The following is a 55,387-nucleotide window of genomic DNA, read 5'->3' as shown; positions in this document are numbered from 1 at the left end:
AGGCCGTGTACGTAGCGCATCGGGCGCTGGCCGCGCAGGATGGTGAACAGCGCGGGCTTGTCGAGCAGGTGGGCGAAATCGACGTTGTCTTCGTAGCTGACCAGTTCGAGCACCAGCCTGAACGGGGTGCTGAGGGCTTCGTCGAGGGTGAAGGAGACCACCTCGAACGGGTCCTGGCTGGCCAGGGGCTCGAAGCGGTAGCTCAGGTTGGATTGATTGGGCATGAGAGGTCCTTCGGATACGGCTGTCCATGAACGAGACAGTGCTCGCCGTTGCCTGGCTGTTGCGGAATGCCCCCGTCGGTTACTGCTGCATGAAGGCGTTGAGAGCCTCAGGCAGAGCGACGGTGACGCAGACCTGAAACACTAGCGAGGAACGGATTCTGGGTGGTCGACAGGGCTTCCCAAATCCGCGTAGGACGTTTCTCTGATTTTCCCTTTCAGGGCTATTTGGCAGCATTTGCTTACAGTTCTTGGGAGAACCTGCCTGAGGATGCCCCCATGCCCGAAGCCCGCGAGCAGATCGATGCCCGCATCGCCAGCCTTGCCGACTGGCGTGGTCTGCGCCTGGCCCGGCTCAGGGCGCTGATCCACCAGGCCGGGCTGCTCAATGCCAGTCTCAAGGGCGACACCCGCCGGGCCATCGACCTGCATGAGGACGAGTGGCTCGACGAGCAGGCGTTCATCGCGCTGGTGCTCAACCTGGGGCAGTCCTGAATCACCACCCAGGCCTTGCGAGGGAGCAGGTGAGCGTCACACTGCCCGGGTGTTGAGCAGGCGCACGCCCAGGCCGATGAACAGCGCGCCGGTGGCGCGCTTGAACCAGGCGGCCAGGGGCGAAGCCTTCAGGCGCAGGCCGAAGCGCCAGGCGGTGAAACAGTAGAAGGAATGCACCAGGCAGACGATCAGTGCGCCGCTCAGGTACATCGCCGCGAACTGGCCGAAGATCGGCCGCCCGGGCTCGAGGAACTGCGGCAGGAAGGCGCAGAAGAACACCAGGGTCTTGGGATTGCTCACCGAGACCAGGAAGGCCTCCACGGCGATCCGCCATTGCGTCTGGGGTGGCGTCGCGACCACCTGGGCCGCAGGGGCGGCGGGGCCTCCTTTACCCAGCAACTGGCGCAGGCCGAGGTAGATCAGGTAGCCGGCGCCGGCCAGCTTCAGCACCAGGAACGCCGTGGGCAGCGAGATCAACAGGGCGCCCACGCCCATGGCCACGGCGGTGATGGTCAGCAGTTGCGCGGTGAGGTTGCCGAACAGGGTCATGCCCATGCCGGAAGGGCCATAGCGCAAGGCGTTGCGCACGGTCAGCAGGACGTTGGGGCCGGGGATCAGCGAAGTGAGCAGGTAGGCGAAGGAGAAGGTCAACCAGAGGTGCAGGGCCATGGGAGCGCGTCCTTTGCGCGGGGAAAGTCGAACAATGCCAGCAATCGGGGCGGGCCGCCATGGGGGCACATGAGCTGTCGATCTGCTGGGGACAGCGTGGGAGCGGCGGTGCGCCGATGCGACTGGTCCCGCGAAGCGGGTGCCAGGCATTGCGCAACCTTCATCGCGGGGCAAGCCCGCTCCCACGTTCCATGCTCTACGCCCTAGACCTAGACCTAGACCTAGACCTAGACCTAGACCTGGGCGTCAGCGTGGCAGGCGCCCGCTGACGAAGTGCGCCACATCGTTGAACCCGGGCGTCGAGGCATGGCCGGGTGTCACCAGCGAGTCGATGAACGCTTCGTCCTCCGCCGTGATCTTCACCTCCAGCGCGCCGGCATAGGTGTCCCACTGCGCCTCGGTGCGTGGTCCGACAATGGCCGAGCTGACCAGGCGGTTGTTCAGCACCCAGGCGATGGCGAACTCGACGATGCCCACGCCCTTGGCCTCGGTGTAGGCATGGATCTTCTGGGCGATGGCCAGCGACTCCTGGCGCCATTCCACCTCCATGATGCGCTTGTCCTGGCGGCCGGCGCGGCTGCCCTGGTCCGGGGTCGAGCCGGGCGCGTACTTGCCGCTGAGCACGCCGCGGGCCAGCGGGCTGAACGGCACCACGCCCAGGCCATGGTAGGCGGCGGCGGTCAGTTGCTCGGGTTCGGCCTGGCGGTTGACGATGTTGTACAGCGGCTGGCTGACCACAGGCTTGGCCACGCCGAGTTTCTCCGCCAGGTTGCAGATCTCGGCGATGCGCCAGCCACGGAAGTTGGACACGCCCCAGTAGCGGATCTTGCCCTGGGCCAGCAGGTCGCCGATGGCGCGCACGGTCTCCTCCAGCGGCACCGTGTGGTCCTCGCGGTGCAGGTAGTAGATGTCCAGGTAGTCGGTGCCCAGGCGCGTGAGGCTGGCCTCGATGGCATTGAACAGGTGCTTGCGCGACAGGCCGCTGCGGTTCGGCACGCCATCGGCCGGGCCGTAGCCGGCCTTGGAGGCGATGATCCAGTCGTGGCGGTTGCGCGCCACCGCCTCGCCGACGATCTCCTCGGAACGGCCGCCGTTGTAGACGTCGGCGGTGTCGACGAAATTGATGCCCTGGTCCCAGGCCTTGTCGATGATGCGCAGCGAGTCTTCGGTGCCGGTCTGCTCACCGAACATCATGCTGCCCAGGGTGAGGGCCGAGACGTGCAGGCCGGAGCGGCCGAGGGGGCGGTAGATCATTGCAGATAATCCTTTTCTGACGCCTTGAGAGGGGTTTCCCTCTTTTACACAGTTCCGCCCGGCATTGAAAGCGTGCGGCGGGCGCCGTTTCAATCCGGCCAGGCATCGATCAGGTCACGCGCCTCGCGGCTCGACAGCGGCCGTTTCAGCCGCTGCGACAGCACCGCCATGGCCCGTGCGTGGCCCTTGGCGATCACCGCCTCGACCTGGTCGTCCAGGCACTGCAGGGCGATGAAGTCGCCCTGTTCCGGGGTGCCGACGTACTCGATGCGGTTCCAGCCGCTGGCATGTCCGAGCACTTCGTAGGTGCGCCCGTGCTGGTAGGTCCAGAAGAACGGCACGTCGTCGTAGCGGCGGCGCTCGCCGAGCATGTTGGCGGCGGCGATCACCCCATGCTGCTGGGCCAGGCGCCAGTGCTCGATGCGCACCGGGCGGCCGGCCAGGGGGAAAGTGGCGATATCGCCGGCCGCCCACAGGCCGTCGGCGGCCTGCAGATGGGCATCCACCGTCAGCGAACGGTCCTCGGCCAGGGGCAGGTCGTGCAGGTAACCGGTGGCCGGGCTGACGCCGGTGCCGAGCAGCACCAGCGGGGTATGCAGGCGCTCGCCATTGGCCAGCAACACAACCTCGACCCGCTCCCGGCCTTCGAAGCCGCTCACCTCGGTCGGTCCGTGGAACACCACGCCCTTGCGCTCGTGCAACTCGCGCAGTGTCTGGCCAATGCGCTCGCCCAACTGCCGGGCCAGCGGGATGGCGTGGCGGGTGACCACATGCACCTGCAGGCCGTACTTGCGCAGGGCGCTGGCGGCCTCCAGGCCGATGAAACCATCGCCGACGATCACCACCGGCTGGCCCGGCTCGGCCAGGTCGAGCAGTTGCGCGGCATCCGTGCGCGAGCGCAGCACGCAGATACCGGGCAACTGCACGCCGGGGAGCTCGGGGCGCCTGGGCTTGCCGCCGGTGGCCAGCAGGGCGGCGTCGTATTTCAGCTTCTGGCCGTCGGCCAGGGTGATCACGCGCTTGCCGGCATCCAGGGCGCGCACCTTGCCGTGCAGGCGCTGCAGCTGGCCGCGGCGCAGGGCGTCCGGGGCCAGCAGGGTCGGCACTTCGTCCACCGGCATCTGCCCGGCGATGACGAACTTGCTCAGGGCGGTGCGATCGTAGGCGTTCGGCTGTTCCTGGTCGATCCACAGCAGGCGCCCGGCAAAGCCATGCTCGAGCAAGGTGGCAATGGCGGCCGAGCCGGCGGCGCCGGCGCCCACCACGACGAAGGTGCGGGCATCGCTGTGGCGCGGTGGCGCTGTCTCGGACAGCGGCTGGTCGTCGACCCAGACCTGGCCGTCCTTGAGCTGCACGGCATGGCGGCGCAGGCCGGTCAGGGCCGGCGGCTCGCAGACCGCGCCCTCGTCCACGGCGAAGGCGGCCTTGTGCCAGGGGCAGACCAGCAGCCCGCCACAGACCGCGCCTTCTTCCAGGGGCGCGCCCTCATGCGGGCAGTTGGCCTGGTAGGCCTTCACCAACTCGCCCTGGCGCACCAGGACGATGTCCTCGGTGCCGGCCTGGACGCGCAGGGGGCGGTGTTCCTCGAGCTGGTCGAGGCTGGCCACGGCGTGCAGGGTCATGGCGGATCTCCTCAGGCGTTGTGTTTCATTTGACGCCCGCCATGGGTTAGGACTGCGACGAGCCGACGATCGGAGGTGGTCATTACAACTTTTCACAAAAACTTCAAATGAGACTAAATTGACTCAAATCGAATGTGTGAGTACCATTCGCGCCAAATTTAGTTAACGGCTCGGGTGAGTTCATGAGCAATTTGCGTGCAATAGGAGTGGCCAGCTGGCTGGCAGTGGCAGTAGCCCTGGCCGGCTGCGGGGCGGCCGACGAACAGCAGGTCGGCGCTGAAACGGCGTTTCCGGTGGAAATCGTGACCGTGGCCGCCGAGCCACTGGCCCTGGCCTCGACCTTGCCAGGTCGGGTCGAGCCGATGCGGGTGGCTGAGGTGCGTGCCCGGGTGGCCGGCATCGTCCTGCACAAGCGTTTCGAGGAAGGTGCCGACGTCAAGGCTGGCGATGTGCTGTTCCAGATCGACCCGGCGCCGTTCAAGGCTGCCCTGGCCCGCGCCGAGGCCGACCTGGCCCGGGCCCAGGCCGTGCAGCACGAAGCCCAGGCGCGGGTGAAACGCTATGAGCCGCTGGTGAAGATCGAAGCGGTCAGCCAGCAGGACTTCGACAGCGCCACCGCCGAGCTACGCAGCGCCCAGGCCGCCGTGCGTTCGGCCCAGGCCGACGTGCAGACCGCGCGCCTGAACCTGGGTTACGCCACGGTCACCGCGCCGATCTCCGGGCGCATCGGCCGTGCCTTGGCCACCGAAGGCGCGCTGGTGGGGCAGGGCGATGCCACGCTGCTGGCGCGTATCCAGCAGCTCGACCCGATCTATGTCGACTTCACCCAGTCTGCCGCCGATGCCTTGCGCCTGCGCCAGGCTTTGAAGGATGGCGCGTTGGCCGGTGGCGACGACAAGGCGCTGACCGCCCAGGTCGAAGGCACCGACTACCAGCGCCAAGGCGCGCTGATGTTCACCGACGTGGCGGTCGACCGTGGCACCGGCCAGGTCAGCCTGCGCGGGCGTTTCGACAATGCCGACGGCATTCTCCTGCCGGGCATGTACGTGCGTGTGCGCACCCCCCAGGGCACCGACCAGCAGGCCATCCTGGTGCCGCAACGCGCCGTGCAGCGCGGCAGCGACGGCGAGGCACGGGTGATGGTGGTGGGCACCGGCAACCTGGCCGAGGCGCGCAGCGTGCGCACCGGCGTGATGCAGGGCTCGCGCTGGCAGATCGTCGAAGGCCTGCGCGGCGGTGACCAGGTCATCGTCGGCAGCCCGGCCGGCCTGGCCCCGGGCATGCCCGTGGTGGCGGCGCAGGCGCAGCCGGTCGCGGCGAAATAAGGCGAGGGTAGCGAGATGTCCAAGTTCTTCATCAATCGGCCGAACTTCGCCTGGGTCGTGGCGCTGTTCATTTCCCTGGCCGGCCTGCTGGTGATCCCGGCGTTGCCGGTGGCCCAGTACCCCAGCGTGGCACCGCCACAGATTTCCATCACCGCCAGCTACCCGGGCGCTTCGGCCAAGGTGTTGGTGGAGTCGGTAACCAGCATCATCGAGGAGTCGCTCAACGGCGCCAAGGGCCTGCTGTACTACGAGTCCACCAACAACTCCAACGGCGTCGCCGAGGTGCTGGTGACCTTCGAGCCCGGTACCGAACCGGACATGGCCCAGGTCGATGTGCAGAACCGCCTGAAGAAGGCCGAGGCGCGCATGCCCCAGGCGGTGCTGACCCAGGGCCTGAAAGTGGAGCAGGCCAGCTCCGGTTTCCTGCTGATCTACGCCCTGACCAGCAAGGCCGGCGACCGCGGCGACACCACGGCCCTGGCCGACTACGCCGCGCGCAACATCAACAACGAACTGCTGCGCGTGCCGGGCGTGGGCAAGCTGCAGTTCTTCTCTTCGGAGGCGGCCATGCGGGTCTGGGTCGATCCGCAGAAACTGGTGGGCTATGGCCTGTCCATCGATGACGTCAACAACGCCATCCGCGGCCAGAACGTCCAGGTGCCGGCCGGCAGCTTCGGCAGCACGCCGGGCGCCAGCGAACAGGAGCTGACCGCGACCCTGGCGGTGCAGGGTACCCTCGATACTCCCGAGGCCTTCGCCGGTATCGTCCTGCGCGCCAACCCGGACGGCTCCAGCGTGCGCCTGGGCGATGTCGCGCGCCTGGCCATCGGTAGCGAGAACTACAACCTGTCCTCGCGCCTGAACGGCCACCCGGCCGTGGCCGGCGCGGTGCAGCTGGCGCCCGGCGCCAACGCCATCCAGACCGCGACGCTGGTCAAGGAGCGCCTGGCGGAGCTTGCGCAGTTCTTCCCCGAGGGCGTCGAGTATTCGGTGCCCTACGACACCTCGCGCTTCGTTGACGTGGCCATCGAGAAGGTGATCCACACCCTGATCGAAGCCATGGTGCTGGTGTTCCTGGTGATGTTCCTGTTCCTGCAGAACATCCGCTACACCCTGATTCCGTCGATCGTGGTGCCGGTGTGCCTGCTGGGCACGCTGATGATCATGAAGCTGCTCGGCTTTTCGGTGAACATGATGACCATGTTCGGCATGGTGCTGGCCATCGGCATCCTGGTGGACGACGCCATCGTGGTGGTGGAGAACGTCGAGCGGCTGATGGCCGAGGAGGGCCTGTCGCCGGTGGACGCGACCATCAAGGCGATGGGGCAGGTGTCCGGGGCGATCATCGGTATCACCATGGTCTTGGCGGCGGTGTTCCTGCCGCTGGCGTTCATGTCCGGTTCCGTGGGGGTGATCTACCAGCAGTTCTCGGTGTCGCTGGCGGTGTCGATCCTGTTCTCCGGCTTCCTCGCCCTGACCTTCACCCCGGCGCTGTGCGCCACGCTGCTCAAGCCGGTGCCCCATGGTCACCATGAGAAGGGCGGTTTCTTCGGTGCCTTCAACCGCGCCTTCGCCCGCGTGACCGAGCGTTACTCGGTGATGAACAGCGCCCTGGTGGCCCGCGCCGGCCGCTGGATGCTGGCCTATGTCGGCATCCTGGTGGTGCTCGGTTATTCCTATCTGCGTCTGCCGGAAGCCTTCGTGCCTTCGGAGGACCTGGGCTACAGCATTGTCGACGTGCAACTGCCGCCGGGCGCCAGCCGGGTGCGTACCGACCACACCGCCGAGGCGCTGGAGCAATTCCTGATGTCCCGCGAGGCGACGGCCAGTTCGTTCATCGTCAGCGGCTTCAGCTTCTCGGGCCAGGGTGACAACGCCGCGCTGGCGTTCCCCACCTTCAAGGACTGGTCCCTGCGCGGCCCCGAGCAATCGGCCGAGGCGGAAACTGCCGCCATCAACGCTCACTTCGCCGCCAACGGCGACGGCGCTATCACCGCGGTCATGCCGCCGCCGATCGACGGCCTGGGCAACTCCGGCGGTTTCGCCCTGCGCCTGATGGACCGTGGTGGCCTGGGCCGCGAAGCGCTGCTGGCGGCCCGCGACCAGCTGCTGGCCCGTGCCAACGGCAACCCGGTGATCCTCTACGCGATGATGGAAGGCCTGGCCGAGGCGCCGCAGCTGCGCGTGCAGATCGACCGCGAGAAGGCCCGCGCCCTGGGCGTGAGCTTCGAAACCATCAACAGCACCCTGGCCACCGCTTTCGGTTCGGCGGTGATCAACGACTTCACCAACGCCGGGCGCCAGCAGCGCGTGGTGGTGCAGGCCGAGCAGGGTGAGCGCATGACCCCGGAAAGCGTGCTGCGCCTCTATGCGCCGAACGCCCAGGGCGAGCAGGTGCCGTTCAGCGCCTTCGTCACCACGAAATGGGAAGAGGGCCCGGTGCAGCTGGTGCGCTACAACGGCTATCCATCGATCCGCATCGCCGGTGACGCCGCGCCCGGCCACAGCACCGGCCAGGCCATGGCCGAGATGGAACGCCTGGTCAGCGAACTGCCGCCTGGCATCGGCTATGCCTGGACGGGCCTGTCGTACCAGGAGAAGGTCTCCAGCGGCCAGGCCACGGCCTTGTTCGCCCTGGCCATCCTGGTGGTGTTCCTGCTGCTGGTGGCTCTGTACGAAAGCTGGGCGATCCCGCTGACGGTAATGCTGATCGTGCCGATCGGCGCCCTGGGCGCGGTGTGGGCGGTGATGCTCACCGGCTTGCCCAACGATGTGTATTTCAAGGTCGGCCTGATCACCATCATTGGCCTGGCGGCGAAGAACGCCATCCTGATCGTCGAGTTCGCCAAGGAATTGTGGGAGAAGGGCTACAGCCTGAGCGACGCCGCCATCGAGGCCGCACGCTTGCGTTTCCGCCCGATCGTGATGACCTCCATGGCCTTCATCCTCGGCGTGGTGCCGCTGGCCATTGCCACCGGCGCCGGCGCGGCGAGTCAGCGCGCCATCGGTACCGGGGTGATCGGCGGCATGCTCAGCGCCACCTTGCTGGGCGTGGTGTTCGTGCCGATCTGTTTCGTGTTCGTGCTGAAGCTGCTCAAGCGCAAGCCGGCCCCTGTGCAACACGCTGTCGAGGTGACCCAGTGATGCTCATGCGCAATCTTGCAATTCCGTTCGCGCTGGCCGTCACCTTGGCCGGCTGCTCCCTGGCACCGACCTACCAGCGCCCCGAGGCGCCGGTGGCGGCCGCGTGGGGCGATGCCGCCGGCCATCACGGCAAGGCGGTGGAGCAGTTGGACTGGCAGGCGTTTATCGTCGACCCGTCCCTGCGCCAGCTGGTGGGCACCGCGCTGGACAACAACCGCTCGCTGCGCCAGACCCTGCTGGATATCGAGCAGGCCCGCGCCCAGTACCGTATCCAGCGTGCCGACCGGGTCCCGGGCTTGAATGCCGGGGCTTCGGGTAACCGCCAGCATTTGCCGGCGGACCTGTCGAGCAACGGTCGCGAGGGTGTCAGCAGTACTTACCAGGTGGGCCTGTCGCTGCCCGAATACGAAGTTGACCTGTTTGGCCGGGTGAAAAGCCTGAGTGACGCGGCCCTGGAACAGTACCTGGCCACCGAGGAAGTTGGCCGTGCCGCGCGCATTGCCCTGATCGCCGAAGTGAGTCAGGCCTACCTGACCCTGGACGGCGCCGAGCGGCGTCTGGCGCTGACCCGCCAGACCCTGGCCAGTCGCGAGGATTCGCTGGCCCTGGTCGGCCAGCGGCGTGGCGCCGGCACGGCCACGGCGCTGGATCATCAGGAGGCGCTGGGGCTGGTCGAACAGTCGCGGGCCGAGCTGGAAGGCATCGTGCGCGAGCAGCGCCAGGCCTACAACGCCCTGGTGTTGCTGCTGGGCAGCGCGGACGCGGCCAAGGCGATTCCGGCCGAGCGTGGCGAGGCGCCGCTGGTCCTGCAGGATATCGCTCCGGGCGCGCCGTCGGCGCTGCTCGAGCGCCGCCCGGACATTCTCGCCGCCGAACATCGGCTGCGGGCACGTAACGCCGATATCGGCGCGGCGCGGGCGGCGTTCTTCCCGCGGATCAGCCTGACCGGCAGCTTCGGTACTTCCAGTGCACAGATGTCCGGGCTGTTCGACGGTGGTTCGCGCAGCTGGAGCTTCATGCCGCAGCTGTCGCTGCCGCTGTTCGATGCCGGGCGCAACAAGGCCGGCCTGAGCCTGGCCGAGGCGCGCAAGGATTCGGCGGTGGCGGCCTATGAGGGCACGATCCAGACCGCCTTCCGCGAAGTCGCCGACGCCCTGGCCGCCACCGACACCCTGCGCCGCGAGGAAGCGGCGCGCCGGGCCCTGGCCGATACCAGCCGGGCGACCGTGGCGCTGGCCAAGGCGCGCTACGAGGGCGGCGTGGACAGCCACCTGCGCTACCTGGATGCGCAGCGTAACGGCTATGTCAACGAAGCGGCCTTTATCGAGGCCAGCACCCAGCGCCAGCTGGCGTTGGTCGATCTGTTCCGTGCCCTGGGCGGTGGTTGGCCGGACAAGGGCTGAAAGACTCCTTTGGTTGGGGATTCCAACCGCTCGGCCCCGGGGGATCTTTGCCCGGGGCTTTTTTTTGCCTCTAAGAATGGGGTAGGCAGGGCCGACGTAATCGCGGGGCAAGCCCGCTCCCACGGAGCACGCGTATTTCTGCGGGAGAGGGCTTTCGTGGGAGCGGGCTTGCCCCGCGATCGAGGTGTTAATCCTGCAGCAGATCCGGGCTGTTGAAGTTGCTCAATCGCGGATCGTCCTCGACACACTCCAGCCCCTGGACACTCGCCTGCAGCAAGGCCTTCTGCAAACTCCGCTCACCCGCCTGCCAGGCCTGCTCCAGCAGCGGCAGCAACCGCCGCGGCAACACACTGAACATCGGCTGCCAGTACCCACCTTGGCGCACCATGGCCGCGCTGTCGTGTGTAACCGCCAGGGCCAGCAGGTCCTCGATCAAGGCCCGGTCGATCCGCGGTGCATCGCAGGCCAGCAGTACCACCCACTCATGCCGCGCCACCTTGAGCCCGCTGATGACCCCGGCCAGCGGACCGGGAAAGTCCGCTTCGGCATCGCCGACGAGCTGGTCGGCAAACGCCGCATAGGCCGCCTGGTTGCGGTTGCAGGAAATCACCAGATCATCGCTGAGCGGCCGCACGGCACGTTGCACATGGGCCACCAACGGCTCGCCGCGCCAGGCCACCAGGCCCTTGTCGCGGCCGCCCATGCGCTGGCCACGGCCTCCGGCGAGGATGAGGATGGAACAGGGGGGGAGGGCGTCAGGCATGAAAAAGGGTTCCGGGCAGTCAATGCCGGGAACCCTCCCATTTACCGCGGGGCTTGTCCAGTCAGGCCTCGTGGGTGGCTGCTTCGGCCGTCCTTGTCCGGCCACGCCCGGCCAGGCGCATCACCACGACGAAGAACACCGGCACGAACACCACGGCGAAAGTGGCGCTGAGCATGCCGCCGATCACCCCGGTACCGATCGCCTGCTGGCTGGCCGAGCTGGCGCCGCTGGCGATGGCCAGGGGCACCACGCCGAGGATGAACGCCAGCGAGGTCATCACGATCGGGCGCAGGCGCAGGCGCGCGGCCTGGATCGCCGCGTCCACCGCGTCATGCCCCTGGTCCACCAGGTCCTTGGCGAACTCGATGATCAGGATGGCGTTCTTTGCCGACAGGCCGATCAAGGTGATCAGGCCGACCTTGAAGAACACGTCGTTGGGCATCCCGCGCAGGGTCACGGCGAGTACCGCGCCGAGCACGCCCAGGGGCACCACCAGCAGCACCGCGGTGGGGATCGACCAGCTTTCGTACAGTGCCGCCAGGCACAGGAACACCACCAGCAGCGACAACGCCATCAGCAGCGGCGCCTGGCTGCCGGACAGCCGCTCCTGCAGCGACAGGCCGGTCCATTCCAGGCCGGAGCCGGCCGGCAGCTGGGCGACCAGGCGCTCGACCTCGGCCATGGCCTCGCCCGAGCTGAAGCCGGCCGCCGGCTCGCCGGAGATCGACACCGCCGGGTAGCCGTTGTAGCGGGTCAGTTGCACCGGGCCGGACTGCCAGTGGGCCGTGACGAAGGCGCCCAGGGGCACCATCTTGCCGCTGTTGTTGCGCACGTGGATCTTCAGCAGGTCCTCGACCTGGCTGCGCCGGTCGCCTTCGGCCTGCACCACCACCCGCTGCATGCGGCCCTGGTTGGGGAAGTCGTTGACGTAGTTGGAACCCACCGCGGTGTCGAGCACCGCGCCGATGTCGGCGAACGACACGCCCAGGGCATTGGCCTGACGACGATCGATTTCCAACTCCACCTGGGGGCTTTCGGCCAGCGAGGCTTCGCGCACGTTGACCAGCACCTTGCTCTTGCGCGTGGCCTCCAGCAGTTGGTCACGGGCCTCCATGAGCGCGGTGTGGCCCATGCCGCCACGGTCCTGCAGGCGGAACTCGAAGCCGGTCGACTCGCCCAGGCCGTCCACCGGCGGCGGCAGCACCGCGTAGGCGATGGCGTCCTTGAGCTGGGTGAAGGCCAGGGTGGCGCGGTCGGCGATGGACTGCGCGCTGTCGTCGCCACCGCGTTCGGACCAGTCCTTCAGGGTGGTGAAGGCCAGCGCCGCGTTCTGCCCGCTGCCGGAGAAGCTGAAACCGAGGATCAGCGTGGTGTTGGCCACGCCCGGTTCTTCAGCGTTGTGCGCCTCGATCTGCTGCGCCACCTCGATGGTACGGGCCTGGCTGGCACCCGGCGGCAGCTGGATGTCGGTGATGGTGTAGCCCTGGTCCTCGGTGGGCAGGAAGGCGGTGGGCAACTGGCTGAAGCCGTAGCCGAGCACCGCCAGCAACGCGGCATACACCAGCAGGTAGCGGCCGCTGCGGGCCAGGGCGTGGGTCACCCAGCGCTGGTAGCCGTTGCTCATGCCCTCGAAGCGGCGGTTGAACCAGCCGAAGAAGCCCTTGCGCTCATGGTGCTCGCCCTTTTCCAGCGGCTTGAGCAGGGTGGCGCACAGGGCCGGGGTCAGGCTCAGGGCGAGGAACGCCGAGAACAGGATCGACACCGCCATCGACACCGAAAACTGCTGGTAGATCACGCCCACCGAGCCCTTCATGAAGGCCATCGGCAGGAACACCGCTACCAGCACCAGGGTGATGCCGACGATGGCGCCGCTGATCTGGCCCATGGCCTTGCGCGTGGCTTCCTTCGGCGGCAGGCCTTCCTCGGCCATGATCCGCTCGACGTTCTCCACCACGACGATGGCATCGTCGACCAGGATGCCGATGGCCAACACCATGCCGAACAGGGTCAGCACGTTGATCGAGAAGCCCAGTGCGTTCATCACCGCGAAGGTGCCCATCAAAGCCACCGGTACCACCAGGGTCGGGATCAGGGTGTAACGGAAGTTCTGCAGGAACAGGAACATCACCGCGAACACCAGCACCATGGCCTCGACCAGGGTGTTGATCACCTGCTTGATCGAGACCTTGACGAACGGCGAGGTGTCGTAGGGGATGTCGTACTTCACCCCGGCCGGGAAGTAGCGCGCCAGCTCGTCGAGCTTCTGCTTGACCAGGCCCGCGGTTTCCATGGCGTTGGCGCCGGGCGACAGCTTGACGCTGAAGGCGCTGGTGGCCTTGCCGTTCAGACGCGTGCCGTACTGGTATTCCTGGGCGCCGATCTCGACCCGGGCGACATCACCGACGGTGACGGTCGAGCCGTCGGTGTTGGCGCGCAGGACGATGGCGGCGAACTCCTCGGGGGTGCTCAGCTGGCCCTTGACCACCACGTTGGCGGTGATCTCCTGGGTCGGCCGGCTGGGCAGGTCGCCGATGCTGCCGGGGGCGACCTGGGCGTTCTGCGCGGCGATGGCTTCGGCCACGTCGTTGGGTGTGAGGTTGAAACCGACCAGCTTGGCCGGGTCGATCCAGATGCGCATGGCCCGCTCCGAGCCGTACAGCTGCGCCTTGCCGACGCCCTTGATGCGGCGGATCTCGTTCATCACGTTGCGCGCAAGGATGTCCGACAGGGCGATCTCGTCGAGGCTGCCGTCCTCGGAGGTGAGGGTGGCCAGCAGCAGGAAGCCGGTGGACACCTTTTCCACCTGCAGGCCTTGCTGGGTCACCGGGCGCGGCAGGCGCGACTCGATCACCTTGAGGCGGTTCTGCACGTCGACCTGGGCCATGTCCGGGTTGGTGCCGGGCTGGAAGCTGGCGGTGATGGTGGCGCTGCCCAGGCTGCTCTGCGACTCGAAGTAGAGCAGGTTGTCGGCACCGTTGAGCTCCTGCTCGATGATGCTGACCACGCTCTCGTCCATGGTCGCCGCCGAGGCGCCCGGGTAGACGGCGTAGATTTCCACCTGCGGCGGCGCCACGTCGGGGTACTGGGCCACCGGCAGCTGCGGGATGGCCAGGGCGCCGACCAGGAGGATGAACAGGGCGACCACCCAGGCGAATACCGGGCGGTCGATGAAGAACTGCGGCATGGATCAGGCCCTCATTGGCCGGTGTGTTGGGCGACCGCGGAGGCGCCCGGTTGCTCGTCGACCTGGACCTGGTCGCCGGCCTTGACGTGTTGCAGGCCCTCGACCACCACGCGATCGCCGGGGGCCAGGCCCTCGCTGACGATCCAGCGATCACCCTGGGCGCTGCCCAGCACCACCTGGCGTTCGCTGATGCGCGCCTGCTGGTCGACCAGCAGCACCTTGGGCACGCCGGCGCTGTCGCGCAGGATGGCGCGCTGCGGCACGCTGATGCCCTGGGGCTGCACCGCCTGGTCCAGGCGCACGCGCACATAGCTGCCCGGCAGCAGGTCGAGGTCGGGGTTGGGGAACTCGCTGCGCAGGGTGATCTGGTTGGTGCTCGGGTCGACGCTGATGTCCGAGAACAGCAGCTTGCCGGCCAGCGGGTAGGCGCTGCCGTCGTCCTGGATCAGCGTGGCCTTGACCTGGTCCTGGCCGACCTGGCGCAGTTCGCCGGCGCGCAAGGCACGGCGCAGGGCGTTGAGCTCGCGGGTCGACTGGGTGACGTCGGCATGGATAGGGTTCAACTGCTGGATGGTGGCCAGCGGCGTGGTCTCGCTCTGCCCGACCAGCGCGCCCTCGGTCACCAGGGCGCGGCCGATGCGCCCGGAGATCGGCGCGGTGACGGTGGCGTAGCCCAGGTTCAGGCGTGCCCGTTCCAGCGCCGCCTTGGCTTCGCCGACCGCGGCGTCGGCCTGGAGGAAGGCGGCGCGGGCGTTGTCGTACTCCTGGCGGCTGACCGCCTTGTCGTCGACCAGCTCGCGATAGCGCTGTTCCTGCAGGCGGGCCTGGTACAGGGTTGCCTCGGCCTTGGCCAGGGTGGCGCGGGCGCTGTCGAAGTCGGCCTTGAACGGCGCCGGGTCGATCTGGAACAAGACGTCGCCCTGTTTCACGTCGCTGCCTTCGCGGTACACCCGCTTGAGCACCACGCCGGCTACCCGGGCGCGCACCTCGGCGGTACGCGGCGCAAGGATGCGGCCGCTCAGTTCAGTGCTGATCGCCAATGGCTGCACGGCCAGGGTCTCGACCCGGACCTGGGAAGGCGGGGCCTGTTCTTCCTGTTCGGCGGCGTCGTTGCAACCGGCCAGGGAAAGGGTCATCAGCGCCAGCAGCGCCAAGGGGCGCAGGCGCGAAGGGCAGGGAATGGACATACGGATCTTCCAGGTTTGATCCAGCGTATGCTAAAGCAGCCGTTCGGGTGGCGGCTGTTAAGCTGTGTTGGGCGTATGTGAAAAAGTGTGAACAATCGGCGGTGGCCCGCCCGGGATTCTATATCCTGCCTTACTTCAATCTTTCGTCAAATCCCCTTATGCCGAACATTCTCCTGGTCGAAGACGACAGCGCGTTGTCCGAACTGATCGCCAGCTACCTGCAACGCAACGATTTCCATGTCCGGGTGATTGCCCGCGGCGACCATGTGCTGGACGAGTTCCGCCGGCAGAAGCCGGACCTGGTGATCCTCGACCTGATGCTGCCGGGCCTCGACGGCCTGCAGGTGTGCCGCCTGCTGCGCCAGGAAACCCAGGGCCTGCCGATCCTCATGCTGACCGCTCGTGACGACAGCCACGACCAGGTGCTGGGGCTGGAAATGGGCGCCGACGACTACGTCACCAAACCGTGCGAACCCCGGGTGCTGCTGGCCAGGGTGCGCACCCTGCTGCGCCGCAGCAGCGTCAACGAGCCGCGCCTGGACAGCGACCTGATCCAGGTCGGTGGCCTGCGCATCGACCTGGCCGAGCGCACGGTCAGCTGGCGCGGCGAGGAGGTGGAGCTGTCCAGCGGCGAGTACAACCTGCTGGTGGTGCTGGCACGCAATGCCGGCGAGGTGATGAGCCGCGACCGCATCCTCCAGCAGTTGCGCGGCATCGAGTTCAACGGCACCGACCGTTCGGTGGACGTGGCCATCTCCAAGCTGCGCCGGCGCTTCGACGACAGCGCCGGCGAGGCGCGCAAGATCAAGACCGTGTGGGGCAAGGGGTATCTGTTCAGCCGGGTCGAGTGGGAGTACTGACAGGCCATGCTCAAGATCCTGGTGCGGCTGTACCTGGTGATCATCGTCGCCTATGCCGGGGCGATCGCGCTGATCCCCGACACCATCGTCGGGTTGTTCCATGAGCGCTTCATGGCCTACAACCTCGAGCAGGCCAAGGGCGTGCAGACCCTGATCGTGCGCCAGTTCCAGCAGGCGCCGCGGGAGCAGTGGCCAGCGGTGGAGCAAGACCTGGCCGGGGTGTTCAAACCGTTGCAAGTGCGCCTGCTGCGCATGGACGAGGCCGACCTGAGCGGCGAGGAGAAAGCCCGGCTCGAGCACGGCCTGTACGCGGTACGCATGGCCGACTGGGGCTACTACGAAACGGTGCTGGCGCCGCTGGATTCGCAATGGCTGGTGCGCCTGCACTCGCCGGACGACCCGTTGGACATCAACGTGCTGTCCTGGGGCGTGACCGTGCTGATCGGTGCGGCCATGCTCGGCTGCCTGCTGCTGTGGGTATGGCCGCACTGGCGCGACCTCGAGCGGCTGAAGGACACTGCCCGGCGCCTGGGGCGCGGCGAGATGTCCGAGCGCACGCATATCTCGCCTCGCTCGAACATCGGTGAACTGGCCGGGGTGTTCGACACCATGGCCAGCGATCTGGAACGCCACGTCAATCAGCAGCGCGAACTGCTCAACGCGGTTTCCCACGAGCTGCGCACGCCGTTGACCCGCCTGGACTTCGGCCTGGTGCTGCTGTTCGACGAGGTGCCGCCGGCCAGCCGCAAGCGTCTGCTGGGGTTGGTGGGCCATGTGCGCGAGCTGGACGAGCTGGTGCTCGAACTGCTGTCCTACAGCCGCCTGGACAGCGTCGACCAGGCCCGCGAGCGGGTCGAGGTGTCGTTGCTGGAGCTGGTGGACAGCGTGCTCGGCAGCTTCGCCGAGGAGCTCGACAACCGTGGCATTCGCTGGGAGGTGCGCTGCGAAACCGACCTGCCGCGTTTCGTCCTCGACCCGCGGCTGACCGCCCGCGCCGTGCAGAACCTGGTGCGCAACGCCATGCGCTATTGCGATGAAAGCCTGCTGCTGCGCCTGCGCCGGGAAGAAGACGGCGCCTGCCTGGTGACCGTGGAAGACGATGGCATCGGCATTCCGACCGAGGAGCGTGAGCGGATCTTCCAGCCGTTCTATCGCCTGGACCGCAGCCGTGATCGCAATACCGGCGGGTTCGGTTTGGGGTTGGCGATCAGCCGGCGGGCCATCGAAGGGCAGGGCGGCACGTTGACCGTGGCGCAGTCGGCACTGGGCGGGGCGCAGTTCAGGATTCGCTTGCCCGCCGGTTGATGCAGCGCCTGGGCCGGCCTCATCGCGGGGCAAGCCCGCTCCCACGCCGGTGTTGGAGGCAGGTGGTGAAGAAAGGTGATGGAGGTTGGCGTGGGAGCGGGATTGCCCCGCGATGGTCATTGTCCTGACAGGCTTGCCGACCAGGTCACGAAGCGGTCCTTGCCGGTGTGCTTGGCCTCGTACAACGCCTGGTCCGCCCTGATCAGCGCCAGGCTCAGGGTATCGCCGCTGTCGATCCGGGCCAGGCCGATGCTGATGGTCACCGGATGCGCGCCGAGGTCTTCGCGAACCTGCCGGCACAGCGCGGCGACCTGCTGCTCGGCGCCGGCCTCGTCCAGCCCCTGGAAAAAGATCGCGAATTCCTCGCCGCCCAGCCGGGCGATCTCGTAGCCGCTCATTGCCGCCTTGATATGCGCCGCCACACGCTTGAGCACCTCGTCGCCGATGTCATGGCCGAAGCGGTCGTTGACCTGCTTGAAATTGTCGATGTCGATCATCGCCAGGAACTGCCCGGCATCCGCCTGGCGCAGCTGCTTTTCGGCCTTGGCCATGAACGAACGGCGGTTGGGGATTTCGGTCAGGGCGTCGATGTAGGCCTGCTCCAGCAGCACCTTGGTCAGGTAGAAGTTGTGCAGCTTGGCCTGGCGGATGCGCAGGTAGCTGTAGATCACCAGGCCGCTGAGGAACACCGCGTAGCTGATCAGCATCGCGCCCTCGAGCTTCAGGGCCTCGATGCGGGTGTGGTAGAAGGGATTGAGCATGACCCAGGTGATGCCCAGGGCGCAGAAGAACGACCAGCGCCGCACCGGCAGCACCGACACGGTGTACAGCACCGTCGAGACGCCGAGCACCAACCACACCGGTCGCAGAACGATCGGAATGCCCTCGATCACCAGGCGCATGGCCAGGGTGATCACCGCCACGAACAGCAGGTTGAGCACGTCGAAATGCTGGCTCTTGCGGGTGAAACCCAGGACCACGCAGAGGCTGCACAGCAGGGCGATGAACAGCCCCGACAGCCAGGTGAAGCCCTGGCCGCCGAGGTAGCTGACGATCAGGTCGAAGATCAGCCAGATGGCGATGCCGATGCAGAAGATCAGCAGGCAGAAGCGGCGCATCGCCTCGAATTCGTGCTGGCGGAACTCGGCGCGCAGGGCGGCGGGGGCGACCTGTTGGCGGATGTGGGCTTCGAGGGTCTTGTACATGCTGGAGGATACCCTCGGCTATTGTGTTGTTCATGCCGGCCCTATCGCGGGGCAAGCCCGCTCCCACAAAGGCTGGATGGTGGTATGCGTGGGAGCGGGCTTGCCCCGCGATGACATTCGATCAGGCGGTTGGTTTCAATCCCTGGAAAGCGTCCCCTTGGCCCAAGGCCGGTAGCGCAGGTCGAACACCGCTTCGGCGTGGCAGCCTCCGCTCAGCACCGGCTGCGCCGGTTGCGCACGGAAGGGTTGCCCCGGCTGGCTGACCTGGCGAAACGCCTCGCGCACGATACCCACCCGGCAGGGCAGGGCTTGTTCGTAGCCCTTTCGCACCAGCGGCGCCAGGCGACCGGTACCGGCGCCGTCCTGCCACCACACGTTCAGGCCAAGGCTCGCCAGCTGGTCCAGCCACGCGCCATTGACCCGTGGCGACAGCTGGCCGGCGCTGAAGGCGCTGATATGCAGGGGCTTGTCCAGTTGCCGGTTGAACGCCTGCAACTGCGTGTAGAGCGCATCGCGTCTGGCCGCGTCGCGAAAGTGCAGGTCGTCCAGCTCCAGCGGCAGGTACCAGCCGGACACCGGCAACGCCCAGTCGGCCTTGAGCTGCTGGTACTGGGTGAGGGAACGGCCCAACTGCGCCTTGAAGTAGCTGTTCAGGCCTTCGCCATCGAGCTGTTCGAGTCGCTGGTAGTAGGCCGGGTCCATGTACAGCCCCAGCACCAGCTCCAGCCCCTGGGCCCGCGCCTCGCGCAGGCTGCCGGCAAGCCAGCCGTGGGCGCCGCCGAAGTCGCTGTCGCCGTAGGCGCTCCATTGCACGATCAGGGTCTTGCCTCCTTGGGCCTTGGTGGCGCGCCACAGTTGTTGCCACTGGGCTGGCGTGACGTTGGCATCACGGTTGAGCGGCTGGTAGAACAGGCGCTGGTCGGCCTGGGCGGGCAGGCACAGGGCGAGCAGGCAGATGGCCAGGAAGGTACGCATCAGAAGTTCATCTCCACACCCAGCAGCACGCCGTTGGCGCGCTCGTAGAGGTTGCCGCCCAGCGCCTGCTGGTACTCGGCGCGTACTTTCAGCGAGCCACGGTAGGCGTTGTAGCGGTCGTCGTCGAACCACCACTGCCAGCGCACGCCGACCCCGGCGCGGGCGTCCTGGCGCCAGTCGTTGCTCGGGTCCTGGCTGGAGAACTCGAGGAAGCCGTAGGGCATGATCGTCTGCGGTGATTGGCTGGGCAGTTTCCAGGCATGGCCCTGCTGGAAGCGCGACAGCCAGGCATGATCGCCGGCCCGGGTCCACCAGGCGGCGTCCAGATAAAGGAAACGCTCGTCCCAGTCGTCTTCGTCGATGCGCCAGTCATTGCGGTACCGGCCCTGATCGAGGAAGGATGCGGTGGCACGCAGCAGCAGGTCGTTGCTCGATTCGGCGTTGTGGCGCAGGTCGCCCCAGTTGCCGCCGACCTTGGCCGGGCTGAGCAGCTCGCCCAGGCTCAGGCCGCTGTAGTGCGTGCTGTCGATCTGGCGCTGGTGGTAGAGCTCGGCGTACAGGTTGAGGTTGGCCTGGCCGAGCGGCTTGTAGCGCAGGCCGACGCCGGTGCCCATGCTCTGGGCATAGTCGGTGCGGCTCTGGCCACCGAACAGCACGCGGCCATACACCGACAGGGTGCTGCCGTTGCGGCTGGGCTCCTCGCCCAGGGCGTGGTCCCACATCGCCAGTTGCACGTTCTGCGATTGCGCCCGGCGCGAGCTGCCGGCGCGCGCGCCGTTGTCGAGGAACTTGTCGTTGGTCGAGGTGCCGGCTGGTGACCAGGTGCTGGCCAAGGTGATGCTGTCGCGGCGCGACAGGGCTTCGTGGGCGCGGCGCTGGCGGTACTTGCGCGCCTCCAGGCTGCCGTACTCGTCGTCGCCGTCGACCAGGTTGCGCTCCACGTCCAGCACCCGGCGCAGTTCGCGGCGGGCCGAGGCGCTGTCCTCGGCTTCGTCGTAGCGCAGGGCCAGGGTCTCGCCCAGGCGGTAGTCCTCGGGGAAGTCGCGGGTGGCGCGTTCCAGGTAGGGAATGGACTGGCGGCGTTGCTGCTTGTCCGCCGAGCCGGCCAGGCGCATGCCGTAGTCGGCGCGGTAGCGCGGCTGGTCCGGCGCCAGGCGCACGGCCTCGGCCAGCCAGGCCGTGCTCTGGGCGCTGTCGCCGGCCTGCTGGGCGGTGCCGGCGGCGGCGTAGTAATGATCGGCGCGCGGGGTATGGCGCAGGGCTTCGCGCTGGAAGGCGAGGGCCTGCTGGGCGTCGCCCTGGTGCTGGGCAATGGCGGCGCCCAGGGCCCAGTCGTCGGCGTTGCGGTGCGCGGCCGCGTCCCAGTGGCGGCGGGCGGCATTGGCGTCGTCGGCGTTCAAGGCGCCACGCGCCGCGGTCAGGCGAGCATTGTCGGTCCAGGCGTCGGCCGGCAGGCTGTTCCAGATCGGCAGAGCCGCCTCGGAGTCGCCCGAGGCCTCCAGCGCGTAGGCCAGGGGCAGGCGGCTGCCGGTGTCGCCCAGGCGTTCGGCGGCCTGGTAGTAGACCACGGCTTCACCGGGCTGGTCGGGCATGGCACAGCGGCCCAGGGCGCGATACTGCCCGGCTTCGCTCGGGGTGGCCGGGATGGCCTTGCGCACCGCGTCACACTGGCCGGCCTCGGCCAGGCGGGCGAGCAGCTGGCCGCGGGTGGCGGCATCCACGCGTGGTACCAAGGCGAGCATGCGCGGGGTGTCCAGTGGGCCGTCGTTGCGCGCATAGAGGTTGCCCAGGCGTTGCAGCAGCGAGGGCGTCAATCGGCCCTGGCGGCGGTCGTAGGCGTTCTCCAGCAACTGCCGGGCGTGCTCGGTCTGGCCACGCTCGAGCAGCATGAACGTGGCTTGCTCCAGCGCCGCGAGATCACCGGTCTGGCGGTAGCGTTGCTCCCACTGCGCCGCCGTGCGCGGTTGCGGTGGTTGCGCGGGCTCGCCGTACAGACGTTGCTTGAGGATGGCGTAGCTGCGTGGATTGTCGTTTGCCTGGCACTGGCCGAGCTGTTCGCGGGCCAGCTTCAGGTCCTTGTGCGACAGCCAGTCGACGGTCTCCAGGCACGGACGCTGCAGTTCGTTGCTCAGCTGGCGCACCAGCGCCGCGTCGTCGCCCTCGCGGGCGAGCTCCCAGAGTTGCCGGCGTTGTTCGGGATGCTGCAGTTGATCGGCCGGCAGGCTCTGCAGCCAACGCTCGGCCTGCTGGTTGTGGCCCATGGCGATGGCGCGGTTGGCCATGGCCAGGCGGGCGTGGGTCGCCGCTTCCTGGGACGGTGCGCTGGCCAGCAGCTTGTTCAGGCCTTTTTCATCGACCTGCTGGATGTAGGCGTTGGCCAGCCGCTGCCAGTCCTGCGGCGGCAATTCGCCCTTGTCGGCCAGCGGTTGCAACTGGTCGATGGTCTCGCCCCAGTTGCGCAGTTGCTCGGCGAAGTTGGCCCGGGTCATGCGCAGCACCATGCCGTCGTCGCGCACCGGCAACTGGTTGAGCCACTCCAGCGCCTTGCCCGCGCCACCGAACTTGGCCAGGCTGACGCTGTAGGCCTGCCACAGGCGTACCCGTTGCTGGCCCTGGCTGTCGGCCAGCCAGGCCTCCACCTGGCTCGCCGCGGGCGGGTCCTGCTCGATCCAGGTCAGGCGCAGTTCGAGCAGGGCGTCGGCGTGCTCGGGGTTGTCGTCGAGGTCCTCGGCGATGGCCTCGGCCTCCTTGTAGCGGCGCTGATGAGCCAAGGCCTCGGCCAGCAGGGCGCGGGCCTCGTTGTTGTTGGGCACGCGCCCCAGTACATGACGGGTCAGGCGCTCGACCTCCGCCCAGTTGTCCTTCTGCGCCTCCCGGTAGCCACGCTCCATGAAGGGGTAGCTGGTGAAACGCTGGAAGTCGGTCATCGGCTTGGTCGGCGCGGCCAGGGCAGAGGTGCACAGCAGCAGGCTGGCGAGGGTCAGGGAAAGACGGGGCGTCATGCCACCTCCCGGGTCAGTTCATAGGCGGCCTGCTGTTCGCTGGCCTGCTCGGCGAGGGCTTGCTGCAGCACCTCTTCGGTGATGATGCCGCGGGCGATCAGGTGTTCGCCCAGGCTCTGCTGCTCGGGGTTGAAGTCGATCAGCGCCTGGTTGAACAGGGTCGCCGGCACCATGCCGCGCACCTGCAGCAGCGTGCCGAGCATCACCTGGTGGATGCCGACCTGCTCCAGCAGCGTGGGGTCGTCCTGATGGCGTTCGAGCACCGCGAGCATTTCGCGGGTCTCGGGCTTCTGCCAGGGGCTCGGGTAGTGGTAGCGCAGGCCCAGGGTGACCCGACCCTGCGGCGCCAGGCGGGCGCGTACCGGGCGCTTGAGCTGGCGGCTGATCACGCCGAGCGAGACCTGGCTGACCGGGCTCTCGCTGGCCAGCACCAAGGTGTCGCCGTCTTCTTCCACCGGCAGCACGCCGTAGTGGGTGGCGAGCTTGCGCGGCAGCTTGGCGATCAACGCAGGCTCAATCTTGAACGGGTTCAGCGGCGCCCAGGGCAGGTCCAGCTGCTCGGCCAGGGTCTCGACCAGTTGCTCGCTGCTCAGCCAGCCGCGCAGCAGCAACTCGCGACCCAGGCGCCGGCGCACCGGGCTGGTGATGGCCTGCTCAAGCTGAGTCTCGGTTATCAAGCCTTTCTCAACCAGGCGCTGGCCCAGCGGTGTGCGCGCAGGCGCGGCGAGGGCGGGGAACTCGTGGGTGGTCTTGTCCCAGGCCACCCGCCGCGAATCGCCCATTTCCATCACCTGGCGCAGGGCGCGCAGGTTGGCGAAGAAGTTGACGAAGTTGCTCCACATCATCCGCGGCGCCGACAGCAGGCCCTCGAAGATGCCGTAGTAGCGGGTCACGAACCAGAAACGCTGGAACAGGCGGTTGAACAGCAGCAGGCCGTTGAGCCACAGCAGCGTGCTCAGCAGCGTGCTGTCGCTGAGGATCGACATGAAGCGCCAGGACTCCGGCGCGATCACCGTGACCAGCCACATCGCCAGCAGCACCAGCAACAGCAGGTTGACCAGGAAGCTCAGCAGGTAGGCGAACAGCCCACGGCGGTCGCGCCAGAGGAAGTAGTTGAGCGCGCCCTTGCGGCTCCAGCCGAGGTTGCTGGTGCCCTGGAACACGATGCCGACGATCCACCGAGACTTCTGCCGGATGGCGTGCTGCCAGTCCCTGGGGAAGTGCTCGCGCACGCAGATCACCTGGGCGAACTCGCGGCTCATGCCGGGGCGCCAGTCCTGCTTGAGGGCCAGCGCCGGGTCGGTGATGGAGTAGCGGGCGAAGATGCACTTCATGCCTTTTTGCTTGAGACGAAAACCGATGTCGTAGTCCTCGGTCAGGCTCTGCACATCGAAGGCGATGCCGTCGCCGTCCTCGAGCAGGGCGCTGATCGCCCGGCGGCTGAAGCAGGTGCCGACCCCGGCGCTGGGCACCTGGCCGGTGAGCGCTTCGCGCACGATCACGTCCTTGCCGTGGTTCTCGGCGAACTCGTCGACATAATGGCCGGCGGTGAAGCCTTTCCATTCCGGTGCGTAGGGGTACACCGGGATCTGGATCATGTCCTTGTTCGGCAGCAGGTAGTTGAACAGGCGCAGTTCCATCGGCGAGATGACGTCTTCGGCGTCATGCAGGATGAACCCGGCGAACTCGATGCGCGCGTCCTGCTGGAAGCGCAGGATGGCGTCGATGATGTTGTTCAGGCAGTCGGCCTTGCTGGTCGGACCGGGGCGGGCGCAGACCACCTTGTGCACGTTGGGGTAGTGCAGGCACACGGCATCGACGTCGGCCTGGGTCTGCGGGTCGTTGGGGTAGGTGCCGACGAAGATCTGGTAGTTCTCGTAGTCGATGGTCGAGGCCGCCAGGCGCGCCATCTCGCCGACCACGCCGACCTCGTTCCAGGCCGGCACCATGATCGCCAGGGGTTTTTCCGGCACCTCGAACAGGCGCTTCTCGTCGGCTTTCTCGAACTTGTCGTAGATCCGGAAGCGCCGGATCAGCTTGCGGCCCCAGTAGCACAGGTCGATGAACAGGTCGTCCAGGCCGAGCACGAACATCAGTGTCGCCAGGATGATGGCAAGGATCTTCAGGCCGAACAGGACATAGGTGAGGAAATCGATGAAGGCCAGGCTCATGCGTTGTCCCGCGCGGCGGATTGTTCGGCGAACCAGCGGCTCAGGCGTTCGGCGATGCGCTCGCTGGCGTGGCCGTCACCGAAGGGGGTGAACACCTGCGCCATGCGCGCGTAGGCGACCGGGTCGTCGAGCAGCTGGCTGGTCTCGTGGACGATGCGCTCGGTCAGGGTGCCGACCAGCTTGACCGTGCCACCCTTGAGCACGGCGGGGCGCTCGGTGACCTTGCGCAACACCAGCACCGGCTTGCCCAGGGCGGGCGCCTCTTCCTGCACGCCGCCGGAGTCGGTGAGGATGATATGCGCGCGGTTCATCAGCCAGACGAAATGCGGGTAGTCCTGGGGCGCGACCAGGTGGATGTTGTCGCGGCCGGACAGCACGCTGTACACCGCGTGCTGCACCTGCGGGTTGAGGTGCACGGGGTAGAGGAACTGCACGTCCGGGTAGCGCAGGGCCAGCTCGGCCAGGGCCAGGCAGATGCGTTCGAAGCCGCTGCCGAAGTTCTCCCGGCGGTGGCCGGTGATCAGCACCATGCGCTGGTCGTCGCGCAGCACCTTGAGCGGGGACTCGGGCGCGGGACGCCAGTTGTCACGGTGCAGCTTGTCGCGCATCCACAGCAGGGCGTCGATCACCGTGTTGCCGGTGACCTCGATATGCTCGGGCGGCACGCCTTCGCGGATCAGGTTGGCGTCGGAGTCGCGGGTGGGGGTGAAGTGCAGGTTGGCAAGCACGCCGGTCAGGCGCCGGTTGGCTTCCTCGGGCCAGGGCTGCTGCAGGTTGCCGGTACGCAGGCCGGCCTCGACATGGCCGATGGGGATATGCCGGTGGAAGGCCGCCAGCGAGGCGATGAAGCTGGTGGTGGTGTCGCCGTGGACCAGGACGATATCGGGCTTGACCTGCTCGTAGGCGCGGTCGAGCTTGTCCAGCAGGTCGCGGGACAGGCCATTGAGGGTCTGGTTCTGGGTCATCACCTGCAGGTCCTGGTCGACCGTGAGGCCGAAGGCGGTGAGGACCTGTTCGAGCATTTCGCGGTGCTGGCCGGTGGAGCAGATATGCAAGTCGACCTCGGGCCAGTCGCGCAGGACGCGGGCCAGCGGGGCCATCTTGATCGCTTCAGGGCGGGTACCGAATACCATCATCACGGTGTAAGCCATCGTGTAGTTCCTCGTTCGATTCCCTGGACGAAGTTGTACGACGTGTCGCCGCTTGCCAGTCATAGATACAAGCAGTCGATCACGGGGTTGTCCAATGCGCGGCCTGCGCCGGACGGTGCGGTGCAGGCGCTGGCGGAAGAGCCACGGAGGCGGGGGTCGTGTCGGCACTGTCGAGGCCGAACGCCAGGGAGGGGTGGTGCGGAAACGTTTATGCTAGCTTTTCTTGATTGAACGGTCAGTCAATAAAGTATTTCCGGCTTTTTCTTACAGTCTTCTTCTTGTAGCTTTGTAGGTCTTTTCTTCAGGGAGCTGAACATGCAAGGCAAGGCGCGCAAGGTTGTCCAGGCCATCCTTTACGAGGCCATCGCCGTGGCCTGCGTGGCGCCGGCGCTGGAGCTGGCATTCGGCGCCGGCATGGCCCAATCGACGGTGCTGTCGATCCTCATGTCGGGCATCGCCATGAGCTGGAACATGGCCTACAACTGGGCGTTCGAGCGCTGGGAGGCGCGTCAGCACCAGCGCAGCCGCACCTTCCTGCGACGCCTGCTGCATGCCCTGGGCTTCGAGGGCGGGCTGGTGCTGATTCTGCTGCCGCTGGTGGCCTACTGGCTGGACATCGGGCTGTGGGCGGCGCTGGTGACCAACCTGGCGTTGTTCGTGTTCTTCTTCGTCTATGCGTTCGTGTTCCAGTGGGGGTTCGACAAGGTCTTCGATGTACCAGTGTCGGCGCAGGAAGTGGCCAAGGGGTGCTGACACCGGGGCTTTCTCCCACAAGCCACCGGGATTCCCCTCAGCCCTGCGCATCGCCAATAATCCCTGTTCACCCTAGCCAGACCCGCACAGATGCCGCGCCCGATCATCCTGCCGCTCGCCGAGAACTATCGCCATGGCGAGCACATCGCCCCGCACTGCCATGACCGTGCCCAACTGATCCACGCCATCAGCGGCGTGGTCACGGTCAGTGCCCGTGAAGGCAGCTGGGTGGTTCCCCCGGGACGCGGGGTGTGGGTGCCGGCGGCGGTCGAGCACGAGCTGCGCATGGCCGGCGTGGTGCGCATGCGCACCTTGTTCGTCGAACCCGACGCGCGCCCGGACCTGCCGCGCCAGTGCCAGGTGATCGAGATCTCGCCGCTGTTGCGCGAGCTGATCATCCGCGCCATGGACATCGCCCCCGACCACCCGGCCCAGGGGCGCGAGGCGCGGATCATGCAGCTGATCCTCGACGAGCTGCGCGTGCTGCCGGTGTTCGCCTTGCATGTGCCCAGCCCGCACTCGACGCATCTGCAAGGCCTGTGCGACGCCCTGCGCCAGGCACCGTCCGAGGACTGGAGCCTGGCCCGCGCCGCCGCCCACAGCGGCCTCAACCCGCGCACCCTGACCCGCGCCTTCCAGCGCGAGACCGGCCTGAGCCTGGTGCAGTGGTTGCGGCGCATGCGCCTGCTGGCAAGCCTCGATGCCCTGGCCGCCGGACAATCGGTGCTGGAGGTGGCGCTGGACCTGGGTTACGACAGCCCCAGTGCCTTCAGTGCCATGTTCCGTCGCACCCTCGGGGTGTCGCCGTCGGTCTATTTCGGCAGGGCCGCCGAGCGCTGGTAGGCCAGCCCCGGCGACGCCTCCCAGCCGCCGCCCAGCGCGGTGAACAGGTTCACCTCGGCCAGCAACTGCGCCAGGCGGTCGCTGATCAGGCCCTGTTGGGCGCTGAACAGCGAGCGCTGGGCGTCGAGGAAGGTCAGGCTGCTGTCGATGCCGGTGCGGTAGCGGTTCTCGGCCAGGTCGTGGTAGCGCTGGCTGGCCTCCACCAGGTCGCGTTGGGCCTGCAACTGCTGCTGATAGGTGCTGCGCGCCGCCAGGCCGTCGGCCACTTCCTGGAAGGCGGTCTGGATCGACTTCTCGTAGCGCGCCACTTGCATGTCCTTCTGCAGTTTCGCGTAGTCGAGGCTGGCACGCAGGCTGCCGGCGTTGAACAGCGGCAGGTTGATCTGCGGCTGGAACAGCCAGGTGCCGCTGCCGGCGTCGAACAGGTCGGCCAGTTCGCGGCTGCTGCTGCCGGCGTTGGCGGTCAGGCTGATGCTCGGGAAGAACGCCGCCCGCGCCGCACCGATATTGGCGTTGGCGGCCTGTAGTTGGTACTCGGCCTGGCGGATGTCCGGGCGGCGTTGCAGCAGGTCGGCGGGCAGGCCGGCGGGCACCCGGGCGATCTGCTCGTCGGCCAGCGGCAACGCCGGCAGGTGTTCGTCGACCTGCGCGCCGACCAGGCGCTGCAACTGGTTGAGGTCCTGGGCGGCCAGGCGGGTGTAGCGCGCCACGGCAGCGCGGGTGCTGTCGACGCGGGTGGTGGCCTGGATCTGGTCGAGCGCCGACAGGGTGCCGGTGCGGCGCTGGCGCTGGGTCAGGCGCAGGCTCTTCTCGTCGGCCAGCAGGGTCTGGCGTGACAGGGCCAGCAGCTCCTGGTCGGCGCGCCAGGTCAGGTAGGCGCCGGCGACACTGCTGAGCAGGCTGAGCTCGGCGCCACGTCGGGCCTCGTCGGTGGCCAGGTAGTTGAGCAGGGCCTGGTCGCTGAGACTGCGCAATCGACCGAACAGGTCCAGTTCGTAGGCGCTGATGCCGACGGTCGCTGATTGCTGGCTGCTGATCATGCCTTCGCCACCGGTGCGCCGCCGTGGCAGGTACTGGCGCGTGCCCTGGGCATTGGCGGCGATCTTCGGCAGCAGTTCGGCGCGCTGGATGCGGTACTGGGCGCGGTAGGCCTCGGCGTTGAGCACGGCCACGCGCAGGTCGCGGTTGTTGACCAGCGCAGTGTCGAGCAACTGGCGCAGCACCGGGTCGTGGAACACCCCGCGCCAGTCGCCGGTCACGTCCGTGGCGGGCCGCCCGCCACGGTAGGCGACGCCCGTGGGGTACTGCTCGGCGCTGGGCGAGAGTGGACGCTGGTAGTCGGGGGCGAGGCTGCAACCGGTCAAAACGAGAGCGAGCAAGGGCAGGGTGATTCGCGGCATGACAGGGTCTCTGGGATCAGGTGCCGGCCATCCAGCGGGCCAGGCCATGGCGTCCGCTGACGCCGAGCTTGGCGGTGGCGCGTTTCAGGTAGGTCTCGATCGAGCTGTTCTTCACATTCAGGCGCTGGGCCATCTGTGGCACGGTGCCTCCGGTGAGCAGGCCGATGCACACTTCCTGCTCGCGGCTGGACAGGCGGATCGCCTCCTGCTCCAGACGCTCGGTGAAGACCTGGCGCAGCGAGCCGGCCTCATCCGCCAGCAGGCTTCCCGGTCGGCGCTGGGCCGCCTGCAGGAACAGCTGGGCGTGGTGCTCGACCAGTGGCAACAGGGTGTCGGACAGGCGCTTGAGCAGCGACAGTTCGGCCAGGGAGAACATCCGCTCGCTGCGTTGGCGATGACAGCAGATGACCCAGCGCCGGTCGCCGCTGCGCGACACCAGGTTGCACTGGTGCACGGGGGCGTTTATCTGGATCAGCAAGGGGTCTTCCATGCGCATGATGCTTTGCAGCAGGGGATGGCGCAGCTGCGCCTGCGCGGGCGTCGCCTCGGGCAGGCCGGCGCTGCCCAGCACCTTGACCTGGCGGATGCTGGCCTGGTCGCTGTCGAGGGTCCATTCGCTGAGGTCGAGTCGATGAATCGGCACCTGGTCGTCGATCAGCTGGAACATCTGTTCGGCGAAGGTGGCATCGCCGGTGCTGGCAACCAGTGCGCCCAACTGCAGGTACAGGTGCGGGTCGTGGCGGTGTTCGAGGCTGTCGATCAGCTTCATGTCGTTGTCTTCCTTGATCCGGTAACGCGGTGGGTCTCGCGGTCGAGTCCTCTCTGTGCTGGGGCTTGGCGCTATTGAATAGCAGGCTCCGAGCCTGCGTCTGTAGCGGAAAGCGGGGACAGGAAATGCCAATTAATCCGACAAGAAAAGTCGGTATTTTCCCGGGCTCATGCACTCTGAATCGATGGATTGTCGGACAATTGGCGCCAGAAACCGGCCAGATCGCCGGCGATTGCCACGCCGGCTGACAGGGGTAGGCAGGTACCGGCTGCCGACTATCGTCAATTTCCTACAAAAGATTCAGCAGGCTTAGGCGGAGCGAAAAGGTACCGGCCAATGTCCGGGTTTGGGGGGCCATACAGGGCGTGGGGTGGGTGCTTGAATCCGCGAACGATCCCGTTTCAAGGAAGACCCGCCCATGGCCGTCGCCGATAGCTTCCCCCTGACCTGCGCCCAGCGCGACATCTGGCTGGACCAGATCAGCCACGGCGACTCGCCGCTCTACAACGTCGGCGGCTATCTCGAATTCGACGGCGCCGTGGACAGTGGCCTGCTGCGGCGCGCGCTGACGCATCTGGTCGCGCTTCACGACGGGTTGCGCACGGTGCTGGTGCGCGAGGCGGGGGATGATGGCGTGGCCCGCCAGCGCTTTGTGGCCGGTTTGCAGGTACCGCTGGACGAGCACGACCTGCGCGGGCAGGCTGAACCCTTCGCCGCTGCGCAGCGTCTGGCCAAGACCTTGCTGCAACAGCCCTTCGCCCTTGAAACCGGACCGTTGCTGCGCATGGCATTGCTGCATGTGGGTGCCGGGCGCAGCCTGCTGATGTTGCAGGCCCATCACCTGATCCTCGACGGCTGGGGCCTGGAGCAGTTGCTCCACCAGCTGGGCCAGTACTACGGTCTGCTCGAGCAGGGCCTGGCACTGCCGGACACGGCCCCGTCCTACCGGACATTCATCGAGGATGACCTGGCCTACCAGGGATCGGCCCGCCAGCAGCGCGATCTTGCCTATTGGCAAGGCCGTTACCCGCAACTGCCCGATGCGCTGCTGCGGCCCAGGGAACAGGGCCTGCCGCCAGGTGCCACGCCCAGCCATGCGCTGGAGCGCAGTTTCGACGGCGACCTGCTGGCGCGCATGCAGCAACTGGCCGACGAGCTGCACGGATCGGTCGCCCATGTGCTGCTGGCGGCCTTGCACGTGTGCTGTGCCCGGGCCTGGCAGCGGGACGACTGGGTGGTCGGCCTGCCGGTGCGTAACCGTGGCAATGCGCGGGCCAAGGCGACCCTGGGCATGTTCGTCCAGGTCAATGCCTTGCGCATGGACTTCGGCCGGCATTTGAGCTTCGCCGAGCTGGTGCGCGGTATCGGCGATGCCCTGCGGCGCGACCTGCGCCACCAGCGCCTGCCGCTGAGCGATCTCAAACGGGCTTTAGGGATGTCCCGCGAGGCGCGGGGACAGTTGTTCGAGATCACCGTGTCCTACGAGGAAGAAGGCCACGACCTGCGCTATGGCAGCCTCGGCGCCCACAGCGTCAAGGTATGCAACGATCACGAGCCGACGCCGTTGTCGATCTATCTGCGCAGCAACCCGCACAATGGCAAGGCCTGGCTGCACCTGGTGTACAACCAGGCCTGGCTGGCCCCCGAAGAGGTCGAGGTGTTCACTGCGCGCCTGCTGCATGTGCTGGCCCAGGGGCTGGAGCGGCCGCAGGCGGCCATCGACGACTACGACTTGCTGTTGCCCGACGAGCACCAGCGCCTGCGGCTGTGGAATGCCACGGCCAGCGCCGCCCAAGGCCCGGCCCTGATCCATCGGCGCATCGAGGCCCAGGCCGCGCTGCGCGCCGAGGCGACGGCCGCCGTGCACGAGGGGCGCCACCTGAGTTATGCCGAGCTGAACAACCGCGCCAACCAGCTGGCCACGCAACTGCTGGCCCTGGGCGTGGTGCCGGAGCAACGGGTGGCCGTGGTCGCCCGGCGTGGCCTGGACACCCTGGTCGGCCTGCTGGCGGTGCTGAAAGCAGGTGCGGCCTATGTGCCGATCGATCCGGCGCACCCGGGCGAGCGCTTGCGCTACCTGCTGGAAGATTGCGCGCCGAAGGTGGTGCTGACCCAGTCCAGCCTGCGCGAGCGCCTGCCGGCCATCGATGTGGCGGTGATCGAGCTGGACCGCCTGCCACTGCCCGCGACGGCGGTCGCCGACCTCGAGGTACCGGGGCTGTCGGGTTCAAGCCTGGTCTATGTGATCTACACCTCCGGCTCCACCGGCCAGCCCAAGGGCGTGATGATCGAGCATCGCATGCTCGCCAACCTGGTCGACTGGCACTGCGAAGCCTTCGACCTCCATCCTGGCAGCGCCACCTCCAGCCTGGCAGGCTTCGGCTTCGATGCCATGGCCTGGGAGATCTGGCCGACCCTGTGCGCCGGCGCCACCCTGCACCTGGCGCCGGTGGGCGAGGGCGGCGAGGACATCGACGCGCTGCTGCGCTGGTGGCGCGCCCAGCCACTGCAGGTCAGCTTCCTGCCCACGCCGGTGGCCGAGCACGCCTTCGCCCAGGGCGAGCCGCATCCCACCCTGCGCACCTTGCTGGTCGGCGGCGATCGCCTGCGTCGGTTGGCCCGCGAGCGAGGCTGGCGGATCATCAACAACTACGGGCCGACCGAGGCCACGGTGGTGGCCAGCGCGGGCGAGGTGCGTTCGGGCCAGGTGCTGCATATCGGCGCGCCGGTGGCCAATACTCGCCTGCATGTGCTCGATGCCCAGGGCCGGCAACTGCCGATAGGCGCCGTCGGTGAGCTGTACATCGGCGGTGCGGGTGTCGCCCGCGGCTACCTGAATCGCCCCGACCTGACAGCCGAGCGCTTCCTCGACGACCCGTTCACCCCGCAGCACGGCGCCCGGATGTACCGCACGGGGGACCTGGTGCGCTGGTTGCCCGACGGCACCCTGGAGTACCTGGGCCGTAGCGACGACCAGGTCAAGATTCGCGGCGTGCGGGTCGAGCTGGGCGAGATCGAGAGCGCGCTGGCCAGCCACCCGGCCGTGCGCGAGGCGCTGGTGCTGCTGCGCGACGGCCAGCTGGTGGCCTGGTACCTTGGCGAGCAGGCGTCGACCCCGTTGCAGTTGCACGAGCACCTGCGCAGCCGCCTGCCGGCCGTGTTGCTGCCGAGCGCCTATGTGGCGATGACGGCCTGGCCGTTGACCACCAATGGCAAGCTCGACCGCCGCGCCTTGCCCGCGCCGGGCAGCGAAGCCACGGTACGGCGCGCCCACGAGCCGCCCCAGGGCGAGCTTGAGCAGCGTCTGGCCGCGCTGTGGGCCGAGTTGCTGGAGGTGGAGCAGGTCGGGCGGCACGATCATTTCTTCGAGCTGGGCGGCCATTCGCTGCTGGCGGTACGCCTGATCGAGCGCATGCGTCAGGCGGGGCTGCAGGTCGATGCCCAGGTCCTGTTCGGTCAGCCGACCTTGGCGAGCCTGGCCGCATCGCTTGGCGACGCCCCGGCGCAGACGGTGCCGGCCAGCCGCGTGATCCCGGGTAGCCAGCGGATCACGCCCGAGATGCTGGCCCTGACCCGCCTCGACCAGGCCAGCATCGACCGCATCGTCGACAGGGTTCCGGGCGGGGCGGCCAATGTGCAGGAAATCTACCCGCTGGCACCGTTGCAGGAGGGGATGCTGTACCACCATCTCACCGAAGACCGTGACCCGTACCAGCAACAGGCGCTGTTCGCCTTCGCCAGCCAGGCTGCGCTGGAGGCGTTCAACCGCGCCTTGGCCGGGGTCATCGAGCGTCACGACATCCTGCGTACCAGTCTGGCCTGGGACGGCCTGGCGCAGCCGCAGCAAGTGGTGTGGCGCCAGGCCTGGTTGCCGCTGAGGGTGCTTGCGCCCGCTCCGGGCGACGCGGCCACCCGGCTGCGCGAAGAGGGACTGCGGCTGGACCTGCGCCAGGCGCCGATGATGGCCCTGGCCTGCGTCGAGGACAGCGCGCGGCAGCGCTGGCTGGGGCTGTTGCACTTCCACCATCTGGTCAACGACGCGGTCTCGGTGCAGGTGCTGCTGGCCGAGCTGGCGACGCTGATGGCGGGCGAGGGACACACGCTGCCAGCGCCCGTGCCGTATCGTAACTACGTTGCCCTGAGCCGCGACGAGGCCAGGCAGGCGGGGCATGAAGCCTTCCTGCGCGAAGCCCTGGCCGGGGTGGACGCGCCACCCAGGCTGGCCGGCATGGGCGAGGGCGCGCAGGCGCTGGCCAATGTCGAGACCTGCGCCCTGACTGTTCCTGAAGACTTGGCCACGGCCTTGCGCCAGCGCGTGCGTCAGCACGACGTCGGCCTGGGCAGCCTGATGCACCTGGCCTGGGCGCAGGTGCTGGGAGCCTTGGGCGGTCGCGACGAGGTGCTGTTCGGCACCGTGCTGCTGGGCCGGGTAATGGCGGGCGAGGGCGCCGAGCGGGCGCTGGGCATGTTCATCAACAGCCTGCCGTTGCGGGTGTCGCTGGCCGGTCGTGATGTGGGCCAGGCGCTGAGCGCAATCCACGGCCAGCTGGCGGCGCTGCTCGGGCACGAGGATGCGCCGCTGGTGCTGGCCCAGCGCTGCAGCGGCCTGCCCGCCGGGGTGGCACTGTTCGACAGCCTGCTCAACTACCGGCATGGCGCCGCGCACGACGCTGTGGCGCTGCCTGGCGTGACGTTGCTCGATGCCAGCGAGGTGCACAGTCACGCCCTGGTGCTGACTGTGGACGAGCAGGGCGACAGCCTGCGGCTGAGTGTGCGGGCACCTCGCGAGCTGGGCGCCAAACGGGTGCTCGGGCATGTTTGCTGCGCCCTGCAGGCGCTGGCCAACGCCCTGGTCAGCGAGTCTGCGGTGGCGCTCCAGTCGCTGTCGACCTTGCCGGAGACGGAGCGCGTCTATCTGCTGGAGACCCTCAATGCCACCGAGGTGGCGCTGGATCCCGCCTATCCGCACCTGCCTGCGCTGTTTGCCGCCCAGGTGCGACGCACGCCGGATGCCGTGGCGCTGCAGAGCGAAGAGACGCAGCTCACCTACCGCGAGCTCGACGCCCAGGCCAATCGCCTGGCCCATCACCTGATCGGCCTTGGCGTGCGGCCCGACAGCCGGGTCGCCGTGTGCCTGGAGCGCGGCGCCTCGCTGATTGTCGGCCTGCTCGGCGTGCTCAAGGCCGGTGGCGCCTATGTGCCGCTGGACCCCGGCTACCCCGACGAACGCCTGCACTACATGCTTGCCGACAGCGCGCCCCTGGCACTGCTGGTGCACGGAGCCACCCGCGGCCTGTTCGAGGGCCTGTCGACACCGCTGGTGGATCTGGATCACGGTGACTGGCAGGCGCACGACGACCATGCGCCGCAGCTGCCGGAACTGGGTGGCGGGCACCTGGCCTATGTCATGTACACCTCGGGCTCGACCGGTACGCCGAAAGGGGTGATGGTCGAGCATCGTGGGTTGTGCAACCTGATGCGCTGGGGCAGCGACCTGTGCCCGCCGCAGGCCGACGACGCGCTGCTGCAACGGGCGCCGTTCAGCTTCGACGGCTCGGTGTGGGAGTTGTTCTGGCCGCTGTGCGCCGGCTTGCGCCTGGTGCTGGCACGCCCCGACGGGCACCGCGATCCGGCCTATCTGGTGCAGCTGATCCAGGCGCGCCGGGTGACCACCGTCAAATTCGTCCCGGCCCTGCTGCAGGCGTTTCTCGACACCCCGGGCGTCGAGCGTTGCAGCAGCCTGCGCGATGTCTTCTGTGGCGGCGGCGAACTGACCCTGGCGCTGGCGCAACAGGTGCGCCAAGCCTTGCCCCAGGTGCGCCTGCACAATGTCTATGGCCCCACCGAGGCCACCGTGGACAGCACCGCCTGGACCCTGGAGCCGCACCAGCCGTTGCCCGCCGTCGCCCCGCCGATCGGGCGGGCGATCGGCAATACCCGGCTGTACGTGCTCGATGCCCATGACCGTCCGGTGCCCGTGGGGTGTGCCGGCGAACTGCATATCGGCGGCATTGGCGTGGCCCGCGGCTACCTGGGCTTGCCGGCGTTGCAGGCCGAGCGTTTCATTGCCAGCCCGTTCGTGGCCGGCGACCGCCTGTACCGCACCGGCGACCTGGTGCGCTATCGCGCCGATGGCGAGCTGGAATTCCTCGGGCGCAACGACTTCCAGGTCAAGCTCAATGGCCTGCGCATCGAACCGGGCGAGATCGAGGCGCTGCTGGCGGCCCATTCGGCCCTGGGCCAGGCCGTGGTTATGGTGCGCGAGGAGCGCCTGGTGGCCTATGCCAGCTGTCGTGATGGCCATGTCGCGCCGACGCTGGAAGCGCTGCGTGCGTACCTGTCGGCGCGCCTGCCGGCCTACATGGTGCCCTCGGCCTACGTGCTTCTGGACGAGCTGCCGCTGAGCCCCAACGGCAAGGTCGATCGTCGCGCCTTGCCGGCGCCGGGCGTGGAGGCGGTGATCAGCCGGGCCTTTGAGGCGCCCCGGGATGAGCTGGAACAGGCGCTGGCGCAGATCTGGACGGAGGTACTGAAGATCGAGCAGGTCGGCCGCGATGACAACTTCTTCGAGTTGGGCGGGCATTCACTGCTGGCGGTCAGCCTGGTGGCGCGCATGCGCCAGGCCGGGCTGCATGCCGATGCGCGCCTGCTGTTCAGCCAGCCGACCCTGGCGGGCCTGGCAGCCAACACCCGGCGTGAGCAGGAACAGGTGGCGATTGCGCAGACCACCATTCCAGCGCTGAAGGGCAGGCGGCGGATCTGATGAGTAACCTGGCGAGGAGGGGGAGTGGGCTAGCCCCGCGAGGCGTTGCATGGCACCGGCTTCGCCGGTGATCGCGGGGCTAGCCCGCTCCCACGCTGTTAGATCGGCGAAATGCGATAGACGCAGCGCCGATCCCCCGAGATCAGGTGCTCGCAACGCTCCACCAGCCCGTGTTCGCCGATCGCCGCCTGGAATACCTGCAGTTCGCTGCGGCAGAACCCCTGGCAGCGGGTGGCGGCAATGCAGATCGGGCAGTGGTTCTCGACGATCAGCCAGTCGTTGCCGTCGGCCTGCATCTCGGCCATGTAGCCGGCGCGCTCGCGCAACTGCACGAGGATGCGCACCTTGTCCTCCAGGCTCTGGCCATCGGCGCAGGCCTGCTGGTACTCACGGCTGTTGCTGTCTTCCATGCGGCTGATCAGGCGGTCGACCCCGTCGCTGCCGAACACCTGCTCGACGCTCTCGATCAGTTGCAGGGTCAGCACGCTGTGGGAATCGGGGAAGCGGCGCTGGGCAGCGGCGGTCAGTGCCCATTTCTGCGAAGGGCGCCCGGCGCCCTTGGCCGGCACGCTGATGCCGCTGATCAGGTCGGACGCCTGCAGCTTCTGCACCTGCTGACGGGTGGCCTCGAAGGTGATGGCGAGCAGTTGGGCCAGGTCGGCGGTCTTGAGCGGCCCGCGGGTCTTGAGCAGGAACAGGATGCGGTCGGCGGTGCAGTTGGTATCAACGGTGGTCGAGGTCATGGAGCGCTGGAAACCGGGCGTGAATGAACGGATCGGGCACTCTCCTGGGCCATCCTTTGCGCAGGCAAGTGGGCGAAGGATAGCCCGGATTCGCGGTGAATTGTGCAAGAGTAACGATTATCGATAATAAAATTTATATGCGATAAAAATATAAAAGGTATTAGTTGTATTTATTGAGTCCGCGTCTAGGCTGAATTGCGGAGCCTGTGCTTGCCGGTCCCAGGGAGGGGTGCGTGCAAGTCAATCGACACCTTGCTGGCAAATGCCGGGCATGGGCTCACCCACAATAACTCGACAGGGATGTGAGTGCATGAACGCCCAGAAACCCGTGACCATCTATGAACACGCCGACGAGCTGAACAGTCTGCAAGGCGTGGTCGACCTGGTGAAGCTCTCTGACCAGTACCGCCAGTCCGCCATTCTGCATTCGGCGCTGGCCCAGCGTGTGTTCGACCACACCCGCCAGCCGGTCAGCGCCCAGGCCCTGAGCGATGCGCTGGGTTGGGTGCCGAACAAGGGCCGCATCTTCCTCAACGCGCTGGTGGCCATGGGCCTGTTGAAGCGCACCGCCCAAGGTTTCGAGAACCTGCCGCTGAGCCAGCGTTTCCTGGTCAGCGACAGCGCCGAGTTCATCGGCCCGATCATCGATCACCAGCGCCTGCAGTGGCACAACTGGCCGCGCCTGGACGAGGTGCTGCGCAGCCGCACCTCGCTGGATTTCCAGCAGGAAAACCGCTTCAAGCACGACCTGGCGGCCCGCGACGCCTTCAACGATGCCATGGTCCGCTTCAGCCAGCCCATGGTCGATGTGCTGCGTGACCTGCCGCTGTTCGACAAGGCCCAGCGGGTGATCGACCTGGCCGGTGGCCACGGCACCTACCTGGCCGAGATCGCCAGCCGCAATCCGCAAGTCAAGGGTGAGGTCTGGGACCTGGAACCCACCCGCGAGGCGGCCGCGGCCACCTTCGCCAAGTACCGCCTCGACAGCCGCCTGGGCTTCCATGCCCGCAACCTGCTGGACCTGGCACAGTACCAGGGCGAGCGGGCCGACGTGGTGATGCTCAACGACTGCCTGCACTATTTCACCCGCGAGCAGGTGCGCACCCTGATCGCCGGCGCCGCCGGCATGGTCGAGGGCGACGGCGCGCTGCTGGTGCTGAGCATGGCCCTGGAGGATGACGAGATCCATCCGGCGCTGTCGGCCGACTTCTCCCTGCACATGATGCTCAACACGGTCAACGGCGAGCTGCACCCGACCCGCTACCTGATCGACAGCATGGCGTCGGCGGGGCTCACCGTGGAGCAGGAGCCGATCGGCCGCTACACCCTGCTGATCGGACGGAGGGCTGCCTGATGCTGCGCTTGTTGGCATTGCATGCCGCGCCGCTCGGCGACGCGGCGGCCCAGGCCCTGGACAGCCTGGGCAGCGCCGCGGCGGCGGCGGGTTTCAGCCTGCAGGTCAGCCAGAAGCCGGCCGGCCAGGGGCCGGTGGACGCGGTCTGCCTGCTGCTCGACAGCGCCACGCCACCGGCGGCGCTGAACACGCTGCTCAACGAGGCCAGCGGGTTGTGCCGCAACACCGCGCTGGTGCTGGTCCGCGTGCAGGGCGCATTGGCGCAGTTGCCGTCTGCCAGCGGCGTGATCGCCCAGTGGCAGCAGGCGAGCCAGGGCTTCCTCTATCCCTACTCGCTGGATATCGGTGCCGGGCAGGCGCCGGAGCTGGCGATCAAGGACTGGCTGGCGGGCTTTGCCAAGTTCGCGGCCGCGACCAAGCTGTGGCGCTCGCTCGACGGCCTGGGGCTGGACGAAGCGGCGCGGGCCGCACAGCGCCCCGAGATGAACCACGTCAATATCCTCACCCGCGACCTTGAAGCCTCCAAGGCGTTCTACAGCGACATCCTCGGCGCCAACTACTGCTACAACCTCGGTCCGCGCAAGGCGGTGATGGAGCTCAACGGCTTCGACTTCTTCATCGAGCAGAGCGAGTCGTTCAGCTACCCGACCGGCTACCACATCGGCGTTCGGGCGCTGCCCGAGGATGTGCGGCGCATCGCCGAGCAGGTCACCGCCACCGGCACCATCAAGCTGGTCAAGGGCAACGGCCCGGCACCGGGCTATCACCATGGGCCGGACAACGTGCGCAGCGCCGTCTACTTCGAGGACCCGGATGGCCTGGTGATCGAAGTCTACAGCGCCGAAGTGGAGATGATCGAAAGCAACCCTCGGTTGCTCCTCGACCGCCTCTGATCCCACGTCGTCGCAGGCCTGCCGTTTGGCAGGCCTGTGCCCAGGCAGGTATTTGCATGAACAGCTACAAACAGTGGCATTGGCCACGGCTGCCCAGCCCGCTGCCCAAGGATGTCAGCGACCGGGCATTGATGGGTTACCCAGCGCACTACCAGGAGCATCCGTTGCAGGCGCAAGTCGCCACGGCGCTCGACGATCTGCTCCAGGCACCGCTGGATGTCCTGCTGACGCTGCTCGAGCAGCCACGCCAACCCCTGGCCCGGCGCATTGCCGCCGGCGAGGTGCTGGCATTGCGCGGCGATCCGCGCATCGACACCTTCGCCCCGCAGATGATCGACATCCCTGCGGCGCGGGTGCACATCGGCCTCGACCCGCGCGCGGTCGGGCAGGTGATGGACCAGTTCGACGGGCTCGGCCTGGACCGCAGCTGGATCGACAAGGAGACCCCGCGCCACGCAGTGGAGCTGGCGGCGTTCCGTATCGCCCGCTTCCCGGTGACGCACCAGGAGTACCGCCAGTTCCTGCTCGACAGCGGGCATGCCGGCATCCCCGACGGCTGGGCGTTCGGCCGCTACCCGCGGCACCACGCCAATCACCCGGTGTACAGCGTTTCGGCCAGTGACGCCGACGCCTACGCCCGGTGGCTCAGCGAACGCACCGGCCGACGCTTTGCCCTGCCCAGCGAAGCGCAGTGGGAGTACGCCGCCGCCGGCCCCGAGGGGCGCCAGTTCCCCTGGGGCGACGCCTACCAGGTCGAGCAGGCCAACACCGCCGAGCTGGGCTACCTGGACAGCACGCCGGTCGGCGTGTTCGTCGACGCTGCCTCGCCCTTCGGCGTGCTGGACATGGCCGGCAACGTCGAGGAGTACGTGGCCGAGGACTACCGGCCATACCCCGGCGGCCCGCAGATCGAGGACGACCTGGTGCTCGATGTCGGCACCCACCGCGTGGCCCGCGGTGGCAGCTTCACCCGTTTCCGCGACCTGGCGCGCACCGCGCGCCGCCACGGGCGTTACCCGCGACCGATCTACGTCATGGGCTTTCGCCTGGTTGAAAACCACAACTGAGCTGTTCCGTCTTCCGTGCAAGAGGTCTGATTCCATGAACAAGGATGTTTCGCTTCACACCATCGTGCCGATTTCCATCCTCGGCGGCGACGTCGACGCCCATTTCTTCGGCTTCCACGGCTTCGAGCGTGACCAGGAGCACTTCGCCGTCGGCATCGGCCGCGAGCAGTGCGACGTGCCGCTGGTGCGGGTGCACTCCGAATGCATCACCGGCGATGTGTTCGGCTCGCAGCGCTGCGATTGCGGCCCGCAGTTGCAGGAGGCGCTGCGCACCCTCAAGGAGGTGGGCGGCTACCTGATCTACCTGCGCCAGGAAGGGCGCGGCATCGGCCTGTACTCCAAGTTCGAGGCCTACCTGCTGCAGGACAAGGGCCTGGACACCTATGAAGCCAACCTGCGCCTGAACCACCTGGCCGACTCGCGCTCGTTCGATCCGGCCGTGCAGATCCTGCGGGCCCTGGGCGTGGACCAGTGCCGGTTGCTGACCAACAACCCGGAGAAGGTCGCCCAGCTGCGCGCCGGCGGCATCGATGTGATCGAACAGGTACCCACCGGGGTGTTCCTGACCAATCACAACCGCAACTACCTGCAGGCGAAGGCCGTCAAGTCCAGCCATTCGATCAAGCTCTGACTCCAGCGAAAAAGGATCTTTCGATGAAACACATTGGCCCTATCAGCGGTATCGCCGCCCATGCCGCGCGCTTCGTCGCCACCGCCGGCTACGACAACCAGGTAATCCTGTGGAACGCCGCCACCGGCGAGCCGATCCACCGCGTGCACCACGACCACCTGGCCAACCAGTGCGCGTTCAGCAGTGACGGCAAGTACCTGGTCAGCGCCAGCAGCGACTACACCGCGCGCATCTGGGAAGTGCCGAGCATGCGCCTGAAAGCCGTGCTGCAAGGGCACAACGACGACGTCGAGATGGCGGTGTTCTCGCCCGACAGCCAGCGCGTGGCGACCTGCTCGCGTGACCATGTGCTGCGTATCTTCGACCTCGACGGCGTGCAGCTGCAGGCGTTCCATGGCCACCAGGCCGACGTCATCTCGGTGGTCTGGTCGCCGGATGGCGAGCGCCTGATCTCCAGCAGCGACGACGGTACCGTGCGCCAGTGGGACACCCGCAGCGGCCAGCAATGCGACGAGGTGGACATCGGCGGCGTGGAAACCGACACCATCGCCATCACCCGCGAAGGCGTGGTGTTCGCCGGGGACGACGAGGGGCGCATCTCGATCATCGCCCAGGGCCAGGTGCAGACCGTGCCGGCCCATGCCGCGGGGATCAAGCGCATCGTCTGGAACGACGACAAGCGCCTGCTGGTGAGCCTGAGCTACGACCGTTCGGCGATCCTCTGGACCTTCGACGCCGGGCGCAACCTGGTCAAGCGCCGCAGCACCGCGCTGCCGAGCATTGTCTGGCCGCGCAGCTGCGCCTTCGTCGGCGACGAACAACTGGTGTTCGCGACCTTCGGTTCGCGCTATGCCACCTGGAACTACGAGCAGGACCAGTGGCAGGTGTCGGGCATCGAGCCGGCGGTGAGCATCAACGCCGTGGTGCGCAGCGACGAGCGCCAGTACAGCATCGGCGACGCCGGCATCCTGCACCGTGACGACCAGCCGGTGACCAGTGTCGGCAGCCTGTGCAACTTCCTCCTGCCGTTCGGCCCGCTGCTGCTGACCGGCGGCCAGATGGGCCAGGTGTTCGACGGCCTGTCCGGGCGCATGCTGTACCAGCACCGTTCGCCGCTCAACTGCGGCGCCACCTTCGTCAGGAACGGCGAGGACCTGGCGCTGATCGGCACCTATACCGGCGAAGGCCTGGTGTTCGGCCATGACGGCCAGGGTGGACTGCGCCTGGTGGCGTCGATCCCCATGCACGACAACGCGATCAAGGGCGTGGCCGCCGACGAGCGCCACCTGTTCAGCGTCTGTGCCTCGGCCGATGCCGCGTTGCACAGCATCGAGGATTTCAGCAGCGTGCGGCATATCGAGGGGGCGCATACGCGCATTTCCAATGGCTGCTGCCCGATCACCGGCGGCTTCGCCAGCATCGGTCGCGACCTCAAGCTGCGCCTGTGGCTGGAGACCGGCGACGAGGTGTTCGATTCGCCGCACCAGCACTCGATCAAGTGCATCGCCGCCTCCGGCGATGGCCGGGTGATCGCCACCGCGGCCTACAACGGTACCGTGGCACTGTTCGACCTGGCCTCGCGGCGCTGGCTGCCCATGCAGCGGCCGACCGCCAGCGGCATTTCCTGCCTGACCCACGACGCCGTCAGCGATGCCTTCCTGGCCAGTTCCTATGACGGGCGCATCTACGGTATCGACGCCCGCCTGGCGTCCTGAAGGAGCAGCACGATGAGCAAGCAAGCAAGCGACTTCATGGCCCAGGGCGATTACCGCAAGGCCCTCGACACTTCGTTCGTGCACCGCTACAGCCATGGCGAGGACGAGTGGTCGTGGGACATCGGCATGATCCAGGCGGCCCAGGCCTTTCTCGAGCGCCTGGACCCACGGGCCGACCAGCATGTGCTGGACATCGGCGTGGGCCGTGGCCGTGACGCCTCCACCTTCATCCTCGCCGGGCACCGGGTCACCGGGCTGGATATCGTCGAGAACTCCAGCTGGCCATTGCTGCGCAAGCGCTGGGGCGATCGCCTGGACCTGGTGAACAAGGCCATGCAGGACTGGCAGCCGGTGCCGGGCACGGTGTTCGACGCGGCCCTGGACAATGGCTGCTTCCACCACCAGCACCCGGATGAGTGGGCTGCGTACCTGGGCCATGTGCGCCGCCTGCTGCGCCCTGGCGCGTTGGTGGGGCTGAACGTGTTCGGGGTCGATGCGGCCCATCCCCAGCCGGGCTGGCGCGAGATGGACAACCAGCGCCAGGGCTACTTCTTCACTGACGACGGCATCCGCCAGACCCTCGAGGCCCATGGCTTCACCTGGCAGGGACTGGAGGTGATCGAGCGCCAGCATGGTGAGGCCCGCTACCTGCTGGCGCTGGTCCGCACGTGAGTGCGATCGATCGCCATTACCTGGACATGGCCCTGGCGCTCGCCAGCCAGGGCCTGTACAGCACCATGCCCAACCCGCGGGTCGGCTGCGTGATCGTCAACGCCGGGCAGGTGGTAGGGCGCGGCTGGCATCAGCGCGCCGGCCAGGCCCACGCCGAAGTGCACGCCCTGCGCGAGGCGGGCACGGCGGCACGGGGGGCGACCGCCTACGTGACCCTGGAACCCTGCGGCCACCATGGACGCACGCCGCCATGCGCCGATGCCCTGGTGGCGGCGGGGGTAAGCCGGGTGGTCACGGCCAGTGGCGATGTCTCGCAGAGCATCGGCGCGGATCGCCTGCGCGAGGCCGGTATCGCGGTCGAGGCCTTGCCTTGTCCACGGGCGCGGGCGCTCAATCGCGGGTTCTTCTCGCGCATCGAGCGCCAGCGCCCGTGGGTGCGGGTGTTGCGTCCGGCGGCGCTGGAGATCGGCGCGTTGGGCGAGGGTGTGATGCTCAGCCATTGCGACGAGCAGACGCCCCTGGCGCACTGGCGGGGCAGGGCTTCAGCGTTGCTGACCACTTGTGACTGGGTGAAGGCCTGCGACACCTCGCTGGTGGCGCAGGTCGCCGGGCAACGAGCCGAACCGGTGGTGCCCTTGCGGGTACTGCTCGACCCGGGGCTGGACTGCCCGGCGTCGGCCAAGGTGCTCGACGGGCGTGCGCCGACGCTGGTGTTGCATGGGGCGCAGGCGAGGCGGGACGGTCGGTATGCCCGGGCGCGTTGCAAGGTGCTGGAGGATCCCGGTGTCCTGCAGGTGTTACAGGCGCTGCATGAGCTCGACTGCAACGAGGTCCAGGTCGAGGCCGAGCCGGCGTGGTGCGAGGCCCTGGCGCGCCAGGGGCTGGTGGATGAGTGGTTGGTGCAGGTTTGAGGCCTTCCTGAGCGCTGTACTATCCCTGTGGGAGCAACCGTCTTGCTCAGGCCCCTCAATCTGGCGCGATCTCTGTGGGAGCGGCCTTGTGTCGCGAAAGGGCTGCGCAGCAGCCCCTATTGCGGTGAAACGCTGAAATTACCGGGGCCGCTTCGCGGCCCTTTCGCGACACAAAGCCGCTCCCACAGGGATATGCGTAAGCCCCGATCATTTCAGCGACTGCAGATCAGTCCGACCTGCAGGCTGTTCTGTTCGAACAGATCCCAATATCCCGGCGGATGCGCCTTCTTGCGGATCCCGCTGATCAGTGGGGCAATCCAGCGCACGTTGCACAGGCCGACATCGTGGGCGGCCTGTTCGTAGACCGACTTTTGCCAGCGGTAATAGGTGAAGTCCGCAGGCGGTGTGCTCATGAACTGCCCCTGGCAGCGCAGGCCGCCTTCCACCGGCTGTTCGTCCAGCACACGGATGCCGTACTCGGTGAAATTGCCCCGGGCCAGATCAAAGGCAGGGTTCGCCGTGTAGGCGATCAGCTGTCCGTTCGGCTTGAGGTTGAGGGCAACGCTTTCGAACATGCGCCGCAGCTCTTCGACGCTGCCGGCGTAGTTGAACAGCCAGGCGGCGGTGACCTTGTCGAACTGGCCGATGCGGCCCATCTGCGCCACGTCGCGCACTTCGTAGGCGATGCCGTCGTTGGCCTGGCGCGCCTGGTAGATCATGCTCGGCGAGATGTCCACGCCGTGCACCCGCGCCGCGCCCCAGTCCTTCAGGCGGCGGCTGAAGAAGCCATGGCCGCAGGCCAGGTCGAGGATCTCTTCGCCGGTCACCTCGCCGGCCATGTAGCGAAACGTGTCGACCTCGACCCCGCGCTGGCTGGCGTGGCTGGTGAAGTCTTCGAACTGCTCGCTGATCCGCTCGTAGACTTCCTTGGATTCCTTCATGGGCGCTCCTTGTTTTCAGAGGTGAGGCGCAGCGCCAACGGCAGCGCCAGCAGCGGCGCGCAGGCGAACACGGCGAACAGCCACAGCGCCGCCTGGCGCGCGCCTTGCTCGCCGCCGGGCTCGACCAGGCCGGCGCCGTTGGCGACCAGGCCGGCCAGGGCCGCGGCCAGGGCGGTGGCGTAGAGTTGCACGGTGGTGATCGAGGCCGAGGCGAGGTTTTCCTCGCCGGGGCGCGCGGCCTGCAGCACTCGGGTGAGCAGGTGCGGCCAGCCCAGGCCGATGCCCAGGCCCACGCCGGCCAGGGCCAGGGCGAACAGGGCCAGGCCCGGCGCGCTGGCGATCCAGGCCGGGGCGGGGGTCAGCAAGGCCAGGGCCAGCAGCGCCACGGCCACCACCAGCGGCCCGCTGCGGATCTGCCAGGCGCCGCCATCGCGGTCGCGCCCGGCGCTGGCCAGGGCGCCGACCGTCCAGCCCGCGGCCATCACCGCGGTCAGGTAGCCGGCGGCCAGCGGGCCGAAGCCATGGATGCGCTGCAGGAAGTAGGGCACATAGATCTCGGTGGTGATGGCCGCCACCAGCAGGCACATCATGGCGAACAGCGCGCCCATCGGTTGCTTGAGGCTGTAGGCGCCCGTGGGCAGCAGGTGGTGGCGCGCCCGCGGATCGAGGCGGGCGATCAGCGCGGCGAGGGCCAGGCCGGCGACGATGCCGGCCAGGTTGATCCACAGGGTCTCGGCCAGGCTGGCCGCGCAGATCGCCAGTACCGAGGCCACCAGGCAGGCGATCAGCCCATAGGCCGGGCGCGCGCCATTGTCGTCCAGGGCCTGGCGCGTCGGCAGGCGCAGGCAGACGATCAGCGCCAGGGCGCCAGCCACCGGAAGCAGCGACCAGAACGCCCAGCGCCAGTGCCCGCCTTCGGCGAACACCCCGCCCACGGCCGGGCCGCACAGCGTGGCCACGCCCCACATCGCCGAGACCAGGGCCATGGCGCGGGGCCACAGGCGGCTGTCGAACACCAGGTGGATCAACGCATAGCTCAGGGCGAACAGGATGCCGCCACCCAGGCCCTGCACGCTGCGCCCGAGCAGCAGCATCGGCATGCTCCCTGCCTGGGCGCAGAGCATCGAGCCAAGGGCGAACACCAGCAGTGCCAGCAGGTAGGCGACCCGCGGTCCGCCACGGGCCAGCAGGCGGGTGGAGAGGGTGGAACCGATGATCGAGGCGACCACGAACAGGGTGGTGTTCCAGGCATAGAAGGCCAATCCGCCGATCTCGTCGATCACCGTCGGCAGCAGGGTGGTGACGATATAGACATTGATGGCGTGCAGGGCGACGCCGCCGGCCAGGGCGATCGAGCGCAGCGCGTTGCCGCCGCTGAGCAGTTCGCCCCAGCGCGCCGGTGGCTGTTCGGGAATGGCGGTCATGTACGCTCCTTGCGTGGTCCTGCGCTGGGAGTCTAGGAGCCGGAAAAGTATTATTCAAGTAGTTGCTTGTGTAATTTGGCCGCGGTGGATTTGGTAGGATCGTGCTCTTTTGTCTTGTTCCAGGAGCGTCACCCATGATCATCAGCACCACCAGCCAGCTCGACGGCCGCCCGATTGCCGAGTACCTCGGCGTGGTCAGCGCCGAATCGGTGCAGGGGATCAACTTCGTGCGCGATTTCTTCGCACGCTTTCGCGACTTCTTCGGCGGCCGCTCACAAACCCTGGAGGGCGCGCTGAAGCTGGCCCGCGAGCAGGCCACCGAGGAACTCATGGCGCGGGCACGGCAGTTGCAGGCCGATGCCCTGGTAGGCGTGGACTTCGAGATCAGCATGCCGTCGGTACAGGGTGGCATGGTCGTGGTGTTCGCCACCGGCACGGCGGTGCGTCTGAAGTAAGGCCAGTTGCCACTGGTCGGGCCAGGAAATTTTGTCCGGCTGGTCCGCAAATGACCGACTAGTCTCACTTCAACGGACCGCGCTTCACTAGGCAGGCTCATTGCCTGCCGGCACGGTCGCCATTGGAGGGAGACAGGGCATGAGCGAATCCTATTTCGAAGACCTGAACGATGCGTTTCCGATCAACAGCCAGGTGCGCTGCGGCCAGGCGGCCGTGCGCCTGGGCTTTGCCAACATGACCCTGGACGAGTCGGAGCAACTGCAACCGGCGCACCTGCAGCGGGCCAAGAAGGGGCGTTTCACGCCGCGTGTCCCGTCGAAGAAGTAAATCCGCGCTGAATCCCCATCGCGGCGCCCACAGGTCCTGTGGGCGCCGTTGCATTCAATGCGCGCCGGCGCCCTTGCTCAGGTCGCTCTCGGCCCATTCGGTGTAGATGCAGGCATCCGCCACCGCCCAGCGCACCCTGACCGGCTGGCCCGGCTGCATGGGCATGCCCGCGGCCGACAGCGCCTTGACTGTCAGTGGCGTGCCGCCCTGGGTGGCGACATGGCAGGTCTGGCTCTCGCCGAGGAACAGCAGCTCGGTCACCGTGGCGCCGACTTCGTTCCAGCCTGCCGGCAGGGGTTCGCGCGTCGCCTGCTCCACGGTCAAGGCCAGGGCCTTTTCCGGGCGCACCATGATCAGCGCCTCCTGCCCGGCGGCCAGCCCTGGTGTCGGGCGAACCGCTACCGGCTGCCCCTCGAAACGTCCCGCATCGTTGCCGTCGGCCGTGAAACGCAGGAAGTTGGAGTTGCCCAGGAACGAGGCGACGAATGCGTTCGGTGGGTTCTGGTAGAGGTCGTAGCCGCTGCCCAGGCCGACAATGCGACCATGGCTGAAGATGGCGATACGCTGCGAAAGGCGCATCGCCTCCTCCTGGTCGTGGGTCACGTAGACGATGGTGATGCCCAGGCGTCGATGCAGCTGGCGCAGCTCGTCCTGCAGGTCTTCACGCAGCTTCTTGTCCAGCGCGCCGAGCGGCTCGTCCATCAACAGGATGCGCGGTTCGTAGACCAGCGCCCGGGCGATCGCCACGCGTTGCTGCTGGCCGCCGGAAAGTTGGGCCGGGCGCCGGTGGGCGAAGGCCTCGAGCCGCACCAGCTTGAGCATGGCATCCACCCGCCGGGCGGTTTCGGCAGCGCCCTGCTTGCGGATCGCCAGGGGGAAGGCGATGTTGTCGCGCACGCTCAGGTGCGGGAACAGCGAGTAGCGCTGGAACACCATGCCGATGTCGCGCTTGTGCGGCGGCACGTTCACCAGCGACTGGCCGTCGACCAGGATCTCGCCGCTGCTCGGCGTCTCGAACCCGGCCAGCATCGACAGGGTGGTGGACTTGCCCGAGCCGCTGGAGCCGAGGAAGGTGAGGAACTCGCCGTCCTGGATCTCGAGGTCGATGTTGTCCACCGCGGCGAAGTCGCCGTAGTGCTTGTTCAGGTTGCGCAGGCTGACCAGGGGCCTGGCGCGTGCGTCGTCTTTCATCACTGCACTCATCGTATTCGTCTCCGGGCGCTCAGGCGTTGCTTGCGTTGCGCCGACGCAGGGCGGCGGCAATGATCATGATCAACAGCGACAGGCCGATCAGCAGCGTCGAGGCGACGGCGATGACCGGGGTCAGGTCCTGGCGCAGGGTGGTCCACATCTTCACCGGCAGGGTCTGCAGTTCGGGGCTGGCCATCATCACGCTGAGCACCACCTCGTCCCACGACACCAGGAAGGCGAACAGGCCGCCGGCGATCATCCCCGGGCGAATCGCCGGAAAGGTCACCTTGACGATCGCCTGCAGGCGCGAGGCGCCGCAGATCACCGCGGCGTCCTCGATCGACTGGTCGAACAGCTTCAGCGAGTTGATGATCGAGATGATGGTGAAGGGCAGGGCGACGATCACGTGGCTGACCACGAAGGCCAGCAAGGTGCCGGTGTAGCCGAGCTTGAGGAACAGCGCGTACACCGCCACGGCGATGATCACCAGCGGCACGATCATCGGCAGGGTGAACAGCCCGTAGAGCAGATCCCGTCCCGGGAAGCGTCCGCGCACCAGGGCGAAGGCGCTGGGCAGGCCCAGGGCCACGGCGGCGAAGGTGGTCAGCACGGCGACCTTGAGACTGGCCAGGGCCGCGTCCATCCATTCGGGGTTGGAAAAGAACTGGCCGTACCATTTGAGCGTCCAGCCCGGTGGCGGGAATACCAGCCACTGCGAAGAGCCGAACGACAGCAGCACGATGAACAGGATCGGCAGCAGCAGGAACGCCGCGATCGCCCCGGTGGTGAGGTACAGGCCCAGGCGCAGCGGGCGGCCCATGGCGTTGGGGGTCAGGAGCATGGCGGCTTACCTCGCGTTACCGATCGGGGATTCCGGTTGCAGCTTCAGGTAGAAGTAGAAGAGCACCAGGGTGATCGCCACCAGCAACGCGGCGGCGGCGCTGGCCAGGCCCCAGTTGAGGAACGACTGCACCTGCTGGACGATGAACTCGGGCAGCATCATGTTCTGCGCGCCGCCGAGCAGGGCCGGAGTCACGTAGTAGCCGAGCGACATGACGAACACCATCAGCGCGCCGGAGAACAGGCCCGAACGGCACAGCGGGAGGAACACCTTGCAGAAGTTGGTCCACGGACTGGCGCCGCAGATGGAACCGGCCTGCAGCACCATCGGGTCGATGGCCTGCATGGTCGCCTGCAGCGGCAGGACGATGAACGGGATCATGATGTAGCTCATGCCGATCACCACGCCAGTGAGGTTGTGCACCATTTCCAGTGGCGCGTCGATCACCCCCGATTGCCATCAGCGCCTTGTTGATCACCCCCGAGGCCTGCAGCAGCACCAGCCACGAATAGGTGCGCGCCAGCAGGCTGGTCCACATCGACAGCAGCACGATGTTCAGCAGCCAGCGGCCCCAGCCCTTGGGTACCAGGGTGATCGCCCAGGCCAGCGGGAAGCCCAGCAGCACGCTGATCAAGGTGACCAGGCCGGCCACCGAGAAGGTGTTGAACAGCACCCGGGCGTAGGCCGAGTTGGCGAACAGTTGCGCGTAGTTGCCCAGGCCCGGCTCCGGCTCGAGCACGCCGCGCAGGAGCAGGCCGATCAGCGGGGCGAAGAAGAACAGGCCAAGGAACAGCAAGGCCGGCAGCAGGTTGCGGCTGCCGCGCCAGCGTTGGCGCAGGGGCGGGCGGCGGGTGGTCGCTCCCGGCACGCCGCTGCCGGCGGCGGCACCTTGCGTAGTGTGCAGGGCGTTGATGGCGACTTTCATTTGACCAGCCACTCGTTCCAGCGGGCCGCGATGGCCTGGCCATTCTTCGCCCAGTAGGCGAAGTCCAGGGTCACCTGGTCCTGGGCATGGGCGGTGGGCAGGTTGGGGGCCAGTTCAGGCTTGAGCAGGCCGACGCTGTCGAGGTTGACCGGGGCATAGGCGGTGAGGTTGGCGAAGTCGGCCTGGCCCCTGGCGCTGCTGGCGTTGGCCAGGAACTTCATGGCCGCGTCCTTGTTCTTCGCGCCCTTGGGAATGACCAGGAAGTCGGCCATCACCAGGTTCTGCTTCCAGCTTACCCCGACCGGCGCGCCGTCCTGCTGCAGGGCATGCACGCGGCCGTTCCAGAACTGCCCCAGCGCCGCTTCGCCCGAGGCCAGCAGTTGCTGCGACTGGGCGCCACCGCCCCACCAGACGATGTCCTTCTTGATGGTGTCGAGTTTCTTGAAGGCGCGCTCCAGGTCCAGCGGGTAGAGCTGGTCGGCGGGCACGCCGTCGGCCAGCAGGGCCAGTTCGAGCACGCCGGGGCTCGGCCACTTGTACAGGGCGCGCTTGCCGGGGTAGGCCTTGGTATCGAACAGCGCGGTCCAGTCCACCGGCTTGTTCGCGCCGAGCTTGCCTTCGTTGTAGCCAAGCACGAAGGAGAAGAAGAATGAGCCGACGCCGTGGTCGGAGACGAAACGCGGGTCGATCCGCTCGCGCTGGATAGCGCTGAAATCGAGGGGTTCGAGCAGGCCCTCGCTGGCGGCGCGCAGGGCGAAGTCGGCTTCGACGTCGACCACGTCCCACTGCACGTTGCCGCTTTCGACCATGGCCTTGAGCTTGCCGTAGTCGGTGGGGCCGTCCTGCACGACCTTGATGTTGGCGGCCTTGGAGAAGGGCTCGGCCCATGCCTGTTTCTGCGCGTCCTGGGTGCTGCCGCCCCAGCTGACGAAGTTCAGGCTGTCGGCCGCCTGGGTGGCCTGGCAGGCCAGGGTCAGCAGGCTGGCGGACAGCACTGCGGTTACTCGTTTGCTCAACAGCATGGTTACGCCCTCGGTGCTTTTTGTTATTCGAGGCGGGCTTCTGTCGCCCGCCAATCGTGTTCGGGGAGCAGCGTCAAACGGGTGGAGCGTGGCCGTATTGTGATTGTAGGTAGGGCCGGCAGAATCAAGGTCTATGGAATGTCATATTATGGTATTCCAAGGTTTTGGCAAGAGGTCGGCGTCGACCGGCCATCACCCCGTGGCTACTGCGGGTGTGGGGTCAGTTAACCAACCCCGGCTCGAATGGAATGCTCTGCACCACCTCCAGTTCATACCCGGCAAGCCCCGCGTACTTCAGTGGTGGCCCCAGGTGCTGCAGCTTGCCCACGCCCAGGTCCTGGAGAATCTGCGCGCCGGTCCCGACTTGCGAGTACACCTTCGACTGCCCACGCTGGTAGGGGCGTGTCGGCTGCGTCAGTTGCGGCACCCGCTCCAGCAGGGCCTGGGAGGATTCGTGGTTGGCCAGGATCACCACCACCCCGGCGCCTTCGGCGGCGACCTTCTGCAGCGCCGCCCACAGCGTCCAGTTGGCGGGGCCCGCGTACTCGGCGCCGACCAGGTCGCGCAACGGGTCGATCACGTGCACGCGCACCAGGGTCGGCTGGTCGCGGCGTATATCGCCCATGACCATGGCCATGTGCACGCCGCCTTCGATGCGGTCCTCGTAGGTGACCAGGCGGAAGGTGCCGTGCACGGTGGGCAGTTCGCGCTCGCCGATGCGCTTGATGGTCTGCTCGGTGCTCAGCCGGTAGTGGATCAGGTCGGCGATGGTGCCGATCTTGATGCCGTGGCGGGCGGCGAATACCTCCAGGTCCGGGCGGCGGGCCATGCTGCCGTCGTCGTTGAGCACCTCGACGATCACCGATGCCGGGGTGAACCCGGCCAGGCGCGCCAGGTCGCAGCCGGCCTCGGTGTGGCCGGCGCGGCTCAGCACGCCGCCTTCACGGGCGCGCAGGGGGAAGATGTGGCCGGGTTGCACCAGGTCCTCGGGGCGGGCATCCGCGGCCATGGCGGCGGCCACGGTGCGCGCCCGGTCGGCGGCGGAAATGCCGGTGGTCACGCCGCTGGCGGCCTCGATGGAGACGGTGAAGGCGGTGCCGAACACGCTGGCATTGCCTGGCACCATCTGTTCCAGGCCCAGTCGCTGGCAGTGTTCGTCGGTGAGGGTCAGGCAGATCAGGCCGCGCGCCTCGCGGGCCATGAAGTTGATCGCCTGGGCGTCGCAGCGCTCGGCGGCGATCAGCAGGTCGCCTTCGTTTTCCCGGTCTTCGTCATCCACCAGCAGGACCATCCTGCCCTGGCGGTAGTCCTCGAGGAGTTCTTCGATGCTGTTGAAAGCCATGCTGCACGCTCATGCTGGTCAGGTGGGTTTTATGGTATACCATAATACACAAATGACCATGCAACAGGAGCGCGACGAATGAAGGCCTACTGGATCGCCCATGTGGATGTCACCGACCCCGAGCAGTACCAGCAGTACACCCAGCGCGCCCCGGCGGCCTTTGTCTCCTTTGGCGGGCGCTTCCTGGCCCGGGGCGGGCGTAGCGAGGCGATGGAAGGGCGCGCGACGCCACAGCGCAGCGTGGTGATCGAGTTCGACTCCTACGAGCAGGCGGTGGCCTGCTACCGGTCGGACCTGTACCAGGATGCCTGCCGCCATCGCCAGGGCGTGGCGCTGGCCCAGGTGATCATCGTCGAGGGGCTCGCCCCGTGATCAGACCCGCAGGTGCGGGTCTTTCTTCTCCGGGTTTTCGCCGGCAGGGCGTGGCGTCGCCGGCTTGTCCGTGGCGGGCAGCGGCGTGTCCTGCACGGCGTCGGTATCGGCGGGGGGCGACTGGTCACGGGTGCGCAGCAGTGACAACAGCACCCCGCCCAGCAGCAATCCAAACGTCACCCCCAGCGATATCCCGGCCGGCACCTTGCCCACCAGCCCGTGCCAGAAGATCTTGCAGCCGATGAAGATCAGCACCAGCGCCAGCGCGTACTTGAGGTAGACGAAGCGGTGCATCAGCGCCGCCAGGGCAAAGTACAGCGAGCGCAGGCCGAGGATGGCGAAGATGTTCGAGGTGTAGACGATGAACGGGTCCTGGGTGATGGCGAAGATCGCCGGCACGCTGTCGACGGCGAACACCAGGTCGGCCAGCTCGATCAAGACCAGGGCGAGGAACAGCGGCGTGGCATAGCGAATCGCCCGCGTCGCCCCGGGCGGCGTGAGCTGGACGAAGAAGTGCCGACCATGCAACTGGTCGGTGACGCGCATGTGCCGGCGCACGAAGCGCAACACCGGGTTGTTGGCCAGGTCCGGGTGGGCGTCGTCCTTCGACAGCGCCATCTTCACCCCGGTGAACAGCAGGAAGGCGCCGAACAGGTACAGCACCCAGGCGAAGTGCTGCACCAGCGCGGCGCCCACGCCGATCATGATCGCCCGCAGCACCACCACCCCGAGGATGCCCCAGAACAGCACGCGGTGCTGGTAGCGGCGGGGGATGGCGAAGAAGCTGAAGATCATCGCCATGACGAACACGTTGTCCATCGACAGCGACTGCTCGACCAGAAAACCCGTGTAGAACTCCAGCGCCGGCTGCGCGCCCAGCTCAAACCAGACCCACAGGCCGAACAGCACGCCGACGCTGAAGTAGCCCGAGTACAGCAGCAGGCTTTCGCGCATCTCGATCTCGCGGTCCTGGCGGTGCAGCACACCCAGGTCGAGGACCAGCAAGGCGATGACGATGGTGATGAAGACCAGCCACAACCAGGCGCTGGTGCCGAGAAAAGGCGTGAAGAGGAAATGCTGCAGAGCCGTCATGAGCCCCTCCTTGATTGTCGACGTTGCAAGGCAACAGTGATTCCGACATGGCGGCGCAAACCGTCAGAGGGGCCCGGCATCACATGCTTGTGAGACTAGTCGCGATCGCCGGGCTTGCCGAATGGCAGGCTGTTACATTTCTTTGCCTGGATCCAATTATTGCGAATTATTCGCAATTGTAAAAAATTCGTAAAAACCCTAGGATGCGCCACAGCCGTCGCAGAACGGGCACATAACCACAACAACTGCCAGTGATTAGCCCCCACTCGTATCGAGCAGACACAACAAGTAGGGGTCGACAAGCGTGCAACGACAGCACTCTCTGAACACGGTTCAAGGGGCAGGGAACGCCACCACCGTCCGCCAGCGTCATCAGCTGGCACTGGCCATCCTCGCGGCAAGCCTTGCCGCATCGGCCGGCCAGGCCTGGGCCGACACGGTCAACGGCAAGGGCACCCTGGAGCTGGGCGCCACCGCCATCACCGACACCGCGCTGGGCGAGACCACCGAAGGCAGTGGTTCCTACACCACCGGCGCCAGCCGCACCGCCACGCGCATGGCCCTGTCGCCCCGGGAAACGCCGCAGTCGGTCACGGTCATCACCCGCCAGCAGATGGACGACCAGAACCTCACCAGCATCAGTGACGCGCTGGCCAAGACACCGGGCGTCACCGTCACCAAGCTCGACAGCAGCCGCGCCGCCTTCAAGGCTCGGGGCTTCGACATCGACAACTTCCAGATCGATGGCATCCCGGCGGCCTTTCGCTTCGGCAACGGCATCGACCAGACCGACCTGGTGATCTACGACCGGGTCGAGGTGCTGCGTGGCGCCACCGGCCTGCTCAGCGGCTTCGGCAGCCCATCGGCGACCGTCAACCTGGTGCGCAAGCGGCCGACTCGCGAGCTGTCCGGCTACGTGTCGCTGGGCGCCGGCAGCTGGGACACCTACCGGGGCGAGTTCGACATCGGTGGCGCGCTGACGCCTGAAGGCAACGTGCGCGGGC

At 67.5% G+C, this 55,387-nt stretch carries 41 protein-coding genes and 2 pseudogenes (1 of these 43 only partly in view); 20 read left to right on the top strand and 23 right to left on the bottom strand.

Annotated elements, in window-relative coordinates:
• Positions 1–224: pseudogene (locus HU735_RS14350) on the bottom strand (type VI secretion system tip protein VgrG); the annotation flags it as partial.
• A gap of 276 nt (positions 225–500) precedes the next feature.
• On the opposite strand from HU735_RS14350, the gene HU735_RS14345 reads away from it, so the two are divergent.
• Positions 501–716, top strand: a complete 216-nt coding sequence (locus HU735_RS14345; RefSeq protein ID WP_186714033.1) for a hypothetical protein — start codon at positions 501–503, stop codon at positions 714–716.
• Between the two features lie 36 nt (positions 717–752).
• Here the strand turns inward: HU735_RS14345 and HU735_RS14340 are convergent, their stop codons facing one another.
• The 3 genes from HU735_RS14340 to HU735_RS14330 form a co-directional block, all read right to left on the bottom strand.
• A complete protein-coding gene (locus tag HU735_RS14340; RefSeq protein ID WP_186714032.1) occupies positions 753–1,385 on the bottom strand; it encodes a LysE family translocator in 633 nt (210 codons plus the stop codon).
• A gap of 246 nt (positions 1,386–1,631) precedes the next feature.
• Complete coding sequence (locus tag HU735_RS14335; RefSeq protein WP_186714031.1) at positions 1,632–2,639, bottom strand: aldo/keto reductase; 1,008 nt, start codon at positions 2,637–2,639, stop codon at positions 1,632–1,634.
• Positions 2,640–2,728: 89 nt separating this feature from the next.
• Positions 2,729–4,261, bottom strand: coding sequence for an FAD-dependent oxidoreductase (locus HU735_RS14330; RefSeq protein WP_186714030.1), 1,533 nt, complete (start codon positions 4,259–4,261; stop codon positions 2,729–2,731).
• A gap of 182 nt (positions 4,262–4,443) precedes the next feature.
• Here HU735_RS14330 and HU735_RS14325 point away from each other — a divergent pair, with 182 nt between their 5' ends.
• From HU735_RS14325 to HU735_RS14315, 3 genes are read left to right on the top strand one after another with little or no spacing between them, the layout of a single operon-like run.
• Complete coding sequence (locus HU735_RS14325) at positions 4,444–5,586, top strand: MexC family multidrug efflux RND transporter periplasmic adaptor subunit (RefSeq protein WP_186714029.1); 1,143 nt, start codon at positions 4,444–4,446, stop codon at positions 5,584–5,586.
• Between the two features lie 15 nt (positions 5,587–5,601).
• The gene (locus tag HU735_RS14320) at positions 5,602–8,730 is read left to right on the top strand and encodes an efflux RND transporter permease subunit (RefSeq protein WP_186714028.1); all 3,129 of its coding nucleotides are present in this window, start codon (positions 5,602–5,604) and stop codon (positions 8,728–8,730) included.
• On the top strand, positions 8,730–10,133 hold the full coding sequence (locus tag HU735_RS14315; protein ID WP_186714027.1) for an efflux transporter outer membrane subunit: 1,404 nt from the start codon (positions 8,730–8,732) through the stop codon (positions 10,131–10,133). The genes HU735_RS14320 and HU735_RS14315 overlap by 1 nt, the downstream gene beginning before the upstream one ends.
• Positions 10,134–10,320: 187 nt before the next feature.
• On the opposite strand, the gene mobA is transcribed toward HU735_RS14315, so the two are convergent.
• From mobA to HU735_RS14300, 3 genes are all read right to left on the bottom strand, one after another.
• A complete protein-coding gene (gene mobA / locus HU735_RS14310; RefSeq protein ID WP_186714026.1) occupies positions 10,321–10,896 on the bottom strand; it encodes a molybdenum cofactor guanylyltransferase MobA in 576 nt (191 codons plus the stop codon).
• A 61-nt stretch (positions 10,897–10,957) separates the two neighbouring features.
• Positions 10,958–14,080, bottom strand: a complete 3,123-nt coding sequence (locus tag HU735_RS14305; protein ID WP_186714025.1) for an efflux RND transporter permease subunit — start codon at positions 14,078–14,080, stop codon at positions 10,958–10,960.
• A gap of 11 nt (positions 14,081–14,091) precedes the next feature.
• Positions 14,092–15,267, bottom strand: coding sequence for an efflux RND transporter periplasmic adaptor subunit (locus HU735_RS14300; protein WP_186714024.1), 1,176 nt, complete (start codon positions 15,265–15,267; stop codon positions 14,092–14,094).
• A gap of 158 nt (positions 15,268–15,425) precedes the next feature.
• Here HU735_RS14300 and HU735_RS14295 point away from each other — a divergent pair, with 158 nt between their 5' ends.
• Both HU735_RS14295 and HU735_RS14290 read left to right on the top strand, forming a co-directional pair.
• On the top strand, positions 15,426–16,127 hold the full coding sequence (locus HU735_RS14295) for a response regulator transcription factor (protein ID WP_050705882.1): 702 nt from the start codon (positions 15,426–15,428) through the stop codon (positions 16,125–16,127).
• 6 nt (positions 16,128–16,133) lie between these two features.
• Positions 16,134–17,432: an ATP-binding protein gene (locus HU735_RS14290; RefSeq protein WP_186714023.1), complete on the top strand. Its 1,299-nt coding sequence runs from the start codon at positions 16,134–16,136 to the stop codon at positions 17,430–17,432.
• Between the two features lie 116 nt (positions 17,433–17,548).
• On the opposite strand, the gene HU735_RS14285 is transcribed toward HU735_RS14290, so the two are convergent.
• The 5 genes from HU735_RS14285 to wecB form a co-directional block, all read right to left on the bottom strand.
• Complete coding sequence (locus HU735_RS14285; RefSeq protein WP_186714022.1) at positions 17,549–18,637, bottom strand: GGDEF domain-containing protein; 1,089 nt, start codon at positions 18,635–18,637, stop codon at positions 17,549–17,551.
• 135 nt (positions 18,638–18,772) lie between these two features.
• On the bottom strand, positions 18,773–19,612 hold the full coding sequence (locus HU735_RS14280; RefSeq protein WP_186714021.1) for a DUF4434 family protein: 840 nt from the start codon (positions 19,610–19,612) through the stop codon (positions 18,773–18,775).
• Positions 19,612–22,614: a phage receptor gene (locus HU735_RS14275; RefSeq protein WP_186714020.1), complete on the bottom strand. Its 3,003-nt coding sequence runs from the start codon at positions 22,612–22,614 to the stop codon at positions 19,612–19,614. Before HU735_RS14275 ends, HU735_RS14280 begins: the two co-directional genes overlap by 1 nt.
• On the bottom strand, positions 22,611–24,785 hold the full coding sequence (gene nrfB, locus HU735_RS14270; protein ID WP_186714019.1) for a cyclic di-3',5'-guanylate-activated glycosyltransferase NrfB: 2,175 nt from the start codon (positions 24,783–24,785) through the stop codon (positions 22,611–22,613). Before nrfB ends, HU735_RS14275 begins: the two co-directional genes overlap by 4 nt.
• Positions 24,782–25,936, bottom strand: coding sequence for a UDP-N-acetylglucosamine 2-epimerase (non-hydrolyzing) (gene wecB, locus HU735_RS14265; protein ID WP_186714018.1), 1,155 nt, complete (start codon positions 25,934–25,936; stop codon positions 24,782–24,784). Before wecB ends, nrfB begins: the two co-directional genes overlap by 4 nt.
• Positions 25,937–26,251: 315 nt before the next feature.
• On the opposite strand from wecB, the gene HU735_RS14260 reads away from it, so the two are divergent.
• Positions 26,252–26,689 (top strand): PACE efflux transporter, encoded by a 438-nt coding sequence (locus tag HU735_RS14260; protein ID WP_050705876.1) that lies wholly within the window; start codon positions 26,252–26,254, stop codon positions 26,687–26,689.
• A gap of 90 nt (positions 26,690–26,779) precedes the next feature.
• A complete protein-coding gene (locus tag HU735_RS14255) occupies positions 26,780–27,532 on the top strand; it encodes a helix-turn-helix transcriptional regulator (RefSeq protein ID WP_186714017.1) in 753 nt (250 codons plus the stop codon).
• Here HU735_RS14255 and HU735_RS14250 read toward each other — a convergent pair.
• Together HU735_RS14250 and HU735_RS14245 are read right to left on the bottom strand one after the other, a co-directional pair.
• Positions 27,502–28,932, bottom strand: coding sequence for an efflux transporter outer membrane subunit (locus tag HU735_RS14250; protein WP_186714016.1), 1,431 nt, complete (start codon positions 28,930–28,932; stop codon positions 27,502–27,504). The genes HU735_RS14255 and HU735_RS14250 overlap by 31 nt on opposite strands.
• A 16-nt stretch (positions 28,933–28,948) precedes the next feature.
• Positions 28,949–29,701, bottom strand: a complete 753-nt coding sequence (locus HU735_RS14245; RefSeq protein WP_186714015.1) for a LuxR C-terminal-related transcriptional regulator — start codon at positions 29,699–29,701, stop codon at positions 28,949–28,951.
• Positions 29,702–30,119: 418 nt separating this feature from the next.
• Between HU735_RS14245 and HU735_RS14240 the strand changes: the two genes are divergently transcribed.
• Positions 30,120–36,464, top strand: a complete 6,345-nt coding sequence (locus HU735_RS14240; protein ID WP_186714014.1) for a non-ribosomal peptide synthetase — start codon at positions 30,120–30,122, stop codon at positions 36,462–36,464.
• Positions 36,465–36,562: 98 nt separating this feature from the next.
• Here HU735_RS14240 and HU735_RS14235 read toward each other — a convergent pair whose 3' ends face one another.
• The gene (locus HU735_RS14235; protein ID WP_186714013.1) at positions 36,563–37,207 is read right to left on the bottom strand and encodes a metalloregulator ArsR/SmtB family transcription factor; all 645 of its coding nucleotides are present in this window, start codon (positions 37,205–37,207) and stop codon (positions 36,563–36,565) included.
• A gap of 310 nt (positions 37,208–37,517) precedes the next feature.
• Between HU735_RS14235 and HU735_RS14230 the strand changes: the two genes are divergently transcribed.
• From HU735_RS14230 to ribD, 7 genes are read left to right on the top strand one after another with little or no spacing between them, the layout of a single operon-like run.
• A complete protein-coding gene (locus tag HU735_RS14230; protein WP_186714012.1) occupies positions 37,518–38,561 on the top strand; it encodes a methyltransferase in 1,044 nt (347 codons plus the stop codon).
• Positions 38,561–39,454 carry a VOC family protein gene (locus HU735_RS14225; protein ID WP_186714011.1) on the top strand — a complete coding sequence of 298 codons (894 nt, stop codon included), beginning with the start codon at positions 38,561–38,563 and terminating at the stop codon, positions 39,452–39,454. The genes HU735_RS14230 and HU735_RS14225 overlap by 1 nt, the downstream gene beginning before the upstream one ends.
• 56 nt (positions 39,455–39,510) lie before the next feature.
• Positions 39,511–40,521: an SUMF1/EgtB/PvdO family nonheme iron enzyme gene (locus HU735_RS14220; protein WP_186714010.1), complete on the top strand. Its 1,011-nt coding sequence runs from the start codon at positions 39,511–39,513 to the stop codon at positions 40,519–40,521.
• Between the two features lie 34 nt (positions 40,522–40,555).
• Positions 40,556–41,152 carry a GTP cyclohydrolase II RibA gene (gene ribA / locus HU735_RS14215; RefSeq protein ID WP_028691687.1) on the top strand — a complete coding sequence of 199 codons (597 nt, stop codon included), beginning with the start codon at positions 40,556–40,558 and terminating at the stop codon, positions 41,150–41,152.
• 23 nt (positions 41,153–41,175) lie between these two features.
• Entirely contained in the window at positions 41,176–42,867 is a 1,692-nt protein-coding gene (locus tag HU735_RS14210) for a WD40 repeat domain-containing protein (RefSeq protein ID WP_186714009.1), read from the top strand.
• Positions 42,868–42,879: 12 nt separating this feature from the next.
• Positions 42,880–43,539, top strand: coding sequence for a class I SAM-dependent methyltransferase (locus HU735_RS14205; protein ID WP_186714008.1), 660 nt, complete (start codon positions 42,880–42,882; stop codon positions 43,537–43,539).
• Positions 43,536–44,450: a bifunctional diaminohydroxyphosphoribosylaminopyrimidine deaminase/5-amino-6-(5-phosphoribosylamino)uracil reductase RibD gene (gene ribD / locus HU735_RS14200; protein ID WP_186714007.1), complete on the top strand. Its 915-nt coding sequence runs from the start codon at positions 43,536–43,538 to the stop codon at positions 44,448–44,450. The genes HU735_RS14205 and ribD overlap by 4 nt, the downstream gene beginning before the upstream one ends.
• 212 nt (positions 44,451–44,662) lie before the next feature.
• Here ribD and HU735_RS14195 read toward each other — a convergent pair whose 3' ends face one another.
• Both HU735_RS14195 and HU735_RS14190 read right to left on the bottom strand, forming a co-directional pair.
• On the bottom strand, positions 44,663–45,391 hold the full coding sequence (locus HU735_RS14195) for a class I SAM-dependent methyltransferase (RefSeq protein ID WP_186714006.1): 729 nt from the start codon (positions 45,389–45,391) through the stop codon (positions 44,663–44,665).
• Positions 45,388–46,815, bottom strand: coding sequence for an MFS transporter (locus HU735_RS14190; protein WP_186714005.1), 1,428 nt, complete (start codon positions 46,813–46,815; stop codon positions 45,388–45,390). The genes HU735_RS14195 and HU735_RS14190 overlap by 4 nt, the downstream gene beginning before the upstream one ends.
• A 134-nt stretch (positions 46,816–46,949) precedes the next feature.
• Here HU735_RS14190 and HU735_RS14185 point away from each other — a divergent pair, with 134 nt between their 5' ends.
• Together HU735_RS14185 and HU735_RS14180 are read left to right on the top strand one after the other, a co-directional pair.
• Positions 46,950–47,270 carry a heavy metal-binding domain-containing protein gene (locus HU735_RS14185; RefSeq protein WP_050705861.1) on the top strand — a complete coding sequence of 107 codons (321 nt, stop codon included), beginning with the start codon at positions 46,950–46,952 and terminating at the stop codon, positions 47,268–47,270.
• 139 nt (positions 47,271–47,409) lie between these two features.
• Entirely contained in the window at positions 47,410–47,598 is a 189-nt protein-coding gene (locus HU735_RS14180; RefSeq protein WP_028691681.1) for a hypothetical protein, read from the top strand.
• Positions 47,599–47,652: 54 nt separating this feature from the next.
• On the opposite strand, the gene HU735_RS14175 is transcribed toward HU735_RS14180, so the two are convergent.
• The 5 genes and pseudogenes from HU735_RS14175 to ribBA form a co-directional block, all read right to left on the bottom strand.
• Positions 47,653–48,801 (bottom strand): ABC transporter ATP-binding protein, encoded by a 1,149-nt coding sequence (locus HU735_RS14175; protein WP_186714004.1) that lies wholly within the window; start codon positions 48,799–48,801, stop codon positions 47,653–47,655.
• A 19-nt stretch (positions 48,802–48,820) separates the two neighbouring features.
• The gene (locus HU735_RS14170) at positions 48,821–49,630 is read right to left on the bottom strand and encodes an ABC transporter permease (protein ID WP_186714003.1); all 810 of its coding nucleotides are present in this window, start codon (positions 49,628–49,630) and stop codon (positions 48,821–48,823) included.
• 6 nt (positions 49,631–49,636) lie between these two features.
• Positions 49,637–50,555, bottom strand: a pseudogene (locus HU735_RS14165) (ABC transporter permease).
• Positions 50,552–51,577 (bottom strand): ABC transporter substrate-binding protein, encoded by a 1,026-nt coding sequence (locus tag HU735_RS14160; RefSeq protein ID WP_186714002.1) that lies wholly within the window; start codon positions 51,575–51,577, stop codon positions 50,552–50,554. The pseudogene HU735_RS14165 and the gene HU735_RS14160 overlap by 4 nt, the downstream one beginning before the upstream one ends.
• 220 nt (positions 51,578–51,797) lie before the next feature.
• Positions 51,798–52,919: a bifunctional 3,4-dihydroxy-2-butanone-4-phosphate synthase/GTP cyclohydrolase II gene (gene ribBA / locus HU735_RS14155; protein ID WP_186714001.1), complete on the bottom strand. Its 1,122-nt coding sequence runs from the start codon at positions 52,917–52,919 to the stop codon at positions 51,798–51,800.
• Positions 52,920–52,997: 78 nt separating this feature from the next.
• On the opposite strand from ribBA, the gene HU735_RS14150 reads away from it, so the two are divergent.
• Positions 52,998–53,291 carry a DUF1330 domain-containing protein gene (locus HU735_RS14150; protein WP_186714000.1) on the top strand — a complete coding sequence of 98 codons (294 nt, stop codon included), beginning with the start codon at positions 52,998–53,000 and terminating at the stop codon, positions 53,289–53,291.
• Here HU735_RS14150 and HU735_RS14145 read toward each other — a convergent pair whose 3' ends face one another.
• Positions 53,292–54,383, bottom strand: coding sequence for a TerC family protein (locus HU735_RS14145; RefSeq protein ID WP_238349816.1), 1,092 nt, complete (start codon positions 54,381–54,383; stop codon positions 53,292–53,294).
• A 304-nt stretch (positions 54,384–54,687) separates the two neighbouring features.
• Here HU735_RS14145 and HU735_RS14140 point away from each other — a divergent pair, with 304 nt between their 5' ends.
• Positions 54,688–55,387 carry the start of a TonB-dependent siderophore receptor gene (locus HU735_RS14140; RefSeq protein ID WP_346655365.1) on the top strand. The gene runs 1,535 nt beyond the window's last position, so only the first 700 of its 2,235 coding nucleotides appear in the window; it begins with the start codon at positions 54,688–54,690; its stop codon lies beyond the right edge, outside the window.

Origin of the sequence: Pseudomonas sp. BW16M2 (genome assembly GCF_014268865.1) — a bacterium.
Classification (GTDB): Bacteria; Pseudomonadota; Gammaproteobacteria; order Pseudomonadales; family Pseudomonadaceae; genus Aquipseudomonas; species Aquipseudomonas peradeniyensis.
Note: the sequence above shows the minus strand (reverse complement) of the source record. Positions and strands in the feature narration are given on the sequence as shown.

Coding starts and splice junctions, on each gene's coding strand:
- HU735_RS14220 (WP_186714010.1), top strand. CDS start 39,511: ATGAACAGCTACAAACAGTGGCATTGGCCACGGCTGCCCAGCCCGCTG.
- HU735_RS14240 (WP_186714014.1), top strand. CDS start 30,120: ATGGCCGTCGCCGATAGCTTCCCCCTGACCTGCGCCCAGCGCGACATC.
- HU735_RS14300 (WP_186714024.1), bottom strand. CDS start 15,267: ATGTCCATTCCCTGCCCTTCGCGCCTGCGCCCCTTGGCGCTGCTGGCG.
- HU735_RS14145 (WP_238349816.1), bottom strand. CDS start 54,383: ATGACGGCTCTGCAGCATTTCCTCTTCACGCCTTTTCTCGGCACCAGC.
- HU735_RS14320 (WP_186714028.1), top strand. CDS start 5,602: ATGTCCAAGTTCTTCATCAATCGGCCGAACTTCGCCTGGGTCGTGGCG.
- HU735_RS14205 (WP_186714008.1), top strand. CDS start 42,880: ATGAGCAAGCAAGCAAGCGACTTCATGGCCCAGGGCGATTACCGCAAG.
- HU735_RS14260 (WP_050705876.1), top strand. CDS start 26,252: ATGCAAGGCAAGGCGCGCAAGGTTGTCCAGGCCATCCTTTACGAGGCC.
- HU735_RS14335 (WP_186714031.1), bottom strand. CDS start 2,639: ATGATCTACCGCCCCCTCGGCCGCTCCGGCCTGCACGTCTCGGCCCTC.
- HU735_RS14225 (WP_186714011.1), top strand. CDS start 38,561: ATGCTGCGCTTGTTGGCATTGCATGCCGCGCCGCTCGGCGACGCGGCG.
- HU735_RS14230 (WP_186714012.1), top strand. CDS start 37,518: ATGAACGCCCAGAAACCCGTGACCATCTATGAACACGCCGACGAGCTG.
- HU735_RS14340 (WP_186714032.1), bottom strand. CDS start 1,385: ATGGCCCTGCACCTCTGGTTGACCTTCTCCTTCGCCTACCTGCTCACT.
- HU735_RS14250 (WP_186714016.1), bottom strand. CDS start 28,932: ATGCCGCGAATCACCCTGCCCTTGCTCGCTCTCGTTTTGACCGGTTGC.
- HU735_RS14245 (WP_186714015.1), bottom strand. CDS start 29,701: ATGAAGCTGATCGACAGCCTCGAACACCGCCACGACCCGCACCTGTAC.
- HU735_RS14235 (WP_186714013.1), bottom strand. CDS start 37,207: ATGACCTCGACCACCGTTGATACCAACTGCACCGCCGACCGCATCCTG.
- HU735_RS14170 (WP_186714003.1), bottom strand. CDS start 49,630: ATGCTCCTGACCCCCAACGCCATGGGCCGCCCGCTGCGCCTGGGCCTG.
- HU735_RS14175 (WP_186714004.1), bottom strand. CDS start 48,801: ATGAGTGCAGTGATGAAAGACGACGCACGCGCCAGGCCCCTGGTCAGC.
- HU735_RS14210 (WP_186714009.1), top strand. CDS start 41,176: ATGAAACACATTGGCCCTATCAGCGGTATCGCCGCCCATGCCGCGCGC.
- HU735_RS14295 (WP_050705882.1), top strand. CDS start 15,426: ATGCCGAACATTCTCCTGGTCGAAGACGACAGCGCGTTGTCCGAACTG.
- HU735_RS14190 (WP_186714005.1), bottom strand. CDS start 46,815: ATGACCGCCATTCCCGAACAGCCACCGGCGCGCTGGGGCGAACTGCTC.
- HU735_RS14150 (WP_186714000.1), top strand. CDS start 52,998: ATGAAGGCCTACTGGATCGCCCATGTGGATGTCACCGACCCCGAGCAG.
- HU735_RS14285 (WP_186714022.1), bottom strand. CDS start 18,637: ATGTACAAGACCCTCGAAGCCCACATCCGCCAACAGGTCGCCCCCGCC.
- HU735_RS14315 (WP_186714027.1), top strand. CDS start 8,730: ATGCTCATGCGCAATCTTGCAATTCCGTTCGCGCTGGCCGTCACCTTG.
- HU735_RS14325 (WP_186714029.1), top strand. CDS start 4,444: ATGAGCAATTTGCGTGCAATAGGAGTGGCCAGCTGGCTGGCAGTGGCA.
- HU735_RS14290 (WP_186714023.1), top strand. CDS start 16,134: ATGCTCAAGATCCTGGTGCGGCTGTACCTGGTGATCATCGTCGCCTAT.
- HU735_RS14275 (WP_186714020.1), bottom strand. CDS start 22,614: ATGACGCCCCGTCTTTCCCTGACCCTCGCCAGCCTGCTGCTGTGCACC.
- nrfB (WP_186714019.1), bottom strand. CDS start 24,785: ATGAGCCTGGCCTTCATCGATTTCCTCACCTATGTCCTGTTCGGCCTG.
- ribA (WP_028691687.1), top strand. CDS start 40,556: ATGAACAAGGATGTTTCGCTTCACACCATCGTGCCGATTTCCATCCTC.
- HU735_RS14180 (WP_028691681.1), top strand. CDS start 47,410: ATGAGCGAATCCTATTTCGAAGACCTGAACGATGCGTTTCCGATCAAC.
- mobA (WP_186714026.1), bottom strand. CDS start 10,896: ATGCCTGACGCCCTCCCCCCCTGTTCCATCCTCATCCTCGCCGGAGGC.
- HU735_RS14330 (WP_186714030.1), bottom strand. CDS start 4,261: ATGACCCTGCACGCCGTGGCCAGCCTCGACCAGCTCGAGGAACACCGC.
- HU735_RS14255 (WP_186714017.1), top strand. CDS start 26,780: ATGCCGCGCCCGATCATCCTGCCGCTCGCCGAGAACTATCGCCATGGC.
- HU735_RS14195 (WP_186714006.1), bottom strand. CDS start 45,391: ATGAAGGAATCCAAGGAAGTCTACGAGCGGATCAGCGAGCAGTTCGAA.
- HU735_RS14305 (WP_186714025.1), bottom strand. CDS start 14,080: ATGCCGCAGTTCTTCATCGACCGCCCGGTATTCGCCTGGGTGGTCGCC.
- HU735_RS14185 (WP_050705861.1), top strand. CDS start 46,950: ATGATCATCAGCACCACCAGCCAGCTCGACGGCCGCCCGATTGCCGAG.
- HU735_RS14280 (WP_186714021.1), bottom strand. CDS start 19,612: ATGCGTACCTTCCTGGCCATCTGCCTGCTCGCCCTGTGCCTGCCCGCC.
- wecB (WP_186714018.1), bottom strand. CDS start 25,936: ATGGCTTACACCGTGATGATGGTATTCGGTACCCGCCCTGAAGCGATC.
- HU735_RS14160 (WP_186714002.1), bottom strand. CDS start 51,577: ATGCTGTTGAGCAAACGAGTAACCGCAGTGCTGTCCGCCAGCCTGCTG.
- ribBA (WP_186714001.1), bottom strand. CDS start 52,919: ATGGCTTTCAACAGCATCGAAGAACTCCTCGAGGACTACCGCCAGGGC.
- HU735_RS14345 (WP_186714033.1), top strand. CDS start 501: ATGCCCGAAGCCCGCGAGCAGATCGATGCCCGCATCGCCAGCCTTGCC.